At 58.2% G+C, this 54,772-nt stretch carries 45 protein-coding genes and 1 pseudogene (1 of these 46 cut by a window edge); 24 read left to right on the forward strand and 22 right to left on the reverse strand.

Annotated elements, in window-relative coordinates; genetic code table 11:
- The 8 genes from Q1J43_RS12110 to Q1J43_RS12145 form a co-directional block, all read right to left on the reverse strand.
- Nucleotides 1-370 carry the 5' end (the start) of a hypothetical protein gene (locus tag Q1J43_RS12110; RefSeq protein ID WP_301102750.1) on the reverse strand. Its footprint begins 1,211 nt before the window's first position, so 370 of the gene's 1,581 nt are visible here — the first part of the coding sequence; its start codon is at nucleotides 368-370; the stop codon falls past the left edge of the window.
- Nucleotides 367-1,722 (reverse strand): TRAFs-binding domain-containing protein, encoded by a 1,356-nt coding sequence (locus Q1J43_RS12115; protein WP_301102751.1) that lies wholly within the window; start codon nucleotides 1,720-1,722, stop codon nucleotides 367-369. Before Q1J43_RS12115 ends, Q1J43_RS12110 begins: the two co-directional genes overlap by 4 nt.
- The gene (locus Q1J43_RS12120; protein ID WP_301102752.1) at nucleotides 1,722-2,909 is read right to left on the reverse strand and encodes a patatin-like phospholipase family protein; all 1,188 of its coding nucleotides are present in this window, start codon (nucleotides 2,907-2,909) and stop codon (nucleotides 1,722-1,724) included. The genes Q1J43_RS12115 and Q1J43_RS12120 overlap by 1 nt, the downstream gene beginning before the upstream one ends.
- A 54-nt stretch (nucleotides 2,910-2,963) precedes the next feature.
- The gene (locus tag Q1J43_RS12125) at nucleotides 2,964-4,895 is read right to left on the reverse strand and encodes an alpha-amylase family glycosyl hydrolase (RefSeq protein ID WP_301102753.1); all 1,932 of its coding nucleotides are present in this window, start codon (nucleotides 4,893-4,895) and stop codon (nucleotides 2,964-2,966) included.
- 162 nt (nucleotides 4,896-5,057) lie between these two features.
- On the reverse strand, nucleotides 5,058-10,415 hold the full coding sequence (locus tag Q1J43_RS12130; RefSeq protein WP_301102754.1) for a CHAT domain-containing protein: 5,358 nt from the start codon (nucleotides 10,413-10,415) through the stop codon (nucleotides 5,058-5,060).
- Between the two features lie 41 nt (nucleotides 10,416-10,456).
- On the reverse strand, nucleotides 10,457-11,248 hold the full coding sequence (locus tag Q1J43_RS12135) for a caspase family protein (RefSeq protein WP_301102755.1): 792 nt from the start codon (nucleotides 11,246-11,248) through the stop codon (nucleotides 10,457-10,459).
- Nucleotides 11,249-11,288: 40 nt separating this feature from the next.
- Nucleotides 11,289-11,918, reverse strand: coding sequence for a hypothetical protein (locus Q1J43_RS12140; protein ID WP_301102756.1), 630 nt, complete (start codon nucleotides 11,916-11,918; stop codon nucleotides 11,289-11,291).
- A 34-nt stretch (nucleotides 11,919-11,952) separates the two neighbouring features.
- Entirely contained in the window at nucleotides 11,953-13,431 is a 1,479-nt protein-coding gene (locus Q1J43_RS12145; RefSeq protein WP_301102757.1) for a c-type cytochrome, read from the reverse strand.
- A 172-nt stretch (nucleotides 13,432-13,603) separates the two neighbouring features.
- Between Q1J43_RS12145 and Q1J43_RS12150 the strand changes: the two genes are divergently transcribed.
- Nucleotides 13,604-13,876, forward strand: coding sequence for a GIY-YIG nuclease family protein (locus tag Q1J43_RS12150; protein WP_301102758.1), 273 nt, complete (start codon nucleotides 13,604-13,606; stop codon nucleotides 13,874-13,876).
- A gap of 144 nt (nucleotides 13,877-14,020) precedes the next feature.
- On the opposite strand, the gene Q1J43_RS12155 is transcribed toward Q1J43_RS12150, so the two are convergent.
- The 4 genes from Q1J43_RS12155 to Q1J43_RS12170 are packed head-to-tail and all read right to left on the reverse strand — an operon-like array spanning nucleotide 14,021 to nucleotide 21,233.
- A complete protein-coding gene (locus tag Q1J43_RS12155) occupies nucleotides 14,021-15,538 on the reverse strand; it encodes a c-type cytochrome (protein ID WP_301102759.1) in 1,518 nt (505 codons plus the stop codon).
- 22 nt (nucleotides 15,539-15,560) lie between these two features.
- Nucleotides 15,561-17,693 (reverse strand): hypothetical protein, encoded by a 2,133-nt coding sequence (locus Q1J43_RS12160; protein WP_301102760.1) that lies wholly within the window; start codon nucleotides 17,691-17,693, stop codon nucleotides 15,561-15,563.
- A 27-nt stretch (nucleotides 17,694-17,720) separates the two neighbouring features.
- A complete protein-coding gene (locus Q1J43_RS12165) occupies nucleotides 17,721-18,602 on the reverse strand; it encodes a hypothetical protein (RefSeq protein ID WP_301102761.1) in 882 nt (293 codons plus the stop codon).
- Nucleotides 18,603-18,617: 15 nt separating this feature from the next.
- Complete coding sequence (locus Q1J43_RS12170; protein ID WP_301102762.1) at nucleotides 18,618-21,233, reverse strand: cytochrome c; 2,616 nt, start codon at nucleotides 21,231-21,233, stop codon at nucleotides 18,618-18,620.
- Nucleotides 21,234-21,439: 206 nt separating this feature from the next.
- Between Q1J43_RS12170 and Q1J43_RS12175 the strand changes: the two genes are divergently transcribed.
- The 18 genes from Q1J43_RS12175 (at nucleotide 21,440) to Q1J43_RS12260 (ending at nucleotide 39,349) form a co-directional block, all read left to right on the forward strand.
- Nucleotides 21,440-23,083: a CTP synthase gene (locus Q1J43_RS12175; RefSeq protein WP_301102763.1), complete on the forward strand. Its 1,644-nt coding sequence runs from the start codon at nucleotides 21,440-21,442 to the stop codon at nucleotides 23,081-23,083.
- On the forward strand, nucleotides 23,080-23,919 hold the full coding sequence (gene kdsA, locus Q1J43_RS12180; protein ID WP_301102764.1) for a 3-deoxy-8-phosphooctulonate synthase: 840 nt from the start codon (nucleotides 23,080-23,082) through the stop codon (nucleotides 23,917-23,919). Before Q1J43_RS12175 ends, kdsA begins: the two co-directional genes overlap by 4 nt.
- Before the next feature lie 493 nt (nucleotides 23,920-24,412).
- Nucleotides 24,413-25,156, forward strand: a complete 744-nt coding sequence (rpsB, locus tag Q1J43_RS12185; protein WP_366141897.1) for a 30S ribosomal protein S2 — start codon at nucleotides 24,413-24,415, stop codon at nucleotides 25,154-25,156.
- A 119-nt stretch (nucleotides 25,157-25,275) separates the two neighbouring features.
- Nucleotides 25,276-26,169: a translation elongation factor Ts gene (tsf, locus tag Q1J43_RS12190; protein ID WP_301102765.1), complete on the forward strand. Its 894-nt coding sequence runs from the start codon at nucleotides 25,276-25,278 to the stop codon at nucleotides 26,167-26,169.
- A gap of 20 nt (nucleotides 26,170-26,189) precedes the next feature.
- Entirely contained in the window at nucleotides 26,190-26,915 is a 726-nt protein-coding gene (gene pyrH / locus Q1J43_RS12195) for a UMP kinase (RefSeq protein WP_301102766.1), read from the forward strand.
- A gap of 11 nt (nucleotides 26,916-26,926) precedes the next feature.
- The gene (gene frr / locus Q1J43_RS12200; RefSeq protein WP_301102767.1) at nucleotides 26,927-27,487 is read left to right on the forward strand and encodes a ribosome recycling factor; all 561 of its coding nucleotides are present in this window, start codon (nucleotides 26,927-26,929) and stop codon (nucleotides 27,485-27,487) included.
- A 23-nt stretch (nucleotides 27,488-27,510) separates the two neighbouring features.
- Entirely contained in the window at nucleotides 27,511-28,341 is an 831-nt protein-coding gene (gene uppS, locus Q1J43_RS12205; protein ID WP_301102768.1) for a polyprenyl diphosphate synthase, read from the forward strand.
- Nucleotides 28,334-29,167, forward strand: a complete 834-nt coding sequence (locus Q1J43_RS12210; RefSeq protein ID WP_301102769.1) for a phosphatidate cytidylyltransferase — start codon at nucleotides 28,334-28,336, stop codon at nucleotides 29,165-29,167. Before uppS ends, Q1J43_RS12210 begins: the two co-directional genes overlap by 8 nt.
- Nucleotides 29,164-30,342 carry a 1-deoxy-D-xylulose-5-phosphate reductoisomerase gene (gene ispC, locus Q1J43_RS12215; RefSeq protein WP_366141898.1) on the forward strand — a complete coding sequence of 393 codons (1,179 nt, stop codon included), beginning with the start codon at nucleotides 29,164-29,166 and terminating at the stop codon, nucleotides 30,340-30,342. The genes Q1J43_RS12210 and ispC overlap by 4 nt, the downstream gene beginning before the upstream one ends.
- A complete protein-coding gene (rseP, locus tag Q1J43_RS12220) occupies nucleotides 30,339-31,706 on the forward strand; it encodes an RIP metalloprotease RseP (protein WP_301102770.1) in 1,368 nt (455 codons plus the stop codon). The genes ispC and rseP overlap by 4 nt, the downstream gene beginning before the upstream one ends.
- Nucleotides 31,707-31,710: 4 nt before the next feature.
- Entirely contained in the window at nucleotides 31,711-34,029 is a 2,319-nt protein-coding gene (gene bamA, locus Q1J43_RS12225; RefSeq protein ID WP_301102771.1) for an outer membrane protein assembly factor BamA, read from the forward strand.
- A 51-nt stretch (nucleotides 34,030-34,080) separates the two neighbouring features.
- On the forward strand, nucleotides 34,081-34,554 hold the full coding sequence (locus Q1J43_RS12230; protein ID WP_301102797.1) for an OmpH family outer membrane protein: 474 nt from the start codon (nucleotides 34,081-34,083) through the stop codon (nucleotides 34,552-34,554).
- Nucleotides 34,555-34,559: 5 nt separating this feature from the next.
- A complete protein-coding gene (gene lpxD, locus Q1J43_RS12235) occupies nucleotides 34,560-35,597 on the forward strand; it encodes a UDP-3-O-(3-hydroxymyristoyl)glucosamine N-acyltransferase (RefSeq protein ID WP_301102772.1) in 1,038 nt (345 codons plus the stop codon).
- Between the two features lie 5 nt (nucleotides 35,598-35,602).
- Nucleotides 35,603-36,040 carry a 3-hydroxyacyl-ACP dehydratase FabZ gene (gene fabZ, locus Q1J43_RS12240; protein WP_301102773.1) on the forward strand — a complete coding sequence of 146 codons (438 nt, stop codon included), beginning with the start codon at nucleotides 35,603-35,605 and terminating at the stop codon, nucleotides 36,038-36,040.
- 16 nt (nucleotides 36,041-36,056) lie between these two features.
- Entirely contained in the window at nucleotides 36,057-36,827 is a 771-nt protein-coding gene (gene lpxA / locus Q1J43_RS12245; protein WP_301102774.1) for an acyl-ACP--UDP-N-acetylglucosamine O-acyltransferase, read from the forward strand.
- Nucleotides 36,824-38,008 (forward strand): lipid-A-disaccharide synthase, encoded by a 1,185-nt coding sequence (gene lpxB / locus Q1J43_RS12250; protein ID WP_301102775.1) that lies wholly within the window; start codon nucleotides 36,824-36,826, stop codon nucleotides 38,006-38,008. Before lpxA ends, lpxB begins: the two co-directional genes overlap by 4 nt.
- Nucleotides 37,986-38,573 (forward strand): ribonuclease HII, encoded by a 588-nt coding sequence (rnhB, locus tag Q1J43_RS12255; protein WP_301102776.1) that lies wholly within the window; start codon nucleotides 37,986-37,988, stop codon nucleotides 38,571-38,573. The genes lpxB and rnhB overlap by 23 nt, the downstream gene beginning before the upstream one ends.
- On the forward strand, nucleotides 38,570-39,349 hold the full coding sequence (locus tag Q1J43_RS12260) for an RNA methyltransferase (RefSeq protein WP_301102777.1): 780 nt from the start codon (nucleotides 38,570-38,572) through the stop codon (nucleotides 39,347-39,349). Before rnhB ends, Q1J43_RS12260 begins: the two co-directional genes overlap by 4 nt.
- A gap of 3 nt (nucleotides 39,350-39,352) precedes the next feature.
- On the opposite strand, the pseudogene smpB reads toward Q1J43_RS12260, so the two are convergent.
- Nucleotides 39,353-39,808: pseudogene (smpB, locus tag Q1J43_RS12265) on the reverse strand (SsrA-binding protein SmpB); the annotation flags it as partial.
- Nucleotides 39,809-39,875: 67 nt separating this feature from the next.
- Here smpB and Q1J43_RS12270 point away from each other — a divergent pair.
- On the forward strand, nucleotides 39,876-40,319 hold the full coding sequence (locus tag Q1J43_RS12270; protein ID WP_301102778.1) for a type II toxin-antitoxin system RatA family toxin: 444 nt from the start codon (nucleotides 39,876-39,878) through the stop codon (nucleotides 40,317-40,319).
- Nucleotides 40,312-40,632, forward strand: a complete 321-nt coding sequence (locus Q1J43_RS12275; protein WP_301102779.1) for an RnfH family protein — start codon at nucleotides 40,312-40,314, stop codon at nucleotides 40,630-40,632. Before Q1J43_RS12270 ends, Q1J43_RS12275 begins: the two co-directional genes overlap by 8 nt.
- A gap of 23 nt (nucleotides 40,633-40,655) precedes the next feature.
- Here Q1J43_RS12275 and Q1J43_RS12280 read toward each other — a convergent pair whose 3' ends face one another.
- Nucleotides 40,656-41,114: a DUF4124 domain-containing protein gene (locus Q1J43_RS12280; RefSeq protein ID WP_301102780.1), complete on the reverse strand. Its 459-nt coding sequence runs from the start codon at nucleotides 41,112-41,114 to the stop codon at nucleotides 40,656-40,658.
- Between the two features lie 62 nt (nucleotides 41,115-41,176).
- Here Q1J43_RS12280 and guaB point away from each other — a divergent pair, with 62 nt between their 5' ends.
- Complete coding sequence (guaB, locus tag Q1J43_RS12285) at nucleotides 41,177-42,637, forward strand: IMP dehydrogenase (protein WP_301102781.1); 1,461 nt, start codon at nucleotides 41,177-41,179, stop codon at nucleotides 42,635-42,637.
- 61 nt (nucleotides 42,638-42,698) lie between these two features.
- Nucleotides 42,699-44,264 carry a glutamine-hydrolyzing GMP synthase gene (guaA, locus tag Q1J43_RS12290; RefSeq protein ID WP_301102782.1) on the forward strand — a complete coding sequence of 522 codons (1,566 nt, stop codon included), beginning with the start codon at nucleotides 42,699-42,701 and terminating at the stop codon, nucleotides 44,262-44,264.
- A 252-nt stretch (nucleotides 44,265-44,516) separates the two neighbouring features.
- On the opposite strand, the gene Q1J43_RS12295 is transcribed toward guaA, so the two are convergent.
- The 3 genes from Q1J43_RS12295 to arsS all read right to left on the reverse strand — a co-directional run bounded on the left by Q1J43_RS12295 (nucleotide 44,517) and on the right by arsS (nucleotide 48,895).
- Entirely contained in the window at nucleotides 44,517-45,416 is a 900-nt protein-coding gene (locus tag Q1J43_RS12295; protein ID WP_301102783.1) for a hypothetical protein, read from the reverse strand.
- A gap of 255 nt (nucleotides 45,417-45,671) precedes the next feature.
- Nucleotides 45,672-47,816 carry a bifunctional TVP38/TMEM64 family protein/FAD-dependent oxidoreductase gene (locus Q1J43_RS12300; RefSeq protein WP_301102784.1) on the reverse strand — a complete coding sequence of 715 codons (2,145 nt, stop codon included), beginning with the start codon at nucleotides 47,814-47,816 and terminating at the stop codon, nucleotides 45,672-45,674.
- A 68-nt stretch (nucleotides 47,817-47,884) separates the two neighbouring features.
- Nucleotides 47,885-48,895, reverse strand: a complete 1,011-nt coding sequence (gene arsS / locus Q1J43_RS12305; protein ID WP_301102785.1) for an arsenosugar biosynthesis radical SAM (seleno)protein ArsS — start codon at nucleotides 48,893-48,895, stop codon at nucleotides 47,885-47,887.
- Between the two features lie 154 nt (nucleotides 48,896-49,049).
- On the opposite strand from arsS, the gene Q1J43_RS12310 reads away from it, so the two are divergent.
- Nucleotides 49,050-49,325, forward strand: coding sequence for a hypothetical protein (locus Q1J43_RS12310; protein ID WP_301102786.1), 276 nt, complete (start codon nucleotides 49,050-49,052; stop codon nucleotides 49,323-49,325).
- A 38-nt stretch (nucleotides 49,326-49,363) separates the two neighbouring features.
- Here the strand turns inward: Q1J43_RS12310 and Q1J43_RS12315 are convergent, their stop codons facing one another.
- The 5 genes from Q1J43_RS12315 to Q1J43_RS12335 form a co-directional block, all read right to left on the reverse strand.
- Nucleotides 49,364-50,713, reverse strand: a complete 1,350-nt coding sequence (locus Q1J43_RS12315) for a citrate transporter (protein ID WP_301102787.1) — start codon at nucleotides 50,711-50,713, stop codon at nucleotides 49,364-49,366.
- Nucleotides 50,714-50,765: 52 nt separating this feature from the next.
- The gene (locus Q1J43_RS12320) at nucleotides 50,766-51,641 is read right to left on the reverse strand and encodes an HDOD domain-containing protein (RefSeq protein ID WP_301102788.1); all 876 of its coding nucleotides are present in this window, start codon (nucleotides 51,639-51,641) and stop codon (nucleotides 50,766-50,768) included.
- Between the two features lie 122 nt (nucleotides 51,642-51,763).
- On the reverse strand, nucleotides 51,764-52,690 hold the full coding sequence (locus Q1J43_RS12325; RefSeq protein WP_301102789.1) for a metal ABC transporter substrate-binding protein: 927 nt from the start codon (nucleotides 52,688-52,690) through the stop codon (nucleotides 51,764-51,766).
- A gap of 20 nt (nucleotides 52,691-52,710) precedes the next feature.
- Nucleotides 52,711-53,535: a metal ABC transporter permease gene (locus tag Q1J43_RS12330; RefSeq protein WP_301102798.1), complete on the reverse strand. Its 825-nt coding sequence runs from the start codon at nucleotides 53,533-53,535 to the stop codon at nucleotides 52,711-52,713.
- Between the two features lie 62 nt (nucleotides 53,536-53,597).
- On the reverse strand, nucleotides 53,598-54,374 hold the full coding sequence (locus tag Q1J43_RS12335; RefSeq protein ID WP_301102790.1) for an ABC transporter ATP-binding protein: 777 nt from the start codon (nucleotides 54,372-54,374) through the stop codon (nucleotides 53,598-53,600).
- Nucleotides 54,375-54,772: the final 398 nt, after the last annotated feature.

Below are 54,772 nucleotides of genomic sequence, written 5' to 3' on the forward strand. Positions count from 1 at the left end.
AGGCGTAAACGGCGCCCAGCACCAGAATCCGGTTCAGGCTGAAATCACGGTCGTTGTAGACAAAGAGCAGCGCCAGCCAGGCTTGGCTCAGGGCGATGAGCAGCGAAATACCGCCCAGACTGAGCATGAGTCGGGTAGAGGCGCGCTGGTTGCTGGCGAAAGTTACCGCGCTATTCCAGGCCGGGGCTTGCGCTACCTGGGCCTGGGGGGCCGCATCCATGATCGCCGTCTGCTCGGGCGCTGCGCCGCCACGCATCAACGCCAGCATGCGGCGCTGGTACAACGCAGCGACCAGCCATGCCAGCGCTGCCGCCAGCACCACGGCAGTGATCAGGATGAAGAAGACGGCGCCGGAAGGTAACACTTTCAAACCTTTTTCTTGGCAGCCGGGCTTTCAGGGTTGAGCAGGGCAATTTCAGCTTGCCTGTTCAGGATGTTCTGGATCTGGGTTTGGGTTGATTCGGTCATCCAGTCAGCCATCTTCAGCGTTCGCGCCTGGGCCGCCCATTTTTCCGCGCTGGCCGCATCGCCGAGTCCGGCCGTCGCTTCCCAGAGGGTGGCCAGGATCCAGTAGCGTTTTTCAGGCCCGTAATCCTTGTTGATCAACGGCTCTGTGTACTTGATGACATCGCGCCGGATACGTCGGGCAAGGACTAAGTCAGCGATGCCTTCTTCCCGCTCGCCCGCCCTGAACGCGTTCAGGGCGCGCACTTCCAGCAGAAAGGCCAGGTTGATTCCATTGTAATAATCCTGCTTGAGAAAGAAGCCGCGGCCGTAGGCCTCAATGCTTTCGTTCAGGTCGCCGGCTTGCTGTGTTATTGCCCACAGCTTCTTGTGGATTGCTCCCCACAGGCCCAGAGTTTCCGGGTCGTTGGTGGTGGCCGGATTCAAGACCTGAGTGATGGCCTTGGCCTCGTTCAGTGCCGCTTCGGGAGTCGGTTGTTCAGACTTGTAGGTGGCCAGGATGAGTTGCTGGATGATAAAGCTGTCGTTGGGCCGCAGTTTGCGGATTTCTTGAAAAAGCTGGCAGGCGGCGCTGAAATCGCCGGCCAGCAGCATTGCCTGTGCCTGTTCCAGATTGGCTTTAGCGGTTTGCGGAAACGCGTTGTCGGATTCGAAGGTGAGCAGACCCATGGCGCTCAGGGTTTCGTCGGGTCTGAACGTCTGCATGCCACGCGCAACCCTGGCGGGGGCCGAAACCGGCGCGGCTATTTGATCATCGGCAGGCTTCGCCCAGGGGGGAGTTAAATCAGGCAGAAAGGCATACACCGGACTGTCAGTCTGCGCGTTTGCCAGAATGGCCGTGATGGCTTGTTTCAAATCATCCCGGAAACGCCTGGCCTCCTGGGCGCCAATGTCCTCGCCCAGGTGCTTGTAACGGCGGATCACGATATGACTGACATCGAAAGGGTTCTTGAAGCACTCCTCGGCGACGATGAGGGTGGCACTCGGACGCAAACCGTAGCGAATTCCCAGCTCGAACGCGGCGTTGACGTTGTAGGTGGACAGGTCGGCGATGACCAGATCGGCCTTCAGCAATTGCTGGTACATCGGAACGTCGATGGTGCCGGCATGCTGGATCTCGTCGGCTCGGATGCACGTGAGTCCGGCACCTTCAACACCTTCCTTGATGACGGCGTAGGAAGCGTCGAGGTCCAGCACGCGACCATCGGTAAAATCGGTTTTCTTGCCAAACCCCTGGATAACGAAACAGGTGGCCATCAGATGAACCCCCTGAAGTGCTCGGTAGCGAGGTGGGAATCGGCGTAGGCCTTGCCGACGCGCTGGATTTCGGGGATGAACTTGACCGAATCCATGAGTTGTACTCTGGCCGGATCGATATCCTGCAAACCCAGAGCATCGAGTCCAGCACGCGATACGTCGGGGTCATAACGCACATAGGCGAACTGCTTGTTGCCGGTCCAGTTCGCTGTGTCGGAGGGGCTTACCATGTCACCGATTTCCCGATCGATGGGGGCGCCGTGACGGCACTCTCCGAGCAGGCGGCAGGCCATGTCCCAGCCGGCCGAGGCGGCATTCATCAGTGCCGACGGAATATTTTTTGCGTTGTCGAGCAAGGTCAGGTCGCTGGTTTCGAGCCCGGGACGCGCCTTCGCTACGTTGCCTGTGCCGACCGAGACGATCAGCAACTGGTCCGTGCCGGTCGCCCAATTCACTTTGTAGGGTGCTGCAGTGGCCATCTGGAAGGCCAGGAAGGCTGAATTGTTGTAGGTGGTCACGCCGCCGTCGACAAAGACAAACTGGTATTGCTCCGGCATGCCCGGCGCAAAAGTCACCACCTCGGGCGGGAAAAACGTTGGCGCGGCGGTACTGGCGCGAACCAGTTGCCAGAGCGGCAGATCCAGGTTGCAGTCGCGGCGCGGGCTGCCATCGTCCTTGGTGCGCTGGTTGTATCGGGCACGCGGATTGTTGCTCACCGGCCACGGCGAATCGGAGGTGTGATTGCGCAGCACCATCATCAGCAGCGTGCGCAAGCCCTCATCACCCAGGGTTGCGGGTGAAGCGTTCTCGGCATGGCCGAGGGCGCGGTTGAGTTCGCTGCGCAGTTTTTGCGCCAGGGGTTCGTCGTTGTAGCTGTAATGCAAACGCTTGAAGAGCGAGGCCTTGTCGAACATCTGCTCGCCGCTGCCGACATAAAACTCGCGAATGCGCTCCATCGACATTCCGGCGGCGATGCATGCGGCGATAATGGCTCCGGTGCTGGTGCCGCTGACGAAATCGAACCAGTCGGCCAGCACCAGGTCGGGCTTGTTGAGTTTGGCGCGCAGATCCGCTTCGATCCTGGCCAGAATTTCGACGCTGATCAGGCCAAGAATGCCTCCGCCATCACAACTCAGGATCTTCTTGGGTGCGGGAGAATCAATGCGGGCGATGAGTTTGCTGGACATGGTTTTGACTCCTCTCCTAGCGCTTGGCAATGGAATAATTTTTGCAGAATAAATTCATCCATACATCACGAATCCTCCTGCCGGCACAACGATATGAACGGCCCGGCCGTTGCGCGCCTCGATCGGCGTGGTCAGGCCGATCTGTGCCGCGTCGGTCGAGTAGAGGCAGGTGAGAAGGGCAAGATCAGCGTGCTGCGCAGCGTCGATGGTAACCCAGGCTGCACGCGGATTGTCCGCATCGGTGTTGATGGCGAGCAGAATTTCCTGATTGTCAAAGAGGCGCGACCAGGGTACGACGGAAAGTATCCGACCGCCGATCATATGCGGCAGGCCGAAGCTGTCCGGTGCGCCGGAATCCGAAATTTCGCGCAGGTATTGCCGTCCCCGGCGCAGCGCCAGATGCGTGCTGCGCAGCGCCGTGACGTCGGCGATGAAACGGTATATCTCGTGATCCTCATTGAAGAAATGTCGGCCGCTGCTTTGCAGTGAGCCGAATGCGCCACCGAACATGCATTCGCGCAGGTAGCGATCGTTGTCGCCAGCGCCATCGAAAGCCTGCTCGGTGCCATAGTAAAGGCAGGGGATACCCATGGCGCAGAGGTTAAGGCCGAGCACCGCCTTGAGGTGGGCATACCCGTTGTTGGCCCTGTCGCCGCAAAAGCGGCCCTTATTGTTGCCCTTACGCACCTGGTCGTGATCGTCGAAGAGCGTAACGACGTGCTGGCCGAACCAGGTATGCGAGGACTTGTTGACCAGAGCGGAGTTGCGGAACAGGTTGAAGAAATCGACGGGTTCCCGCCAGCCCTTGGCCAGATAGTCCATGCGGTCAGGGATATCGTCGATTCCAAGGGCCGCGTCGAGGCCGGTGAGTTCGAGAATGTTGCAGGCGTTTTCACGGCCGCCGGTGATTTCGCCGACCAGGAAGAAGTTCTCCTTGCCCAGGGTTTGTGCGAATTCCTTGATGACCGCCACGAAGTAGCGCGTCGCGCCCGGCTCCATATGTTTGACGGTGTCGACGCGAAAGCCGTCGATGTCGGCCAGGGCGATCCAGAACTTATATGCCTCGCACAAGGCAGCGAGGGCCGGGGCGACGTGGAAGGCATCGACAATGCGCCTGTTTTGCTCGTCGCGGTCGTGCTCGCCATGGTAAATATCCTTCAGGGTGACGAAGTCGCCCTCGAAGAATTCAGGATCGTGGTCCCAACTGGTGATGCGGCCGCGGGCGGTAAAGTTTCCGGCAGCCTGCATCTCTGCCGGCCACACCGCGTCGTTGGGCCAGGCATAGCTGTGCGTGGCCGGGTCGATCGGGCCGAAGGGAATGTTGGCCTGGCCGAAGGCATTGCGCCAGCCGGCTACCGGGTAAGTGCCGCCATCCCAGCGCGGGTCCATGCCGATGCTGCCGTTCTCTTCCGTGACCGGGTAGCGGGCGGGATTGAACTGATAGTCGAATACGTCGCCGGCATGGTTGAGGATGATGTCCAGGATGACGCGAATGCCGCTGGAATGCGCGGTATTGACCAGGTCGATGAGGTCCTGGCGGGTGCCGAAGTGCGGATCGACATCCAGAAAGTTCTGGATGCCATAGCCGTGGTAGGAATGGCGATCCGCAGTCACCTGCTTAAACACCGGGCTGATCCAGAGGGTTGTCACTCCCAGGCGCTTAAGGTAGCCAATCTTATGTTCCAGACCCTTGAGCGTACCGCCCAGCCACTCGATTCCGGCATCCGCCCAGGCCGTTCGGTCCGCCGTGTAGGCGTCGTCCGGAAAGCTGAACAATGGAGTGCTGCCGGTACTCACGACATTGCCCTGGTTGTCGCGGCAGCCCAACTCCTTGTCGTCGGAGAATCGATCGAGCATCAGGAAATAAAGCACCTGATCTTCCCAGGCCGCCGGTGAGGGCATGTAGTCAGGCCGGCGAAGCGCGGCCCAGTCGATGTCGTGCAGACGGCGTTCGAGTTTATCGTGGTTGGACTGCGTGCTGGTCATGGTGACTTTCCTCCTGGTTTCTGGTCATGAGCGGATGTTTTATTCTTCTTCGGCTACCTGGCCCTCCCCAAAAGAAAGGGCGAAATGATGATGATATTGGCGTGCCCCGAACTGCTATCTCAATGACTGCGTTCGCGGGTATCGCGGGTGAATTGCGTGCGGTCATGGTGATTTTTCTCCTGGTCTCTCGCCCTTTTTCAACAGTATGGCGGCCTTAAGTTTCAAGGCGTTGTTCAGCCTTGCCGCCCGTTCGCTGTGGTTCGCCGGGGCTGCCGCTGCCGGCTTGGCCTCGCTGCGTACCGCAGTGGCGAGGGCCTTGAGGCGGCGGATGGCGCTGTCGATCAGGTTTAGCGCCTGGTCGAATTGTCCCTGGTCCGCCAGATGTTCCGCGCAGCGTGTTTCCATAGTGGCCAGTTGCTCGATGGCGCGCAGCGTGACCCGACCCGACCGGTCTTCCGCTTGAACAGCGCGCTGGTAGGACTCGCGAGCCAGGTCAGAGCCCTCGACGCCGTAGTCGCCATAAAACGCTGCGCTGGCCTGTAGCACTTCGGGAAGTTCGGCCCAGGCGGGTGGGCATTTGGCGAGTTGGCGCTGGAGCCATTGCTGCTGCTGTGCAAACGACGGTGTTTTGGCATCGCTTTTGCGCCGTTTGTTTTTTACCCGTTGTCCGAGGAGGGTCGCCAGCAATTCATCTACGGCGACGTAGGGTTTGGACTGGTGGCCGGCGTCAGATTCGCTGCTGGTGCGCAGGCGATAACCCGGATCGCCATAGGCCTGGTAAGCGCCCCAGGTGTTGCACGCTGGATGCTGTTGGAAGGTGACCTGGCGCGCCCTGAAGATAGCGTCGCCAAAGGTTTCGCCAAGCGTGAGCTGAGCGAAGAAGGTGCTGGCGAAGGTGCACGCGGCTGCATCGTTGACCGCCCAGCCGGCGGCAACGACGCAACGCACTCCCATTTCGATGAGCTTGCGCGACAGGCTGTAGGCCAATTTGTTGGGCTGGCTGTGCGGATTGTTGACGCTGCCCAGATGGCAGCAATTGAGGAAGACGAGCTCGGGAACGACTTCCATCAGATCGATTTCGACGGCGGTAAGCAGCAGGCCATCAGAGAGTACGACACCGGAATAGCTGTGCCCGTCCACCCCCTTGGCCTCGAAAATGCCGTGCGCGCTAATCATCAGAACGCGGTAGGGGCGATCGTAGAGCGTGGCGAAAATATCGAGGGCTTCTTTGTCCGCCGGGCTGACGACGATATCGTTTTCATTCCAGCCCGCCCGTCGCAGGCTGTCGCCGACGGCCTGCGCTTCGCGCGTCGCCTCGGGCAGATCGTCAAGCTGCTGATGGTTGCCGGCAAAGCGTTTGTCGAAGCCGTCGGTACTTGGGGCGGCGATGATGCAGGCGGTATTGGCGTTGGCGGTGCGCACCGTGGGTCGGTAGTGCAGGGTGGCCAGTTGGCGGACCATGGGCATTCTGAGCACCAGGGGTTCGCTGTCGGCCTGTAGCAGTTCCCAGGGCAGATTGGCGGTGTAGCCGTCGAGCACCAGGAGCAGGCGCGACTGTTCCCGCGCGACAGCCTTGTAATCGAGCGGCACCATGAGTTGGAACAGGGTCTGCCCGAGTTTGGCGTTATAGGCAGGATTGCGCCGCTGGTCGCGGATGATGGCCTCGATCAGGCCGGGCTGACGCTGCTGCACCACCGTTTCGGCCCGCGCGCGCTGCGACAGGAGAACGTACTTGAGGCGTTCGGGGTAATAGCGCGATTCGCCGGTTAAGGGCTCGGCAGGCCCGTCGGCGCTTGCGCCATCACCTTCCACGGCATCGGCATCACTGACGATGAGTCGCGACCAATGGCCCAGATCGCCGTCAACGTTTAACCGATCCTGCATGCCTTCGCCGATCGTCAAGGTCGCGGCAGGTGCGATACGCGCGCCCATGCGCTTGAGTTCGTCCGCCAGATTCGCGGGCAGTTCGAGCACGGCATGCGCGGCGGCGATAGCGGCATTGCGGTACAGCTCGATGAAACAGAGCTGCGAAACGGTGGCGCCGTTCTTGCGTGATTTGCTCAGGGCATCGCTGAACTGGTGGTTGGCCTCGAGAACGCCACGGGTAATCGCTGCCACTGATTCGGCGACGCTGATGCTGGCGGTAGAATTCCACCCGACGAGCAGGCTAAATAGCTCTACATCCTCATCCTGCTTGACTTGCAGGGTATCACGCAGTTGTATCAGGAAGCGCACGACACCGGCGCGCACCGTCTCGGTGACCTGGAGTGAACTCAGTTGTCCGTTGAATTTCCCCAGGCCGACGATTACCGCCCCCGGCCGGCTCCCCCGTGCACCTCGTGCATCTTGCTCCCCGCCCGGTGGGCGCAGCGTGATCGCCGACGTGCCAATCTCGGAGGCATAAACGCCGAGGCGCTCACGTTCGGCCAGTGCACCGTCGAGCATCTCATCGAGCGCGGCTTCGGCGCCGGAGATTGCATCGCCGATGTAGTGGCCACAAAGGACGGGCTGGTCGACGAAGCGCAAATCGCCGGCGCACACCGCGACCTTAAGCGTCGGTTTTATTCGCGACACCTGACGCCGAGGCGGCCCGCTGCCCATGCAGGCACGTGCTATCTCCGCTTCGCCGGCGAGCACCGGCGGAGCGGCTTGAAGAACGAAGCTTGCCGCCTCTTCACCACGCCGGCGTGGCAGACGGCCCAGTTTGTCGGTCTGGCCCCGTTCGAGCAGGTCGACGATGGCCGGGAAGTAGTCTGCTGCGCAGCTCAGGTCGGCATGTTCCACCGGCATGCTCCAGCAGTGGGTGTCAGAATCGAGATTGTCCAGTCGGCCCGAGGCCCAGGTTACCCAACCGTCGCCGTCGGCGGTGAACAGCAGCTTGAGCCGGCCGTCGGCAGTGCGCTGGACGCCACAGGGGGTTTTGTCGCTCTGTCCGAAGATCTGGCTGACCCGTTCGGGATTGACGATTTCGTTGCCGGGGAGGGTGTCTCGCCAGAACGCTTGGCAAAGCGCCAGCAGTTTTTCGTCGGGGGCGCCGCAAATATGGTCTGCATACCAGCGGTCGGTGTTTTTCGCCTTGAGTTCCTTCCATGTGCCGCTGTTGTAGTACTCGTCGCTGGCAATTCGTGGTGCGTTGCCGGTGTCGGTGAATCCCGGTCGGGGCAGCAACGACAGCGCTCCGGGGAAGCTGCTGACGATGTCAAGCAGTTCTTGCAGCCCGTGTTCAAGGTCGATTTTTTCAATCATGCGAACGGCATCAGTCTTGCCGAGCAGGGTGTGCACCAGGGTATGCGCGCCATTGTTGGGTGTGCCCAGCATGATCAGGCGGCCGCCGGAATCGAGAACGTTCTGCCACGCTGCACCGTGTTTGCTGATCAGGGTGCGCGCCACCAATCCGCCCATACCGTGTGCCAGCAGGCGGATTGGCTGGCCGGGATTCTCGCGGGTGGCCTGCTCGATTCTGGCGGCAAGCGCGTCGGCGCATTTTTCCAGCGGCTGGCGCCAGTCGTAGGGGCAGCGGATGACCACGTGGCTCTGCGCGAGATGATCGGCCAGGTCGCCGTACGTCATCTCGAACAGGTCTCCAGCCCCCACGTTGGTCGACGCTGGATCGCGCATACGGTCCAGCTCGCCAAGCGCCAGGCTGGGCGTATTGAGCCAGATCTGCTGGCCGCTGCCGGGGATATCTGAGGTCTTGTTCTTGATCTCGATGTGGGTGGCCATGATGTCGGGGATGATGATCACCACGGGGCGCGGGCCAGTCGGCGCGCCGCGCTGGGCCAGTTGGGCATCGCGATCGCGCCAGGGGGTTTTGGCGCCATCGGTCAGCGGCTGGAACTGCGCCAAACGGCCCGGCTCCTCGCCCACCAGCCAGGCGCTCAGGGCGTCACGGGTGGGTGGGTTGCGAAAATAGCGGAAGTGGGTGACCGCAGTGTCCTGGTCATAGAGGTAGCTGGCGCCTGGACGATGGCCCAGTCCAGCGTACATCGAATCGGTATCTACGACCAGGTCGTTGTCATTGCGGTCGAACAGCCGCCAGTCGCAGAACAGGTTGACCACGCGGCGGCCTAGGTTGGACAGGCCGAATCCGTCGAACTCGGTATCGCCGGCGATGATGGCCATTTCGATGCCATCGTGCCGGAGCGTGTCGGGGTGCGCCAGGAAGGCAGCCAGCGGCGAATCGGTGCGCATCGCAGCGATGCCGGGAACCAGGCGCGGATCGATGCGCCGGCCGGCGATTTCAAGCACCAGCCGTTTGATGACACCCAGGCAGCTTGATGCTCCCTGGCCGAAGGCTTCGCCGGCGACCGGGCCGCCCAGCGCCGAGGCCGTTGCGCCGATCAGGGCGCCACCGCCCCACTGTAGCAGGTTGAGGAAGTCGGAGAGCGCGGCATCGAGGTTTTCCGAAAGCAGGCGCGTGCCCCGGGCTGGCGAGGCGACACGCACATAGCGCTGTATGCTGATTTTCCCCGCGAGCAGCAGGTCGCGGATGGCGCGTAGTCGGTCACGTTCTTCCTGCGCCTGGCGTTCCAGGCCAGCCGGGTCATCAGCGTCCCGGGTGTCGATGCTGTAGCTGTCGATGACCTTGTCCGGCACCTGGCCCAGGCTGAGCAGATCGCCAACCAGGCCGCCACGTGAATGGGTGAGCAACGATACTCTTGCGCCCTTGGGCAGGGCCTGTAGCAGTGCCAGGGCGTTTTCGGCCGGGCTTTCGGAAAAGGTCCGGTGCTCGAAGCCAAAAATGCCACCGGGGAAACGCAGTTTGAGCTGATTCCAGGTGGCGTCGTCCTCACGCAGGTCGGAGAAGCCGCCTACGGTGTAGGAACCGGTGCCGTGGATCAGCACCAGCATGGGCTTGCCCTGGGCGGCATCGCTAAGGCGCGGGTCGCCCGCTGCGCAGAAGTCGTTGGCCGCCAGCAGCCTGTCGCGCCAGAGATATAGTCCGGGTCGCCCGGCCAGGCGTGATTCGATTTTCCACATCAGCGCCTTGGCGCCGAGAACGGAACCCAGGGCGTAGGCCTTGGCCTCTACCTGTTCGCCCAATTTTTCTTTTGCCCACTGCCGCGCCAGATCATTGGCTTCGCCTTCCAGGCCGTCGGTGGGCAGGCGCAGTACCGATGCCGCTGTCCACAACACGTCACCAATACCGCGCGCCCGGGCATTGGCATCATGGAAGCGGGCGAAATCCACCTCGCCGTCCACCACCGCTTCGGGTTGCAGACGCGCCACAGCCTCGGCCAGTGTGTCGGAACGGATGAACAGGGTGCTGCCGTCCTCAGTCTCCACCGCCAGCAGTTCCGGCCTGGTGGTATCCAGGGTTTCGGCCTGCCCCGGTGGCCCGCCCCGGGTGGGTGTGCCGAGGGTATAGACCTTCTCCACCACCAGACCTGCCAGCAGCGGATCAACGTCACTCGCGCCCGAACGTGTCGTGGCGCGCAGGATGCCGGGCAGCGGCAGGTCGCTGCCCGTGCTGACGTTGCTGCTGATCAGTTTGAGGGGTTTGGCTGGAGGACGGCTCATGATCGCATTCTCAAATTCCCGATGAATTTAGTGGCGCGCAATCAGGTAAAAACCTTGAAGCGTCGCGCCCCTGCGGAACCGAGGATCTGCGGTTCCTGCGGCAACTTGGACGACGGCAGGTAGGCGCGGATGGCTTTGAACCAGGCATCGTAGTTGGCCGGCTTGCTTTCGCGTAGTGTCTTGATGGCGTAATAGGTGAACGCGCCATTGGGCCGCCCCTTGAAGCTGGTGTCCCAGGAAAATTGGGTGTCCAGGCAGCCGGCCAGCAACAGGTCGCCACCGCTGCGTTTCAAGCCACCCACCCGATGGGCCGGCCGGGCGCTGGCCGCAGGCAGTTCATTGCCCGGCATCCATGATTCCAGCGGCATGAAGCGGGCGCGTGGGTGAGCGCTGTCGAGGTCTTCGTCATCGCCGCGCGTGACTGAGCCGGAATGACAACTGTCGGAGAGGAGCAGAATGCGCACCCCGGCGGGCCGGGCAAGAAACATCTGACGAATTTGGTCGTCCAGCAGGGGCCCAGCCTGACCGATATCCCATGGGCATAGCGCTTCATCGCGGCCATCCGGCTCATCGCCCGAACTGTCGGGCACCCAGGTTCCATGCCCGGAGTAGGTGATGACCAGCGTGTCGCCGCTCGCGGCGCCCTGGATCAGCCCGTTGATGGCTGCCGTCATGGCCGCGTGGGTTGCCTGCTGGTCCAGCATTTTGGTAACTGCGAAGCCGCGGCCGCCCAGTTCGGCAGCCCAGTCGTTGGCGTCGTTGACGCAGCCTGCCAGGTCGTTCTGGGTGCCGGGATAGTCGTTGATGCCGATGCACAGTGCATTCTTGCTCATGATGCGGCCTCCTTTGTGGTTAATCCGATTTTAACTAGCTTCAAAGTCCGAAGAGCTGCCGGGTATCGACAATGCTCACCCGACCGGAAAACTCCCTGACGGTGCGCACCATGTCTTCGGTTCCGCCGGGGCCTCTACCGCCTTCACCATTCCACAGCGCAATGCAGCGTACCTTGTCGGCGCCGTGTGCGAGGGCCGTGTGGAGCTGCCACAGGTTGTTGCGCACATAGGGGTTGGTCCCAGCCTCTGGTGGCCCCAACTCGTCGGGCTGCACGCGAATCCGGGTGAGGCTATTGGCCTTGACGGCGTAGTAGCGATCGACCCACGATTGTCCGGCGAAGGCGACAGAGGCTTGCAGGAATTCCGCTTCCCTGTATTGCAAATGAAGGTGAAGCCGGCTGCCGCAGCGCAGGGCGGCTTCGGCAAACAGCAGGTCGCCGCCGCAGGCGCCGCCACAAATGGCGAGGTCTTGTGCGCCCATGGCGAGTTCGTCGAGCGCTGCCGCAATCGCTTTAGCGGCGAGGCACTCCTTCTCAGGAGGGAAGCGCGGCTCGCTGCGATCGGGTGCGTCAATCATGTGCCCGCTAAACAGAACAACTTGGCGGGGTTGCCAGGGGTCTTTCAGCTCGGGGAGCTCTATTCCGGTCAAATTCGGGAAGCTGTCGGTCATGCTTTCGTCCTGGTAGGGGTGGTTCGATAAGCGCTTACAAGGTTTTTAGATACTCCACCAGCGCATCTTTCTCGGTTGCTGACAATGTCGTGCCAAACTCATGCCCCTGGTTGCTGCCGCCCTTGCTGGCGGTATTTTGCTGGGTGCCGACCCGCTGGGCTTCCGAGGTGTCGGTGACGAAACCGACCCTGGTCTGGTCGAAGACGTCGTAACCGCGCCAGAAGACCCTGGGGCGTTTGGCCACAGGTTCGAGCAGGTCGCGCAGGGTCGGCACCGAGCCGTTATGCAGATAGGGCGCCTTGAGCCAGATGCCGTCGAGGAAGGCGGCGACATAACCCTTGAGATCCTCTTCCACCAGACCCTTGCGCTCCAGTCCCATGTCCTTGACTACCTTGTTGGCCTTGATCGCGGCGCTCTTGTTCCAGGAGTCGAGGCGTCCGCGGTCGGTGCCGACGTCGGCCAGGGGCAGTGGGGTGCCGGTCTTGTCACTGGCGTGGCAACTGGCGCAGTTGGCGTCGAACAGAGGTTTCCCGGCCGCCGCTTTGGCGGTGTCGATGGGGAAGGGATATTTTGGCGGCGGCAACTCGGATAGGTAGTCCTTCAGCCACTGTACCTGGCCGACGAAATCGGCCTTGTTGTGCGGAGCGGCGCCGAGCAGACCGAGAGCGGAATCCATGATCACCGAGTAGGGATCGTGGCTGTCACCGGCGTAGTTCATGCGGTGCCCCTTTTCCCAGACATATTTCTTCAGGTTCCACACGGAGGGCATGTCGGTGGGGCCGAAGGTGTCGTCCATCGGGGCCTTGATCATGAAGTATTTGGTAAGGTTCATGGCGTCGTCGCGACCACGACCCCAGTCGGGAAAGTCCTTGCGGTAGACCCAGGCAAACTGGGCTTCACGTTCGAGCAGGCGCTTTTTGGTGACGGGGATGATGATGAAGCGGTAGAGCAGCTTGTCAATGAGGTCGAGGTCGGCGACCCGATTGATTTCGGCCATCAGGATGTCGGCGTTGAAGCGTGGATCCTTGGCACAGTCGATGAGGTAGCGGAAAAAGCCTTCGACATTGGTGGTGTGCGCCGGGCCACCGACGACGAAGACCGGATTGGAATCGGCCGTCGCCCGGTAGCTGGTGGTGTGGCAGACGGCACAATTGTTTGCGACGCGGGCGAAACCGATGGTTTTTTTGGTGAAGCCTGCGGGCAGTTCCTGACCCTGCTCCCAGGGCACGCCGAGGGCGGCGTAGCCACCGGGTATCACCAGGCCATCCTGGGTCAGCTTTTCCGGAAAAATTCGCGGCAGGACGTAGAAGATCCAGTAGGGTACGCCGGCATCGTGTTCGGCGCCGATCGAGCCGTACTTGAAACGCATTTCCGGGGTGGCAGTGACCCAGTCGGGTTGCGGGTATTCGCGGAAACCCCGGTCGTAGCCGATCATCGCGCCGAGGATAGCAACGACCAGAAGAAACAGACCGATGGCCTTGAAGCAAGTCTTGCAAGAACAGGAGGTGGTCATGATGTCATCCCTTTTTAGAACGCCCTGTTAATGTTTGATCCGCCGTTGCTGGATTCCGGGCTCTGCACTTCCTTCGGTCGCTTTCGCCGGAATGACGGGGATGTTGTAGGACGTTATTGTCATTCCGGCGAAAGCCGGAATCCAGTAAGCTGCGCTGATGAAACAGCCCTGCGTGTATATCCTCGCCAGCCGCAGAAACGGTACGCTTTACACGGGCGTAACGTCTAACCTCATACAGCGCGTTTGGCAACACAAAAACAACCTTGTGGAGGGGTTTACAAAGAAATATGGTGTTCATAGCCTGGTCTGGTTCGAATCTCATGTGACGATCCAATCGGCAATTGAGCGCGAAAAGGCCATCAAGGAATGGCGCCGCGCCTGGAAACTTGAACTCATCGAGTTTGGCAATCCGCAGTGGCGCGATTTGTACGACGACATTGTTTGATCCGCCGTTGCTGGATTCCGGCTTGCGCCGGAATGACGGGGGTACGAGATCAACATGACTGGCGCATATCTCTTGTTTGTCATTCCGGCGAAAGCCGGAATCCAGTAGCTGCGCTGATAATGACGGGTTGTGCATATGCATCGCTCAGAATGTTTTGAGAAATTCGACCAGCGCTATTTTTTCGGCGACGGAAAGTTCGGTGCCGTAGGCCTTGCCCTCATGGCCGCTGTTGTCGTTGCCGGGTTTCGTGGTGTCGAGGCGGAAAAATTTCCTGCCGTTGACTTCAGGCATAGTAGAGACGAAGCCGACCATGATCGGGTCATAGACGTCGTTGCCACGAAAGAACGCCTTGGGCCGTTTGGCAGCCGGTTCAAGCAGGTCGCGCAGGTTGGGCACCGAACCGTTATGCAAGTAGGGGGCGCGCAGCCAGAGGCCGTCAAGCGGCATGTTGGCGTAACCGTGGGTTTTCTGGAAATGCGTGAAACGCCATGGGTAGCCTGCGTAGAGCGTGGCTTGGTTCACTGCCAGCGTGTAGCTGTAGGAATCCAGCCGGCGACGGTCGGTGCCGATTTTGGCAATGGGTACCACCTGGCCGACATATTCGCCGGAAAAATCGCTGCCCGAAGCGCCGTGGCAGGCGGCGCAGTACTGTTTGTAGATGGGCGCTCCCCTGGCTGCGAGTTTGGCGTCGATGGGGAAGAAGCCGCTGAACGCCGGCGGCGTGGCATCCATGATCCACTGCTCGACCCGGGCGATGCGTACGATGTCGATGGTCGGCGGCGTTGTTCCGGTGCCGAAGGCGGCGCTCTTGTTGCGTTCCTCAACGGTCGTGTTGTTGCCATCCCAGTGCAACTGCATTTCATGCGGCTCCTTGCGCTGACGCTGACGCCAGATTGAGGGGAAGTCGGCGGGGGCATCGAATTCCTTTGGGTCCAGGTGCGCCATCGGAAAGTTGAAGATGACCTTCGCCGAGTTGAAGGTATCGACCCGGCCCGGCCCCCAGTCCTGCTGCTTGAATACCCAGTTGAAGCGCCCGGCCAGCGCCAGCACCCGGTCGCGCATGATGGCGATGGCCACGGGGTAGACCAGGTAGCGGTCGAGCAGGTCGAGTTGCCCCCCCTGGCGCTGGATCTCGGGCAGGATGTATTCCTTGGAAAATTTGGGGTCAGCAGCGCAGCGGAAGAAGAACTCTTCAAACCCCATCATGTTGAAGGTCGCCGCAGGCATGCCCAGAACGATGGTCGGCGGCTGGTCGGCGACGGTGCGCACGGTACTGACATGGCATGCGGCGCAATTGACGAAGACGCGGTCGATACCCTGGAAACGGCGTTTGGAGGTGCCTACCGGTACGTCACGTTCGCTTCCGTCGTGGTTCTTTTCGTAGACCATGCCCAGCGACTGGTAGCCTTTGCCCGGCAGGTACTGCGGGCAGAGTTCGGGCATAGCCCGCCAGATCCAGTAGGGGAAGCCCATCTCGTGCTCACCGCCGGTCGAGCCGTACTTGAAGTGCTCGGCCGGGCTGGCGTAATCAACCGCCACATCGCCACCGAAGCGATTCAGTAACATCTGGCCGATGAAGGCTGGAATCCCGATGGTCACGATAAACAGGATCAGGAAGCGCCGCTTCCAGGGGTTCTTTTCGTGTTCGGCATCATCGCTCATGGTAGCTCCCACAGGGTGGTCGTTAGGGCGTTGGCAGGCAGGGGCGCAGGGCTTCATAGCCTCCGGCCAGCAGTTGGGCGAGCTTAGGCGTCTGCGCGTTTTCGGCGCGTAGCCACTCGCCAACCTGGGCAAGCAATGCGGCACGGGTCGGGCTGGCGCGCCAACTGGCGCTATCGCTGGCGAAGGCCGGCAGCAGGCTTTCCGGCGGCATGGGCGTTTTATCACGTTGTTCCGCAGTTAGGTCAGGCATGGACAGCCTGACGTAGAGCCGGGGCGCGCACTGGCGCAGTGCGGCTGCCACCTGTGTTCTGCTGCCGCTCAGGAAATTGGGCGGGAAGGTTTCCGCGCTCTGGTGGCAGGCCGCGCAGTAGGGGTAGAAACTTTGTACGCTGGCGTCCACCGGCGACATTGCCTGGCTTCCAGGTACCTCAAGCTGTGGCGGTGGAAGCCGGTCAGCCGCTCGGCAGCAACTTGTTACCTGCGTTGCGCCAAGCCGGGTAAAGAGCGCGGCAAAGAGCTGTTGGCGCGGGAATGGTTTCGGGCCGAAAAGCGCTGCGCCGTGTGGCCCGTCGACCAGGGCCGTCACGGCTTGCTCGACGGCGGAGAATTCCTGGCGCATGTCGACAGTCACGCTACCTTCGCTTGGCTTGCCTGGTGAAACCCGGAAGCCGATGCGCGTTAGCGGATTGCCGTCAGCGCCGCGTGGACTGTGCAGAGGAAGCAGGGCGAAGCGTTCGCCCTGGCCGGGGGAGGTGGCAGTAAATGTTACACCGTTGAGTGAGTCCTTCCCCGGCAGGGTCAGGCGCTCCAGCCGACCGCTTGAAAACTTGCCGCGTGCCATCTCCAGGGTGGCGGTCAGTTGCGGACCGGTCTGCCCAATGGCCGGCTGGCAGCGCACCGACCAGCGCGAAGCGCCCGGCTCGAAGCGACAGGGGGCACGGTGCCGGACGTTACGTGCCGGTCGCGCAGAAAGAATGGCTTCGATGCGCAGGCGGTCAGTGGCGGCGACGAATTCGGACAAGCCGCCGACTAGTTGATCCATCGCGTTGGCCGCGTCAGTTTGCCAAACCGCTTGCGCAGGACGCGGGGCTAGCACTTCGAAACGGGCCGGGACGTGAGCGTAGGCTGCCCGTCGAGGCGAGTCATCGGGCCAGGCGGCGAGTCCATACAGGGGATCGCGGTTGGGGATGTCCGCCGGGGCGATGATGAGGCCGCCAGGCCAGCGTCGAACGGATTCGGCGCGCAAGGGAGCGGCGACCTGATTGTCGAAATCCGCGTCGGGCGTTGCTCTGCGGCCATCGGAGAGGGCATGGCGCAGGGCGGCGGTAAACAGGCCGGCACGGCAGCGCAGGGCGGGCCGGTCGGCGCCGCCGCAGCCCTCTTGCCACAGGCGCTGGGTGAGGGCCAAGCCGTTGGCGCGCTTGATTGAAATGTCGATAGCATAGGGTACATCAACGCCCCGCTGCGGCGGGATACCGTAGAAGCGCTTGCCGCTGGCGGCGAGCAGCGCGGCAATCTGCGGGTTGGCATTGGTTTCGTCCCACAGGGCGCGGGAGAAGATGGGAGCACCGTTCTGGTGGCATGCGAAACAGAGCGTGCGGTTGGCGTAGACCACCTGCGGTTTGCCGCCAGCCCGGTAGTCCTGGACCAACTGGAACTCAAAGCGGCCTGCAGCTTCGTTGTAGCTGATGACTTCCAATACGGCGGATTTCTCCTGATAGCCGATGAAGAGGCGGTCCTTCAACAGCAGGGACGAAGCTGGGGTGGGCGGTGAGTCGACCGCCACCACGACGCGCGGAAAAGCGAAGTAATCCGGGGCGGCAGCGTTGCGTTGCAGCGAACGGCCGAGGGGGATAAGGACCCGCTTGGCGGGCGGCAGCAAACTGGCTGGATCGCGTGCAAGCTGGGCGTCGAGGCGGGCGAGGAGGGCGGCGAAAGGGAAGGGCAGATCGAAGCTTGCACGGCCATTGCGCGACACGGCAAAAAGCTGGTCGAAGAGCGAGCTGCCGGCAGGGGGGAGATTGTCGCCGGGAATGGCCGGGTCGATAACCCAGCTCGCTACCGCGTGAAGGGGATCAGCCGCTGCCCACATCACCGCTCCCGGCCCGCAGATCAGGCCAAGCAGGCCGATCAGGACGGTAGTGCGCAAGCTCATGCCGGGCTCCCATCGCCAGCCCACGGCTCACGGCTTGGCGATGACGGTGGCGGCGACAGTACGCGCCTGGGTGCCTGGCCAGCAGTCTTCCTGAACCTTCCCGGTCTTGATGAAATCATCCCGCGACTTCTCGTCGCTGGCCTTGTCGTAGAGCGTGAAGTTGAGGGCGAAACCACGGTCGAGGTAGGCTCGGCCCAGGTAGAGTCCGGGCCGGATCATGCGGATCTCGTCGCGCACCTTGAGGCCGCGGCGACCGGCCAGATAGTCCGGGTTTTCTTGGTAGCCGGGGATTTCGTCGGTGAAAAAATAGTCGATGATGATCGATTCGCGGCGTGCGTCGAGCAGGCTCTGGCCGCAATAGAGCTTGGCCGGAAAGAGCAGCCAAGTTTCCTTGCCGCCGTAGTTCATTTTCTTCGGTTCGCCTTCGACCAGCCCAGCCTTTTTTAACAGCGACAGGTCGTCGATGCGGTTGCGCAATACCCGTTCTTCGCGGAAAAAAACCTTGCCACGCCACAACACCTCACCGATGTTCTCGATGAGCAGTCCCTTGAGATGCAGTGCCGTGCCGGTATAGCCGCCGACGATTTCGGACAGGCGGAACTTGCCGCTGCTGCCCCGGGGCAGAAGGATGCGGCCATCAAAGGCGCCGTCGGGGATGGGGCCGGCGGTGAGGCGGGCGTAGAGCTGGTCGAGTTGCTCCTGATCCAGCATGGCCAGGTAGTCGGGGGTGATTTTCGCCAGTTCGGTCGTAGCAATGGGGTATTTGTAATCGACCTGGGCGAGGTCCGGTTTCGACTGGTAGCTCTTGTCGTAGGGGGCAAAGGCGATATTGGGCGGCTCCGGCTTGCTACAGGCGGCCAGGGCGGCGGCCAGGGTGATCAGGCCGGTGCGCAGGATAAGGGTGTTCATGAGATTCTCCTTGCCTTAGAGGGTAGCGAGGAAGGCGGTGAGTGCCTTCTTGTCGGCTTCGGAAAGGTCTTCACCGAAGCGATGGCCCTCGTTTTCGATCTCCTGGGTACAGGTCTCGTAGTTGGTACTGAGAAAATCGCGCTTCTCTTGCAAAATCTCCGCAAAGCGTGCGGGTTGCTTGAGGATGTCGTCGGCCATGGCCTGCAGGGTTGGCATGAGCTCCTTCTTGCCGGACGCTTCAATTTTGGCCGGGTCGCGCTTGGCGAGGAAGAGGTCGCCGATCAGTTGCTTGTGCTGTAGCCCGTTGAGGAAACCGGCGCTGCTGCCAGCCGGAATCTTGACCTGACCGAAGCCGAGCACGGGTTTTTCAGTCTTGCCGTCGAGGGGGCGGATGCCGACGTCGATGAGCAGATCAGTGTTGGTCAGGGTGCGCTTGCTGCCACGTTCCTTTGGGTGCAGCAGCTCGAACATCGAGCGCTTGTAAAGCTCGAAGCGGCCATCGACGCTCGGATCGTAGCGCAGACAATCCGGCTGGCTGGCGAGCAGCTTGCCGTTCTGATCGACATAGCGGGCGCGGTGGAAGTCGTTGTCCTTGTTCGCCGGTTTGCCGCAGAGCTCCGGGCCAACAGCATTATTGTGCATGAAGGGTGCGGTGGCCCAGACGTTGACCAGCGAGATGTTGCGCATATAGCCGCGACCGCCGTTCTTGAGCTCGTTGCGTTCCGGGATATCGGCGACGATCGGTCGCAGGCGCATGGTGTCGGAGTTGTATTCCATGTACAGATGGCCGGCCAGATGGTTGGAGTGCAGCGCCCGACAGCGGAAAGTGCCGACTTCGGTGACTGGCGTCGATTGATCGTTGCCGAGGAGGTCGGCGCGTACCTTGCGCGGATGCGCATCGTTGGGCGCGGCGTAATCGCGGTTCCGGAAAGCGCCGCCCTCGCTTTCCGGAATGCTCGAATGGCAGCGTGCGCAATTGTCGGCAAAGACCGTCTGGCCGCGACCTACGGCACCCTTGCCGAATTCCTTTTCGAGGTCGGCGGTGAGGTCGGCCCGCGCATAGGTAACAGTTGGATTGTTCGCTTTCATGGCTTTGGCGCGGGCCGCGTGCAAATTGGTTTCGTCAGACTCGGCAGAGGCGAAGAAATCAAGAATGTTTTGCAGGCGATCCTCGACCGCGCGGAAATTCGGACAGTCGCGCCGGCACTGGCCAATGCCAAACGGCGTCTGGCCGAAACCCCGCTGCTCCGGATCGGCCTGGCGCATGTCGGAGAAGTGATTGACCCAGCACTGCTCGGAGCATGAGCCGATATTGAAATAGACCCGCTGGATGGCTTCCAGAGCGCCGATGGAATCTTCGCCGCCCTTGAGGATGTGATGGACGCCGGGCAGCACGACCTTCTGGCCGCCCAGGTTCACCGCTGTGGTGTCGTCCTCGCGCGTACTCTTCTGCCAGCATTTGTTGTTGCGCCCAGGTTCGCACCAGCACTTGTCCTCGTCCTGCTCGGTGCCACAGTTGTCCGCCTTGCGCCACTTGCTGATCATCTCATTCTTGAAGACGGGGCGCTGGGCGACGTTGATCAGGGCATTGATAGTGCCCGGGTTGTTGATCTGGTCATGCGAAATGGCCGAGGTATCCGTCACTCCCGGGCGGGCGTGAGCGAACATCTGGTATTCCAGGCTGCTCTTGGGCATGCCGGAGCCGAGCAGTTCGGACATGCGGGTGTACTGGTTGCCGATCAGCCCCTTGATGTTCTCCCATTTTGGATGCGCCGGGTCGGCGGGCGGATTCAAGGGGTCGAAGGCGATGTGGCAGGAGCCGCAGGTGGTGCCGATGAGGAAGGGCGGCTCGACCGAGGCATCGGCCAGCTTGCTTACCCGCTGGTCGGATTCGATGCCGGTGGCGGCAGCCTTGGTGGTGGCGAAACCGGACCAACTGGCAAGGTCGCCGTTCAGTTTTTTCCACTTGGCCGCATCAAAACGCGGGTTGGGGAACTTGCGCAGACCGAGGGCGCCGGTCGAAGTGCCGAACTTGAGGTCACAGGCCGAATGGCGCTGATCCAGCTTGCCGCCCTGGCTGTGTGGATCGTCAGTGTCGAGTGCGGCGTCCTTGAGGCCGCAGGCCGGGTCGACATAGCCGGGCTTGCCGACGTACTTGAGTAGCACGTCATCACCGGGGCACCAGTCAAAGCCGTAGGTTTCTGCGGCCGACTTGGCCGGGCAGTCAGGATCGCCGGGCTTGCAGCAGGATGGGTCGTTGATGATGCCCCAGGCCCAGAAGCGGTCGTCTCTCTGGTCGGCGCGTAGAACGCGGAACCAGTCCACCAGGACGCCAATGCGCTGCTGGAAGGTATAGGTATGAAAACGGTCGTTGCCGGCGGTGGCCTTGAACCAGATCAGCCGTCCGACACATTCGGATTCGCTCAAGCCCTCTCGGGCGCAAGCCTCGTGGTAAGGAAGATCCTGATCGACAACGGAGATTTCCGGGAGCGCATTCCCCGACGCCGCAGCGCCCGCCGGGGCCTCGCCGGCGAGAGCAATGCCGTCACTTTGAGACTGGATCTGAACTGATGTTATGCCAACGGCAACCACCAAAAAGGCCGCAAAAGCAGCCAGCAGAGTACGTTTCATAAGAGCTCCCCCGATCGACGCTTACGCTTCCCGGCTCGCCGAGATTTAGTTCCCTCGGATCAGGGACATTCACACCCAGTGGAAGTTCAAACGAACGATTGTGCATCCTGACGATCGGAAACGCTTTCGACAGTTCGCTGATCGTAGCTCTTTCGGCCCTTTCAGTTTTTCGGCTACAATTCGGCTTTCCCGCTGCAGATAAATTCATGACTAAATTCGTTTTCGTTACCGGCGGTGTGGTGTCCTCACTTGGCAAGGGCATTGCTGCCGCCTCTCTGGGCGCGATCCTCGAATCCCGAGGCATCAAAATTACCCACCTCAAGTTAGACCCCTACATCAACGTTGATCCTGGAACGATGAGTCCATTCCAGCACGGCGAGGTTTTTGTCACCGAAGACGGCGCCGAAACCGATCTTGATCTGGGGCATTATGAGCGCTTTACCAGCGCCAAGATGGGCAAGCGCAACAACTTTACCACTGGTCAGATATACGAGACGGTGATCAAGCGGGAAAGGCGCGGCGAGTATCTCGGCAAGACCGTGCAGGTCATCCCGCATATCACTGACGAGATCAAGACGCACATCAGGCGCGGTGCCGAAGGCGCCGATGTGGCGATTGTCGAAGTCGGCGGTACGGTTGGTGACATTGAGTCCTTGCCCTTTCTTGAAGCCATTCGTCAGATGGGGCTGCAGGAAGGGCGTAGCAACGCTTGCTACATGCATCTGACGCTGGTGCCTTATATCCCGACTGCGGGCGAACTCAAGACCAAGCCGACGCAGCATTCAGTCAAGGAGTTGCGCGAAATCGGCATCCAGCCCGACATTCTGCTCTGTCGCGCTGACCGCCATATTCCTGAAGACGAGAAGGCGAAAATCGCTCTTTTTTGCAACGTCCAGCGTGAGGCGGTGATCGAGGCGCTCGATTCCGATTCGATCTACAAGATTCCCGGCATGCTGCACGACCAGATGCTCGATGAGATCGTTTGCCACAAACTCAACATTCTGGCCAGGGCCGCTGACCTCACGGTGTGGAAAAATCTTGTTTATGCACTTGAGCATCCCGAACACACCGTCAATGTTGCCTTTGTCGGCAAGTATGTCGACCTCACCGAGTCGTATAAATCACTGACCGAGGCGTTGATTCACGCCGGAATATACACGCGCAGCAAGGTCAAGATTCACTACATCGACTCTGAAGAAATCGAGACCCAGGGCTGCGACTTGCTCAAGGGTATGGATGCTATTCTGGTGCCGGGTGGTTTTGGCCGGCGCGGCACCGAGGGCAAGATTGCAGCGATTCGTCATGCGCGCGAGAACAAGGTGCCGTATTTGGGGATCTGTCTGGGCATGCAGCTTGCCGTTGTTGAATACGCTCGCGATGTAGCGGGCATGGCCGGTGCGCACAGCACCGAGTTCGAGAAGGCATCACCGTTCCCGGTCATTGCTTTGATTACCGAGTGGCAGGATGTTTCGGGCAAGCTCGAAAAGCGCGACGAGAACTCTGATCTAGGCGGCACCATGCGCCTTGGCGGGCAGTTGTGCACTCTTGGTGAAGGCACTCTGGCGCGTGAGATTTATGGTAAGGCCGAGATCGTTGAACGTCATCGTCATCGTTACGAGGTCAATAGCACTCTGCTCGGTACGCTTGAAGCCAGCGGTTTGATTGTCGCCGGGCGTGCTCCGGGGACCAATTTGTGCGAGATGGTTGAGTTGCCGAAAGACGGGCCGCATGCGCATCCGTGGTTTGTCGGTTGTCAGTTTCATCCCGAATTTACCTCGTCGCCGCGCAACGGACATCCGCTGTTTACGTCATTTGTCCGCGCGGCCATAGCCTACAAGGCCAAAGCATGAGGTTGTGCGGCTTTGAGGTGGGGCTGGACAAGCCCTTGTTTCTGATCGCTGGCCCATGCACGGCAGAGTCGCTTGAGCTTTGTGTCGATATTGCCGGCCAACTGAAGGACGTCTGCGACCGTCTTGCTCTGCCTTATATCTTCAAGGCTTCCTATGACAAGGCCAATCGCAGTTCCGGCAGGTCGGCGCGTGGTCCGGGCGTCGATGCTGGCCTGCAAATTCTTTCGGAAGTCCGACGCCAGATTGGTGTGCCGGTGCTAACTGATGTTCACGCCGAGGACGATATCGCTGTCGTTGCCTCAGTTGTTGACGTGTTGCAAACGCCAGCCTTTCTCTGCCGGCAAACTGATTTCATCCACGCCGTGGCGGCTTGCGGCAAACCGGTGAATATCAAAAAGGGGCAATTTCTGGCGCCCAGTGACATGAAAAATGTCGTTGCCAAGGCCAGGGAGGCCAATGCCGGCGCCGATACCCTCATGGTTTGTGAACGTGGCGCCTCATTCGGCTACAACAACCTTGTTTCCGATATGCGCAGTTTGGCCATCATGCGTGAGACGGCGTGTCCGGTGGTCTTTGACGCGACTCATTCGGTGCAGTTGCCGGGTGGGCAGGGCACGGTTTCCGGTGGTCAGCGCGAGTTTGTTCCAGTGCTGGCGCGTGCAGCAGTTGCTGTCGGCATTTCTGGGCTGTTCATGGAAACCCATCCGTGCCCTGAAAAGGCGCTTTCCGATGGCCCCAACAGTTGGCCGCTGCAGCGCATGGCGAGTCTGCTGACGACCCTGGTTGCGCTTGATCGTGCGGTCAAGGCCGGTGGCTTCGAGGAGCTCAAGCAATGAGTGCGTATCTTCTGCGCGAACCCGGAACGTCCCGTCGTCGAGTCGTCGACTGTGACTCGGTCAGGTACAGGATAAATTTGTTCTAACCATCCACCGTTATTCCGGCGCAAGCGACCGTAGGAAGTGCAGAGCCCGGGATCCAGATTCGTCCATCTGATCAAGGTGTTAAAAGACCTGTTTGATAAACGAACTGGATTCCGGGTCAAGCCCGGAATGACAGCAAATCGATGGGTTGGACGGTAGAACAAATTTACCCTGTTTGGACAAGGGCTGAAACTGGAATTCCTGCACATCCAATGGTACAATTGACGGGTTTTGCTGACACGTGTCGGTGAAGCACGACTGTTCAATGCGTGCCATGGTGGCGCGCGGGGCGTCCCGGCAACGGTTCGTCGATTACGCACATTTGCCTGTTCAAGGGTGTCCGTCATTTAATTCAAGGCGGGCGTAGGTGGGCGAATGGTGGTTTAACCCTGAAATGAAAGAGAAAATTATGTCTGCAACGATGCGTCAAATGCTTGAGGCCGGTGTGCACTTCGGCCACCAAACTCGCTTCTGGAACCCCAAGATGGCTCAGTACATCTTCGGTGCGCGCAGTAAGATCCACATTGTTAACCTTGAAAAAACGCTTGCCAAGTACAACGAAGCCATGGCTTTCGTGCGCAAACTGTCGTCCAACAAGGGCACCATCCTGTTTGTCAGCACCAAGCGTCAGGCGCGTGAAATCATTGCCGAAGAAGCTCAGCGTTGCGGTTCGTCCTATGTTGATCAGCGCTGGCTGGGCGGCATGCTAACCAACTTCAAGACCATCAAGCAGTCGACCAAGCGTCTCAAGGACATGGAAGCCATGACCGAAGATGGTTCACTGGAAAAGCTTGGCAAGAAGGAAGCGCTGATGGCTCAGCGCGAACTGGCCAAGTTGCAGAAGTCCATCGGCGGCATCAAGGAGATGAATACTTTGCCCGACGCCTTGTTTGTCATCGATGTCGGTTACCACAAAATCGCCATTACCGAAGCCAACAAGCTGGGCATCCCGGTGATTGCCGTGGTCGATACCAATCACTCACCGGAAGGTATTGACTACGTCATTCCGGGTAATGATGACTCGTCAAGCGCGATTCGTTTGTACGCGCGCGGCGTGGCTGATTCGATTCTCGAGGGCCGCAGTCAATTCGTTGAGGAAATTGTCGCTGTTGCGGCTTCAGGTGACGAATTTTTCGAAGAAACCGCGCAGTAATTCCCGGGCTTTGTCGTTTGCTCGCAGAAATAGGAAGGGCGAACGAGAAATTTTTGTTTGAGCTGTTTTGAATGAGGTGCGGCCGGTCATTCCGGCCGTGTCCGCAATTGGAGAGAAATATGGCGGCTATTACCGCAAGCATGGTGGCAGAACTTCGCGCAAAAACTGACGCGCCGATGATGGAATGCAAGAAGGCCCTGACCGAGGCCGAGGGTAACCTGGTCAAGGCTGAAGAGCTTTTGCGTGTGAAGCTTGGTAACAAGGCGACCAAGGCCGCCAACCGTGTTACTGCCGAAGGCGTGGTGGGAATCAGCATTGCAGCCGATGGCAAGCAAGGCGCTATCATCGAGATCAACTGCGAGACTGATTTCGTTGCCAAGAACGATGAGTTTTTGCAACTGATCAAGGGCTGTTCCGAACTGGTGGTCAGCAGGAACCCGGCTGACCTTGCTGCGCTGTCGGCGCTGCCGATGGGTGACGGGACTGTTGAGTCGACGCGTAGCGCTCTGGTGGGAAAAATTGGCGAAAACATGTCGGTGCGCCGTTTCGTTCGTACGCAAGCCAAGGGGCGGCTGGTGTCTTACATTCACGGTGGCGCCAGAATCGGCGTGCTGCTTGATCTGGTCGGCGGTGATGACCAATTGGGCAAGGATCTGGCCATGCACATTGCTGCGTCAAAGCCCAAATCGCTCGATGCGTCGGGTGTTCCCAGCGAATTGCTCGACACCGAGCGACGCATTGCCATCGAAAAGGCACGTGCCGACAACAAACCGGAAGCCATGCTCGAAAAAATCGCTGAAGGTACCGTACAGAAGTACCTAAAAGAAGTGACTCTGCTGGCTCAGGTGTTCGTCAAGGCCGAAGATGGCAAACAGACGGTGGAGCAATTGCTCAAGGCCAAGGGGGCTTCGATTGCCGGCTTTACCTTGTACGTCGTCGGAGAAGGCATGGAGAAGCGTGCCAACGATTTCGCCGCCGAAGTTGCTGCCCAGGCAGCCGCTGCACAGAAATAAACCAAAGGGTTCTGACTGCCATGACTGAAGCTACTGCCCCTATATTCAAACGTATCCTGCTCAAACTTTCGGGTGAGGCGTTGATGGGGGCTGATGCTTACGGCATTAACCGTCAGACGATTTCCGAAATTGTCGGCGAGGTCAAGAGCGTTGTCGATTTGGGTGTGCAGGTTGGCGTGGTCATCGGTGGCGGGAATATTTTTCGCGGAGTTGCCCCCGCCGCGACCGGCATGGATCGCGCCCAGGCCGACTACATGGGCATGTTGGCTACGGTGATGAACGGTCTGGCTTTGCAGGATGCGATGCGCGTCGCCGGTCTGGTTGCCCGCGTCCAGTCGGCGTTGAATATCGAACAGGTCGTTGAACCCTATATTCGGGGCCGAGCTATCCGTTATCTTGAGCAAGGCAGGACAGTCATTTTCGCCGGTGGCACCGGCAATCCATTTTTTACAACCGATACGGCAGCGGCTTTGCGCGGTGCTGAAATTGGTGCTGAGATTGTACTCAAGGCGACCAAGGTCGATGGTATTTACTCGGCCGATCCGAAAAAGGATCCTCTGGCTACGCGCTACGATCAGATCAGCTTCAATGAGGCAATTTCAAAAAACTTAAAAGTGATGGATTCGACCGCCTTTGCCTTGTGCCGCGACCAGAAGCTGCCAATCAACGTCTTCTCGATTTTCAAGCGGGGTGCGCTAAAGCGGGTTGTGCTTGGTCAGAGCGAAGGCACGCTGGTTTATTGCTGAGGGAGATTGAGATGTCGATTGCTGATGTGAAAAGCACCACCGAACACAAGATGCAGAAGTCGCTTGAGGCGCTCAGGATTGATCTGGCCAAGGTTCGTACTGGACGAGCCCATATCGGACTCCTGGATCATGTCCAGGTCGAATATTATGGCTCGATGGTGCCGGTAAATACCATTGCCAATATCACCCTGATTGATTCACGTACACTTGGCGTTCAAGCTTGGGAAAAGGGCATGGCCCCCAAGGTCGAGAAAGCCATTCGTGATTGCGATCTTGGCCTGAACCCGGCATCGCAGGGCGAACTGATACGTGTCCCGATGCCTGCATTGACCGAAGAGCGGCGTCGTGATCTGATCAAGGTCGTCAAGCACGAATGTGAAAACGCACGCATTGCCATGCGTAACCTGCGTCGTGATGCCAATGCAACACTCAAGGACCTGCTCAAGAACAAGGGCTGTTCGGAGGATGATGAGCGGCGGGCACAGGACGATATCCAGAAACTCACTGACAAACACGTCGCTGAAGTCGACAAGCAGTTCACGCAAAAAGAAATCGAGTTGATGGCCGTTTGAATACTGCCCAAAGGATACGCCAGATGGCGATCTTCACCAGTTCTACTCGGGATATTCCGGTTGCTGCCAAGGTGCCGCGGCATGTTGCCATGATTATGGATGGCAACGGGCGCTGGGCCAGGAAACGTTATCTGCCGCGCTTTGCCGGGCATCGCCGTGGTGTCGAGACGGTACGCGATACGGTCAAGTATTGTCTCGAACTGGGCATCGAGTATCTGACGCTCTTTGCGTTCAGTTCTGAAAACTGGCGCCGACCCGAAGAAGAAGTGACACTACTCATGCAGCTCTTCATGCGCGCCTTGCAGCAGGAAGTTTCCAAACTGGATAGCAATGGCGTTCGCCTGAAAATAGTTGGCGATCTGTCGCGTTTTGATTCGACTTTGCAGTCGCTGATTCTCGCCTCGGAACAGCAAACGGCCGGCAACAGTAAATTGACTCTGACCATCGCTGCCAACTACGGTGGACGCTGGGATATCCTGCAAGCGGCCAATCGCATGGCGCTGGCTTATCCAGACCGGCAGGGCGCGTGGAGCGAGGCCGACCTGACGCCGTATCTAGCGATGAATTACGCACCTGAGCCTGATCTGTTCATTCGCACCGGCGGCGAAGAGCGGATCAGCAACTTTCTGCTGTGGCAACTGGCCTATGCGGAACTGTACTTCACCGACACCCTTTGGCCAGAGTTTGACTCGGCTGCTTTCGCCGCAGCCATCAGCTCGTATCAGCAGCGTGAACGTCGTTTTGGGCGGACCAGCGAACAACTGGTCGACAAGCCAAACCCCGCCGTGCGCTCTGAGCTTTTGCCTGAAACCACGGTTTCGGCCTGTGCGACGGGTGTGAATATCAATGCTTAAAACGCGGATCATTACCGCGCTTGTCATGTTATCCGCCTTCTTTTTGGCGATTTTTTATCTTTCACCGCTCGCTTGGGTTCTGTTCGCCACCCTGATAGCCACTGTGGCTGCTTGGGAGTGGGGTGCGCTGATGGCCCTTGGCAGTGCGTCTCGCCTTGGCTTGGGCGTGGCGCTGGTCTTCATTTGCCTTGGCGTGGCGGTGCTTGAACCGGCTGCGCTGGGCCTAGACGCTGGCTTTGCCGAGGTGGCCTGGCGCTTGGGGCGCTGGTTTTACCTGCCGGCGGCGGCCTTCTGGTTGCTCGGTGTCCCGTTGTGGATGCGGCGTCGCTGGCCGCTGCCGCAGTCGGCTCCTGGGCTGGCGATTGGCTTGTTGTTGATCCTGCCGGCCTGGCTGGCGCTGGTGCAACTGAGGCAAGCCGGTGCGCTGACCCTGATCGCCATCATGACCGTCGTCTGGGTAGCTGACATCGCCGCCTATTTTTTCGGCCGTACTCTGGGTCGGCATAAACTGGCGTCCAGCATCAGCCCGGGCAAGACTTGGGAAGGTGCGCTGGGCGGTGGCTTGGCCGTTATCGCCTATGGCTTTTCACTCGCGCCAAAACTGCCGGCTGTCCTGGCTGACAATTTCGCTTTATTGTTTCTGGTCCTGGTTATGCTGACGGCGATTGGTATCATTGGCGACCTGTTCGAGTCCTTGCTCAAGCGCCAGGCGGGTCTGAAAGACAGTAGCAACGTTCTCCCCGGGCATGGTGGCGTGCTCGACCGCATTGACAGCCTGACTTCGACCCTACCACTGGTTGCCCTCGTCTGGCTGATCACCTTATGACGATGCAAAAGCTCACGATTCTCGGGTCAACCGGTTCCATTGGTGTCAATGCGCTGGACGTCATTCGACGTCATCCACGACGTTATCAGGTGATCGCACTTTGCGCACATCATCAGATTGACCGCTTGTTTGATCAATGTCTTGAGTTTCAGCCGCGTTATGCCGTAGTGCGAGACGCTCAACTGGCTGCCAAGTTACGTTGCCGCCTGGCAGAGGTTGCTTGTCCAACCCAGGTTGAGCATGGGCCTGAAGCACTGGTGCGGATGGCCAAGCTGCCTGAAATTGATTCGGTAATGGCCGCTATTGTCGGTGCTGCTGGCCTGCAACCCACGCTGGCGGCTGCCGTTGCCGGAAAAAAAATTCTTTTGGCAAACAAGGAAGCGCTAGTCATGGCGGGGCCGGTCTTCATGCGTGCTGTCCGGGAAAACGGCGCGACTTTGCTGCCAATTGATAGCGAACATAATGCTATATTTCAATCACTTCCGTTCGATTATTCAGGTGATTTATTAAAGTCTGGCGTGTGCAATTTATTGCTTACTGCCTCCGGAGGGCCTTTCCTGAAAACCCCGGTCAGTGACCTTGAGCGAGTCACCCCCGAACAAGCCTGTGCCCATCCCAACTGGGTCATGGGGCGAAAAATATCGGTTGATTCGGCGACCATGATGAACAAAGGGCTCGAGGTGATCGAGGCACACTGGCTATTCAAGGTTCCGGCCGAACAGATTCAGGTAGTGATTCACCCGCAAAGTGTCATCCACTCGCTGGTGCAGTACGTGGACGGCTCAGTCATTGCTGAACTCGGCAATCCGGATATGCGCACGCCAATTGCTCACGCTCTGGCGTATCCGGAGCGGATCGCCGCCGGCGTTCTGCCGCTCGATTTGTTCGAGATCGCTTCGTTGAATTTTGAACGGCCGGACTTTGAGCGTTTTCCCTGTCTGGCCCTGGCTTACCGGGCGCTGCGTGAGGGTCACAGTGCACCGGCGACTTTAAATGCCGCCAACGAAATCGCAGTTCAGGCTTTTCTCGATGGGAAGATCAAATTCACAGAGATTCCGAAAATAATTTCCGCTGTCATGAATCAGTCGCCCATATCGGTCCTGGCGACGCTCGCAGATGTACTCGCCGCTGACCGTGCGGCGCGCCGGCTTGCCGAACAACACATTTCAGAATGAGTAACTTTATTTACTACCTGGCCGCCTTTGCCCTGATTCTTGGCATCCTGATTGTCGTTCACGAGTATGGGCACTACATCGTGGCGCGTCGGGTCGGCGTCAAGGTTCTGCGTTTCTCGGTGGGCTTTGGCCGGGCAGTCTGGTCAAAACGGATTGGCCGTGATGGTACGGAATGGGCCATCGCACTGTTTCCTCTGGGTGGTTACGTCAAGATGCTCGATGAACGTGAAGGCGACGTCGCCCCCGAAGAATTGCATCGCAGCTTCAACCGACAGAGTGTGTGGCGCCGCATGGCGATCGTTGTTGCCGGGCCGCTGGCCAATTTGTTGCTGGCGGTAGTCGTTTACTGGGGGCTTTTCTGGCATGGCACGGAAGAGCTAAAACCCATTCTGGGTACGCCGGCCATTGCCAGTCCTGCCGCTGCGGCAGGTTTCGAGAACGGCGAGCGGGTGCTCAAAGTCGGTGGCGAACTGGTTCAAACCTGGCAGGAGATGCGCTGGGTACTGCTGCGGCGGGCTGTTGATCAGGATTTGATCGAATTCGAGGTGATCAATCAAGGCAATGAAATTGCTGTCCGCCAACTCAATGTGTCGGTTGCCAGAGAAGATGGCTGGGAGGGTGATGCGCTGGAGAAACTGGGAATTGGCTTTTTCCGCCCCAGGATTTCACCGGTAGTTGGAAAAATCAGCCCGGACAGTGCCGCTGCTGCTGCCGGTCTCTATCCCGGCGATGAAATTCTTCTGATCAACAAGAAGCCAGTGGGCACATGGTCGGATGTCGTGCGCAGTGTGCGCAGTTCGCCCGGAAAAGCGCTGGATTTTGAAGTTCAACGCAAGCTTGAGCGTTACCTCATCGTCATAACGCCGGCTGTGATCGAGGAAAATGGACGTCAAATTGGTCGCATCGGAGCAACCGTCAGGGATAGCGGATACTCGAGAAGCGATCTGATGATCACGGTTCGTTACGGACCGCTGTCTGCGTTTGGCAAGGCTCTCGACGAGACCTGGGAGAAATCGGTATTCAGTCTGGTGATGATTGGAAAAATGATTACTGGCGAAGTGTCGTGGCGCAATATCAGTGGACCGGTCACCATCGCCGACTACGCCGGTCAATCGGCAAAGCTTGGAATTGGCTACTACCTGAAGTTTCTGGCACTCGTCAGCATCAGTCTCGCCGTCCTGAATTTGCTGCCCATCCCGATTCTGGATGGCGGGCATTTGCTGTATTATGTCCTCGAAATCATAAAGCGCGGGCCGCTTTCAGAGCGCAGCATGGAAATTGGCCAGCAAATCGGCCTGGCGCTGATGCTGATGCTGATGGCGTTTGCATTCTACAATGACATTAATCGATTGATTTCCGGCTGACCTTATGAAGAAAACTCTGCTGGCGGGTGTGATTGCCGCGCTTTTTGTTTCTGGCGCATCCGCCTTTGAACCGTTCACTGTCAAGGACATTCGTGTCGACGGTATTCAGCGTACCGAAGCCGGTACGGTATTTAGTTATCTTCCAGTCAAAGTCGGCGACACCATGACCGACGACAAGGCAGCGCAAGCAATCAAGGCTTTGTTTGCTACCGGTTTTTTCAAGGATGTACGCATTGAGATTGATGGCGGCGTGGTCATTGTGTTGCTGGAAGAGCGACCGGCCATCGCTCAGATTGACTTTGTCGGACTCAAGGAATTCGATAAGGAGCAACTGACGAAAGGACTGAAGGAAGCCGGATTCGCTGTCTCACGCTCCTTTGATCGCAGCATGCTGGAACGTGCCGAACAGGAACTGAAGCGCCAGTATCTTACGCGCGGCAAATACGGGGTTGCGATCACGACTACGGTGACGCCGCTGGAGCGCAACCGCGTGTCGATCAACTTCAATATCGACGAGGGCGACGCCTCCAAGATCAAGCAGATTAACATTGTCGGCGCTCAAGCATTCAGGGAAAAGGATTTGCAGTCACTTTTCCAGTTGCAGACACCCAACTGGATCAGCTGGTACACGAAAAACGACCAGTACTCAAAACAGAAGCTTGCCGCCGACCTTGAGGCTTTGCGCTCCTATTATCTGAATCGCGGTTATCTTGAATTTAACGTGGAATCAACCCAGGTCTCAATCAGCCCTGACAAGAAGGACATCTACATTACGGTCAGCGTTTCCGAGGGGGAGCGCTACGTCGTATCCTCGGTCAAGCTGGCTGGCGAACTGATTCTGCCGGAAGATGAGTTCAGGAAAGCCATGAAGGTCAAGCCAGGTGATGTGTTCTCTCGGGAAAATTTGAACGAAAGCACGAAAGCTATCAGCGACAAGCTCTCGGCGAAAGGCTACGCCTTTGCCAATGTCAATGCGGCGCCCGAACTGGACAAGGAGAAACGGCAGGTCGCGTTCACCGTATTCGTCGATCCGGGCAAGCGGGCCTATGTTCGTCGCATCAACGTCACGGGCAACACCAAGACACGTGACGAAGTGATCAGGCAGGAAGTTCGCCAGATGGAAGGCGCTTGGTATGACGATGAGCGGGTGAAGCTCTCAAAAGAGCGCATCGACAAGACCAACTATTTTGGCGAAGTCAATGTTGAAACTCCCCCGGTTCCCGGCACCACGGATCAGGTCGATGTCAATTTTAATGTGACGGAGAAGTCGACCGGCAATATCTCCTTGGGCGCTGGTTATTCGCAGTCCGAAAAGCTGATCTTGTCAGGTTCCATATCGCAGTCCAACATTTTCGGCAGTGGAAAATTCGTCTCATTGCAGCTTAACACGGGCAAGATCAACCGTGCGATCGGTGTCAGCTACACCAATCCCTACTTTACTGTCGATGGCATCAGCCAGGGCTTTGACGTCTATCACAGGAAATCCAATCCGGAATCGCTCGGCTACGTTTATAAGACGATGTCAACGGGTGGGGGTGTCCGTTTCGGAATCCCGATTGGCGAAAAACAGTCACTCAGTTTTGGTACGGCGATTGACCTGACAAAGGTCGAGATTGATCGATCAAATCCATACACACCGCTTCAATACATGAATTTTAGTGACGAGTTCTGTGCAAGCCAGAACTCGTGCAGCAATATATCCATCCCTATGACGATCGGTTGGGCGAGCGACACAAAGGACAGCGCGATCAATCCAACACGTGGCACGTTCCAGCGTGCCGGTTTTGAACTCAGCCCTGGCGTCGATCTTAAGTATTACAAAGCCAGCTATCAGCTTCAGAGATTCTTCCCGGTAAGCCGAACCATGGTGCTTATGCTTAATGGTGAGCTCGGTTTTGGCAAGGGCATTGGCGGCCAGGAACTGCCCTTCTACAAGAATTTTTATGCTGGTGGTGTGGGCTCCGTGCGCGGTTACGACACGGCAAGTCTGGGGCCTTACGAGACCAATGCGAGCGGCAGCATAGTACGCTTGGGGGGAACGCGGCGTGTGGTATTCAATGCGGAATTGACGATGCCAGTTCCGGGCTTTGGTGCAGATAAGTCGCTTCGCTTCGGCCCCTTTTTCGATGCCGGCCAGGTTTATTCCGATTCAACCAGCGGCTCAGCTGCGGTTGACGGTGGGCCAATGCGCATGTCAGCAGGCTTGGCAGCGACTTGGATCTCGCCCTTTGGCCCCCTTAAATTCAGCTTGGCCCAGGCACTCAACAGCCAGGATAGTGATAAACTTCAACGGTTCCAGTTCCAGATGGGACAAACCTTTTAATCTAGGAGAAATAGCTTGAACACGAAAATTGCCACGTTGCTGGTCGCGTTGATGGCTTCGCTGCCAGTGTCTTATGCGTCGGCATCAGAACCTCTGAAAGTTGGTTACGTCAATACCCAGCGTATTTTCCGTGACGCGCCTACTGCCGTTAAAGCGGCAAAGAAAATTGAGGTTGAGTTTTCCAAACGCGATCAGGATTTACAGCGTCTGGCCAAACAGCTTCAGACCTTGCAGGAATCGCTTGAAAAGAACGCCGTGACAATGGCCGAAGCAGAGCGCCGCTCGAAGGAAAAGGATTTGAACGAGTTGTCGCGCGAGTTTCAGCGCAAACAGCGTGAGTTCCGTGAAGATTTGAACCTTCGTCAGAATGAAGAGAATGCGGCGATCATCGAAAAGGCGAACAAGGCAATCAAGCAACTCGCCGAGAGCGAAAAGTATGACTTGATCGTTCAGGACGTCGTCTGGGTCAGCCCCAAGCTGGACGTGACTGAAAAAATCATCAAGGCATTGTCCGAAGGCAAGTAACTGGAGTGTCTGCGCAAGAGGGTCTGCGACTTGACGAAATCGTCACCCGCCTTGGCGGCTCACTTGCGGGTGACGGCTCGGTTGTGGTGTCGCAGGTTGGCAGTTTGGCGTCCGCCGGAGCAGGGCAGATTGCCTTTATTGCCAACCCTAGGTATCGGCAGCAACTGCAAACCACCCTGGCGGCAGCGCTTATTGTCCCACCGCAGTTTGCCCGGGAGACAACGCTTCCACGAATCATTCATCAAAATGCTTACGCGTATTATGCGCGCGTGGTGGCCCTGCTTAATCCGCAGGCTTTGCGACCCTTGGGGGTTCACGCTTCCGCGTTAGTGCGCTCCAGAGTCCCTGACTCGGCACGCATCGGCGAAAACGTGGTTATCGGCGAAAACGTGGTCATCGGCGACAATGTCACCCTCTATCCGGGTTGTGTCATTGGCGATGGTGTTTCAATCGGGGATGATTCGCTGCTTTACCCGAATGTCGTAGTCTATCGTCATTGTGTGATAGGTCGACGCGCAGTCATACAAGCAGGCGCGGTGATCGGCAGTGACGGTTTCGGTTTTGCCAAAGAAGGCGAGCGCTGGATCAAGATTCCACAAATTGGCCGTGTCGTAATCGGCGACGACGTCGAAATTGGCGCCAACACATCGATTGATCGAGGTGCGCTGGATGATACGGTGATCGGCAATGGCGTCAAACTGGATAATCAGATCCAGATTGCGCACAACGTGATTATCGGCGAACACGCCGCGATGGCTGGATGCGTTGGAATTGCCGGCAGTACGAAAATTGGACGTCGTTGTACCGTCGGTGGCGCCGGAATGATCGTCGGCCATCTCGAACTTGCTGACGATGTACATATTTCAGCGGGTACGATGGTCACCAAAAATCTGCGCAAGCCAGGGCAGTACACCAGTATTTTTCCACTCGAAACACATGCCGAGTGGTTGCATAACGCGGCGCAGGTCAAGCGACTGGCGAAGCTTGCCGAGCGGGTTTCCGATCTTGAGAAAAAACTCGAACAAATGGAGAAAACACTTTGAATACAATGGATATTAAAGAAGTCATTGAACATCTGCCGCATCGCTATCCCTTTTTGTTGGTGGATCGGGTGCTTGCCTGCGAGCCTGGAAAATCAATTCATGCGTACAAGAACATCACGATCAACGAACCATTTTTCGTCGGCCATTTCCCGCACTATCCGGTGATGCCTGGCGTGCTGATCATGGAGGCGCTGGCGCAGGCAGCGGGAATCCTTTCGTTCAAAACAATGGATAACAAGCCGGACAACAGTTCTGTTTTTTACTTTGTCGGTATTGACGAGGCCCGTTTCAAAAAAACGGTCAGCGCAGGTGATCAATTGCATTTGCACGTCGAAATGATTCGCCGGATGCGTGGCGTCTGGAAATTCAAAGCCGAAGCGCGTGTTGACGGTGTTGTCGTCGCCCATGCCCTGTTGTTGTGTGCCCAGCGTGACGTGGCTTGATCAGCTTGAGTAAAAAATGATCCATCCAAGTGCAATAATTCATCCGGATGCCAAGCTGGGCGCCAAGGTGTCTGTCGGCCCCTATTCGATTCTCGGCGAGCATGTCGAGATTGGCGACAACACGGTGATTGGCCCGCATGTCATCGTTTCTGGGCACACACGGATCGGTTGCGATAACCGGATCTTTCAGTTTTGTTCGATCGGTGAAGTGCCGCAGGACAAGAAATACGCCGGTGAGCCTACCCGGCTCGAAATCGGTGATCGCAACACCATTCGCGAATTCTGTACCTTGAACCTTGGCACGGTGCAAGATGCCGGTGTCACCCGACTCGGTGACGACAACTGGATCATGGCCTACGTGCATATCGCGCATGACTGCCAGGTCGGAAACCGCACCACCTTTGCCAACAACGCTCAACTTGCCGGGCACGTCCACATTGATGACTGGGCGATACTCGGCGGCTATACCGGCGTGCATCAGTTTTGCCGGGTCGGTGCGCACACAATGACAGCGGTCGGAACCGTCGTGCTGCAAGATATCCCGCCTTTCGTGATGGCCGCCGGCAATACGGCAACGCCGTTCGGTATTAATGCCGAAGGGCTGAAGCGTCGTGGGTTCTCGCCCGATGCCCTGATGGCGCTAAAGCGCGCTTACCGGACCCTCTACAAATCCGGTCTGATGCTTGAGGAAGCGCGCGCCAAACTCGAGGAAGAGGTCAAGGTGCACCCTGAAATTCAGCCCATACTTGATTTCCTGGCGGCATCAAAGCGCGGCATCATCCGATGACGTCAGGCGTTGTGCGTATTGCCATGGTGGCGGGTGAGGCTTCGGGAGATTTGCTGGCTAGCCACTTGATTCAGGCGCTCAGGGCGAAATTGCCCAACGCCGTGTTTTACGGTATTGGTGGTCCGAAAATGGTCGGGCAAGGCTTTAAAGCCTGGCATCCTCTGGAAAAACTCGCAGTAAGGGGTTATGTCGAAGTACTTAGGCATTACCGTGAAATTTCCGGGATTCGCAGAGACTTGAAGCGTCGCCTTCTGGCTGATCCACCCGATGCCTTTATTGGCGTCGATGCGCCAGACTTCAACCTGGCGCTGGAAAAATCACTCAAACAGCGTGGAATCCCGAGTATTCATTACGTTAGTCCGTCGATCTGGGCTTGGCGTGGTCAGCGTATTCGCAAAATTGGTGCTGCCGTATCGCGCGTTTTGGCGCTGTTTCCCTTTGAGCCAACGCTCTATGAGAAGCAGGGCATTCCGGTCAGCTATGTGGGTCATCCGCTGGCAGATATTCTGCCCCTTGAAGATGGCCGTGAGGCGGCGCGCGGCCTGCTCGAACTTTCAGCGCAGCAACCGATTTTCTCGCTGCTGCCTGGTAGCCGGCAGTCCGAACTGAAGTACATGGTCGAAACATTTATCGAGACGGCACGACTGGTTCACCAGAAATTGCCAAATGCCCTGTTTCTCGCTCCCCTGGCGACTCGCGAAACACGCCTGCTGTTCGAAACTGCGCTCTATCACTGCCAGGCGCGGGAGCTGCCGATTCGCATGCTATTCGGACATGCCCATGAAGCAATGATGGCGTCCGATGCCGTTCTCGTGGCCAGTGGCACGGCGACACTCGAAGCCGCGCTGCTCAAACGACCGATGGCCATCGTCTACAAAATGGCGCCGTTCACCTATCGGCTGATGCGGCGCATGGGGTATCTGCCTTACGTTGGTTTGCCCAATATCCTGGCCGGAAAATTCGTTGTCCCTGAATTCATTCAGGACGACGCGACGCCAGAAAATCTGGCCCAGGCGCTGCTCAATCTCTACGCGGACAAGGCAAGCTGTATCCGTATTGGCGAGGTTTTCCGTGAGATTCACCTGCAACTTAGGCAGAACACTGCGGAAAAAGCGGCTGCGGCAATACTCGATTGCCTGCCAGATGCAGTGCGCCACAATGCCCTTGCTACAGCCGCCTGAAGGTCTGGCCTGTGGCGTTGACGAGGCGGGGCGGGGTCCGCTGGCCGGCCCGGTGGTTGCTTCTGCGGTGATCCTCGATCCGGCGTGTCCGATCGCAGGTCTGGATGACTCCAAAAAACTTTCAGCCAGGCGACGCGAGATGCTGGCGATCGAAATTCGCAGCAAGGCCTTGGCGTGGGCAGTTGCCGAGGCCAGTGTCGAAGAAATTGATCGTATCAACATCCTGCAGGCCAGCCTGTTGGCCATGCGGCGTGCCGTCGAAGCACTGGGCATGCGACCAAGTCATGCCTTGATCGACGGTAACCGTTGTCCGGAACTGTCGTGTCCGGCACAAGCCATTATTGGCGGCGACGGCAAGGTGGCTTCCATTGCGGCGGCATCCATTCTCGCCAAAACCTTTCGTGATGCCGGCATGCTGAAACTGCACGCGATTTATCCGCAGTACGGTTTTGACCGCCACATGGGTTATCCCACCGCGTTGCACCTCAAAGCCCTTAAGGAATATGGCGTGAGTCCGGTACATCGGTGCAGCTACGCACCAGTGGCTCAATTGATACGCTCATGAAATACATTGCCTCGCGCGAAAATGCGCATTTCAAGGCGCTAAAGAAACTCTGCCAGAGCGGACGTGAACGCCGGAAAACCCAACGTGTGCTGCTTGACGGCATGCATCTCATCGAGAGCTATGTTCAGCATTACGGCGCGCCGGAGGAAGTCGTTGTCAGTGAAAGTGGAGCGCTGCTCGCCCAAATCGCCCGCTATCTGGAAAACAACAATGGTATAAACGCAATTAGCATCCTCTCGGATACGCTGTTTGATGATCTGACCACGGTCGAGACGCCCAGCGGCATCATGGCCATTGTCATGCAGCCGCGCTGCGCACACAGGCTAAATCAGGAGGGCGATGCCATTTTGCTCGATGGCATCCAGGACCCGGGCAACCTGGGTTCGATCCTGCGCAGTGCAGCCGCAGCGGGCTTTCGGCAGCTACTGCTTTCCGTGGATTGTGCACAGGCCTGGTCACCGAAAACCTTGCGTGCGGCGATGGGCGCACATTTCCAGTTAGATATCCATGAAAACTGCGATTTGCCTGCCTTCCTTGGCGGCTACCGCGGACAGGCCATCCTGACGGCGCTTGATGCAACCGCCGAGCTGTATTCCCTTGACCTGAAACAGCCCATGGCCTGGATTTTCGGCAACGAAGGGCAGGGGGTCAGAGAGGAGGTGGCTCAATCAGCGCAACTGAGGGTCCGCATTCCAATGCCGGGAGCCACGGAATCGCTCAATGTTGCGGCGGCAGCAGCGATTTGTCTGTTCGAAACCGTCCGTCAGCGCCGCTGAAAATCAGATCTTGGCACGCATCAGACGTGTCTTTTCGCGGTCCCAGTCGCGCTCTTTTTCCACGTCGCGCTTGTCGTGTTGTTTCTTGCCCTTGGCCAGACCGATTTCAGCCTTGATGCGACCGCGCACGAAGTGTAGATCCAATGGCAGCAGCGTGAAACCAGCGCGTTCAACCTGTCCGATCAGCTTGCTGATCTGATTGGCGTGCAGCAAGAGCTTGCGCGTGCGGATCGGGTCGGGATGAACGTGGGTCGAGGCCTCTGGCAAGGCAGTGATATGCATGCCGAAGAGAAAAACCTCGCCGCTGCGGATAACGACATAGGATTCCTTGATGTTGGCCCGCCCAGCCCGGATTGCCTTGACCTCCCAGCCTTGCAGTGAAATTCCCGCCTCGAACCTTTCTTCAATGAAATAATCGTGAAAGGCTTTCTTGTTGGCGATGATGCTCATGGTACGGCTCTCAGAGGTTGTGGCGTGAGAATGCTAGAATGCGCGATTCTACAGGATTCACGGGATTGGGCTGAAGATGGCCATGGTTGAGAAATCGGTACTGATAGCGCGTTCGTCGCAACAGATGTTTGATCTCGTCGACGCTGTCGAAGACTACCCTGGGTTTTTACCCTGGTGTAGCCAGACCCGGGTTGAATTCAGGGACGACAAAAAGACAATAGCCACGCTGCACATCAACTATCGGAGCGTCAAGTCACACTTCACCACCGAAAACGAGAAGACCGTTCCGCTGAGAATGAGCATCAAGCTGGTTGATGGGCCGTTTCGTCGGCTCGAAGGGCTTTGGTGCTTCAAACCGCTGGCCGAGAATGCCTGCAAGATTGAATTTTGTCTTTCCTACGAGTTTTCCAGCAAACTGTTCGAAAAGGTCATCGGTCCAGTATTCAGCCAGATTGCCAACACTTTCGTCGACGCCTTCGTAAGACGCGCCGACGATGTTTATGGGGTATCAAATGCCTGAGTCAATCAGCATCGAAGTCGTTTATCCGCTGCCGCAGAAACAGGAGATTTTTGTCGTCAAGTTGCCTGAGGGGGCAACGGTGCGTCAGGCCATCGAAGCCTCAGGTGTTCTGCAAAAATATCCCGAGATTGATCTGACGAAAAACAAGCTCGGCGTCTTTGCCAAACTTGCCAAGCCTGATGTGCAGTTGCGCGACAAGGATCGAGTGGAAATCTACCGACCCTTGATAGCCGACCCGAAGGAAGTGCGCAAACAAAGAGCGGCAGAAGGCAAGGTCATGAAAAAAGGCGCGGGCGAAGCGGACAGCGAATAAGGAATAGCGAACTTTCTCTCGCGTTACTGCTGCTTGCAGGTCGATTCTATCAACTGACGCGCTTTGGCAATCTCCTGTTCGCGCTGTGCATCGTCCATGAAATATCGCTCACCCTTGTCGTCACGCAGGCCGACCCGTTCGCCTGACTCAAGAGCCGCCAACCGGCGACGTGAATTATCACAGGCCTCTTTCATTTCGGCGCTTGCCGCCTGTTCCTTTTTTGTTTTCTCGGCGCTTTCCTGAGCCTCTTTTTGGCGCTTGCGGAATTCCAGTTCGCGATCAGCCGCTGTTTTCTGAATCGGGCTGCTTGCCGCAGTTGTCTCCGACTCGATTATTCGCTGTGTGCGGGAAGCACCGATAGGGGGTTTGTCAGAAAAATTGGTTTTGCCTTTTTCATCCTTCCACTCGTAGACTTGGGCATTCACCGCCGTAGCGGCGATGATGAGGAAAAGGGCTGCAACAGTAAGGGCAAGGCGGTTCATGGTCATCCTGTCTTGACAGAGCATGCTGTATAATACGTTTTTGTGACCTCGGATTATAGGCCATGCGTTTAATTCAAAGGGCGCTAACGTTTGATGACGTCCTCCTCGTTCCAGCACATTCCTCAGTTTTACCTCGCGATGTTAGTCTCAAAACCCGCCTGACACGCCACATCACACTCAATATCCCACTGGTGTCCGCAGCCATGGACACCGTAACCGAAGCTCGTCTGGCCATCGCTTTGGCGCAGGAGGGCGGAATCGGCATCGTACACAAGAACTTCAGTCCGAAAACTCAGGCATCGGAAGTCGCCAAGGTCAAGCGTTTTGAATCGGGCATTCTGAAAGACCCAATTACGGTTCCACCGTCCATGTCCGTGCGTGAAGTCCTGGACCTGTCGATTTTGCACAAGATTTCCGGTTTTCCTGTCCTCGAAGGAAAGCTCGTGGTGGGCATTGTGACCAACCGTGACTTGCGTTTTGAAACCAACCTTGATCAGCCCGTGCGCAACATCATGACGCCACGCGCGCGACTGGTTACCGTCAAGGAAGGCGCCACGGTAGATGAAGGCAAGGCGCTGATTCACAAGCATCGCCTGGAGCGGGTGCTGGTGGTCAATGACGCTTTCGAACTGCGTGGCCTGATTACCGTCAAGGATATCATCAAGACCACCGAACACCCGTTTGCCAGCAAGGATGCCTCGGGGCGTCTGTGTGTAGGCGCAGCGATTGGCGTAGGCCCCGGAACCGAAGACCGAGCTGAATTGCTCGCCGAGGCCGGCGTCGACGTGATCGTCGTCGATACTGCGCATGGTCACTCGCAAGGGGTTCTGGACCGCGTCCAATGGGTAAAGAAAAATCTGCCCATGGTTGAGGTCATAGGCGGTAATATCGCCACCGCCGAAGCCGCTCGCGCCCTGATTGATCACGGAGCAGACGGTGTCAAGGTAGGTATCGGCCCGGGCTCCATCTGTACGACACGGATTGTGGCAGGTGTTGGTGTGCCCCAGATTACGGCCATTCAGATGGTTTCAGATGCGCTCAGGGACACCTCAGTACCGATGATTGCTGATGGTGGAATCCGTTACTCCGGGGATATCTGCAAGGCGATCGCCGCTGGTGGCCATGCCGTCATGCTGGGTGGTCTGTTTGCCGGTACCGAAGAAGCGCCGGGTGACGTTGAACTCTTCCAGGGACGATCCTACAAATCGTATCGCGGTATGGGTTCGATAGGCGCCATGGCGGCCGGGGCAGCGGACCGCTATTTTCAGGAAAGTGCGTCCAATGTTGACAAACTGGTGCCGGAAGGCATTGAAGGACGGGTGCCCTACAAAGGCTCGGTGATGGCGGTGATTCACCAGTTAATGGGTGGGCTGCGTTCGTCAATGGGTTATCTGGGTTGCGCGACCATCGACGAATTGCACGAGCGTGCAGGCTTCGTTGAAATCACCTCTGCCGGTGTTCGCGAGTCGCACGTGCACGACGTGCAGATCACCAAGGAAGCACCGAACTACCACGTTGATTGATCAGTTCCGTGTCCTATGGGGCGGCTCGAACAGCCGCCCTTATTCATTCAAGGTTTGAAAAATGACGCACCAGAAAATACTCATCCTCGATTTTGGCTCGCAGGTTACGCAACTCATTGCCCGTCGTGTGCGCGAGCAGCAGGTCTATTGCGAACTGCATCCGTTTGACGTGAGCGAAGATCTTGTTCGTGAATTCAATCCGCAGGGCATCATCCTGTCCGGTGGGCCAAACTCGGTGTATGAGGCCGAGGGATGGCGTGCGCCGCAGGTGGTGTTTGAACTGGGTGTGCCGGTGCTGGGTATCTGCTACGGCATGCAAACCATGGCGCAGCAACTGGGCGGAAAGGTCGAGAGCTCGGGCAAGCGTGAATTTGGCTACGCGCAGATCCGTGCGCGTGGGCATTCTGAGTTGTTCAATGGCGTCCAGGACCGAACCAACGACGAGGGCCACGGTCTGCTCGACGTGTGGATGAGTCACGGCGACAAGGTCACCGAGCTGCCCGCGGGATTCAAGGTCATCGCCAGCAGCGAATCATGTTCGATCGCTGCCATGGCCGACGAGTCACGCAAATTCTACGCTGTCCAGTTTCACCCGGAGGTCACGCACACGCTCAAGGGCAAAGAGATGTTCGCCCATTTCGTGCATCAGATCTGCGGCTGTGGTCATGACTGGAACATGCCGGATTACGTGAACGAAGCCATCGACAAGGTACGCGCCCAGGTCGGCACGCAGGAAGTCATTCTCGGCCTCTCCGGCGGTGTTGATTCCTCGGTCGTTGCCGCGCTGCTGCATCGCGCCATCGGTGATCAACTGACCTGCGTCTTCGTCGATAACGGCCTGCTGCGTCTGAACGAAGCCGAACAAGTCATGAAAACCTTTGCCAGCAACCTCGGCGTCAAAGTCATTCACGTTGATGCGTGCGATCAGTTCATGAGGCATCTAAAGGGTGTTTCCGAGCCGGAAGCCAAGCGCAAGATCATCGGTCGTGAGTTTGTCGAGGTGTTTCAGGCCGAATCGAAAAAGCTGGCTAATGCAAAATGGCTGGCGCAAGGCACAATTTACCCGGACGTCATCGAGTCGGCTGGCAGCAAGACCAAGAAGGCGCACACGATCAAGAGCCACCACAACGTAGGCGGCCTGCCCGAAACGCTCAAGCTCAAACTGCTCGAACCCCTGCGCGAGCTATTCAAAGACGAAGTCCGTGAACTCGGCATCGCGCTCGGGCTGCCGCATGACATGGTTTTCCGCCATCCCTTCCCCGGTCCGGGCCTTGGCGTTCGCATCCTGGGCGAGGTGAAGCATGAATTTGCCGACCTGTTGCGCCGTGCCGACGCCATTTTCATTGACGAACTGCGTGCTGCCGGCTGGTACGAAAAAACCAGCCAGGCCTTTGCTGTTTTCCTGCCGGTAAAAAGCGTTGGCGTCATGGGCGATGGGCGGACCTATGAATACGTCGTTGCCTTGCGTGCAGTGGACACCCAGGACTTCATGACCGCTCATTGGTCCGAACTGCCACACAGCCTGCTCGGCAAGGTCTCCAATCGCATTATCAACGAAGTGCGCGGAATCAACCGGGTGGTCTACGACATTTCAGGAAAGCCACCGGCGACCATTGAGTGGGAGTGATTTTATGTCTGGCAACATGTGACACCACCACGCACCGTTTTTTTATGGCATGGGGATGGTGCCCCAATTACTTAGCGCGCCGTGCCTCGCCTGACGTGCGTGGAGCTGATGTCAAGTTTGAAGCGCAACACTGTGATGGATGCTGGAAGCATCAGGGGATTGGGGCGTTAAGTTGTTCGTCAGCCAGAAGAGTGGCGAAGACCTCTCTGGGGGTCTGATAGCCGAGGATGCCCCTTCAGGCTTTCTTCCTGCTCAGCCGGGCAGTGGAGCCGGCGTCATCGGAGCCCAGCCGGTTTTTAGATAGGTTTCACACCGCTCAATATATTCACGTGTGCTCTTGGGCATTGGTGTGCGAGCACGGGCAATATAGAAAATCAAATCGCGTCCGCTTCGGATGAGTTGCAGGCCATCCGAAAGGTTGTGCTGGTGGGCCTCGTTGCTGGTGGGGACGTGCGCTTGCGGGGCAAAGTTGGCGAGCCGCTCTGCCGCCGTGACCAATAGCGCCCAAGTGTCGAAAATGTCCGGATCGGTGCGCAGGGTTTCCGTCTTGATCTTGGCGGCATGGGCAAAGTCACGAATCGACGCTTCGATGTTTGAAAAGGCGGGAATTTGGGTGCAATTGGCAACCATCGCCTCAGCGATCCGGTCGATATCACGCATGCTCTGGCCGATCTTGATATAGCGGCTTTCGAAGAAATCTTCGACCGGAATCGAAAAGGCGCGGAAGGGCTCGCCCCAGAGTTCGTCTATTCCCTCCTCGCCACTGCGATGGAGCACAAAGCGCCCCAGTCCCATGGCGTCGAGCAAACATTGGCCGCATTCGCGCATCAGCGCGTCATCGCTATTGATTTGCACGCCATCGGATTGCAAATCGACCAACTTTCTGAATATGTCGGTCGCCCGGTTAAACAGCGCACCGGCCAGCATGGCGCCTTTTACCCGCCGCCGGGACGGATCTGTTTCTGACTGATAGCTCTGCCGTGCCTCGGTCAGGCGGGTGCCAGGAATGTTGAGGCCATGCTCAGTGTGGTTGAATAGGCGACGGGTCAGCGCTTCAATCAGGCGTTTCTTGGCTTCCAGCGAGTCAGCGGGAACCGGGTAAGTTTTGATCCAGTAACCATCATAAAACACCCGCTCCTGCTCACCGATCATGCGCCGGGTTCCTTCGGGGGGCGTTCATCACACTGTGGTTTGTGTTTCAAGGAGTGTACGTTGCTCATCATGGGCGGCTTATTAATAAACAGACTCTTGTCAAGCAAGAAGCATGCAAACTTCCCCTGTTTTTTAACAGATTGAATTAATGGGGAATTAAAAAAACGGGGGGTGGACTTAGTGACGTAAACCGCCATTTTTCGGTGCGCGGTGCCATTTTTTGTGCGCCGCTTCGTATCAAATGGCTACCTCACTTCAGTACAAACGCCAAGCGTGAAAGCGTTTGACCCAAGCCAGCAGTTGTTGTGGCGCGTGAGCTTTTTTCCAGTTGCCAGCGACATATTTGTTGGCTTCGGCCAGCGTCGGGTAGATGTGGATGGTGCCGAGAATCTTGTTCAGTCCGATGCCGTGGCGCATGGCCAGGACGTATTCGGCGATTAGCTCACCGGCATGTTCGCCAACCAATGTCACGCCGAGAATTTTGTCCTTGCCGGGTACGGTGAGTACCTTGATGAAGCCATGCGCTTCGCCGTCGGCAATCGCTCGGTCGAGATCGCTGATGTCATAGCGCGTTACTTCATAGGGGATGTTACGTTCCTGCGCTTCGAGTTCATTGAGTCCGACGTGCGCGACTTCGGGTTCGATGAAGGTCGCCCACGGAATCACCGAGTAGTCGGTGCGGAATTTTTTCCAAGGGTCGAACAGCGCATTGACCGCCGCGTACCAAGCCTGGTGGGCAGCGGTATGGGTGAACTGGAAGGGCCCGGCAACATCGCCGGCGGCGTAGATATTGGGGAAGCTGGTCTGTAGGAATTCGTTGGTGGCTAGGGTTCGACTGGCGTTGATGCCCAGCGCTTCAAGGCCGTAGCCCTGGAGATTGGCGAGGCGACCGACGGCAACGAGCAGGGCGTCGAAAGGGATGCGCACGTCCTGCCCCTGGTGATCAGCGATCAGGATTTTTTCGCCGTCCTCGATAATGAAGCGTGTGGCCTGGTGTTCGACCAGGACCTCGATGCCCTCATCGCGAAAGCGCTGCATCACCAGGTCAGAGACTTCCGGGTCTTCGCGCATCAGTAGGCGCGGCGCCATTTCCACCTGCGTGACCTTGGCGCCAAAGCGGGCGAAGGCTTGCGTCAGTTCCGAGCCAATCGGGCCACCACCGAGAACGACCAGCCGCCTGGGCAGTTCGCGCAGTTCCCAGACCGTGTCGGAGGTGAAATAGCCGACTGCTTCGATTCCTGGAATCGGAGGAACGAAAGGGCGCGCGCCGGTGGCGATGACAATGCTGCGTGCTGACAGTTGCTGGCGTTCGCCATTGTTGTGGACAATGTCCACCTCCCACGGTGAAACCAGCGTCGCCGCGCCGGCTATGACCTCGACGCCAAGGCCGGTATAGCGTTCGGCCGAGTCATGCGGCGCCACGGTGGTGATGACTTGTTGCACGCGTTGCATAACCTCGGCAAAGTCAAACTCAGCCCTCGCTTCGCGGATGCCGAACTCCGGCGCGCGCTGTATGTGCGAGAGCAGTTTGGCCGAGCGAATCAGTGCCTTGGACGGAATGCAGCCGGTGTTCAGGCAGTCTCCGCCAAGTTTGTGCTTCTCGATCAGCGTGACGCTGGCTTTTACCGCGGCGGCGATGTAGGCAGTAACCAGACCAGCCGAGCCACCACCGATAACGATCAGGTTGCGCTCGAAGCGTGCCGGTTTCTGCCAGCCGACATAGACTTTCTTTGCGGCAACAAGCCCAACGACTTTTTTGGCAAGCAGCGGGAAGACGCCGAGCAGAGCAAAGGAGCCGAGCAGGGCGGGTGAGAGAATTCCCGAAAGGCTGTCGATTTTTGCCAATTGCGTTCCGGCGTACACGTAGGCCAGGGTGCCGGCCAGCATCCCGATCTGGCTGACCCAGTAGAAGGTCAGCGTCCTGATTGGCGTCAGCCCCATCAGCAGGTTGATGACGAAGAAGGGGAAAGCCGGAACCAGGCGCAGCGTAAACAGATAAAACCCGCCTTCTTTTTCGACCCCGGCATTGATCGCGTGCAGCCGGTCGCCGAAATGCTGCTGTACCCACTCGCGCAGCAGAAAACGCGAAGCCAGGAAGGCTAGCGTGGCGCCCAGCGACGAGGCAAAGGACACCAGTAGTAGCCCCCAGAGCAGGCCGAAGACGGCGCCGCCGACCAGCGTCATGACCGCCGCGCCAGGCAGAGACAAGGCGGTGACAACGACGTAGGCGGCGAAGTAGATCAGCGTTGCCGTCATCGGTTGCGCTGACCGCCAGGTCTCGATCGCCGCTTGCCGGCTCTTGAAATAATCGAGGCTAAGAAAGTGCCCGAGATCGAAAGCAAAATAGCTCGAAATCAGGCCAAGCAGCGCGGCAATCAGGAGCAGTCGTTGGGCGTTCATTGGATTCCCTATGTGGATCGGCCTTCAGGCCGACGGGGCATGGGCTTGCCGCGCGTTCGATGGTGCAATCAGGCCCGTAGTGTCCCCTTGCAGTTCGGCGCAGCGACGGTTTCATTACCCAGTGCCCCACCGCAACTGGAGCCCTGTCCCGCAGTGCAACCATAGCAATGGTCGGCAACGCGAATGAGGTGGTCGTCGATTGCCTCACCACACACTTCACTGATATGCAGGCGGGGGCGGCCGGCTAGAGTCATTGGCAGGCCCAGTTGCTGATTGAAATCGCAGTCGTAGAGATAACCCTGCCAATCGACCGAGAGCAGATTTAGACACATCACATGCTCAAGGTTTTCATCGCGGTGCGTGCTGCGCAGCAACTGCATGTAGCTGTTGAACTGCCCCTTGGAGACGAGCATCGAGCCGAAGCGCTGGATCGGCATATTGGTCAGCGTGAACAACTGGTTGAAGACGATGCCGAATTCCTGCCCCAGATGCGCCTTGTAGGCCGTTTCCAGCGGCCCCTGCGCTGGCGGCAGGCTGGGGCCCTGCGGGTTGAAGACGAGATTTAAGATCAGATTGCTCTCCGGATCGCCATAACCGAGTGCATTCAAACGCTTTAGCCCCTTGATACTGGCCTTGAATGTGCCTTTGCCGCGCTGCTTATCGACGTTCTCCTCAAGATAGCAGGGCAGCGAAGCGACGATTTCAACACGGTGCGCGGCGAGAAACGCTGCCATGTCAGCAAAGCCTGGTTCTTCAAGGATGGTCAGGTTGCAACGGTCGATGACTTTGAGCCCGCGACGGCGCGCGGCGACAACCAGAGAGCGGAAGTTGGGGTTCATTTCCGGCGCACCTCCAGTCAGATCGAGTATCTTGACCTCCGGGCTGGCGGCAATGAAGTCAATCAGGGAGTCGATCGTTTCACTGCTCATCTCTTCCTTGCGCTGCGGTCCGGCATTGACATGACAATGCAGACAGCTCTGGTTGCAGCGGTAGCCGAGGTTGACCTGAAGAATTTCGACCTTGCGCCTTTTTAGTACCGGGAAGTCTGTTTTTACGAGAAGCGGCAAGATAGCATGCATGGTTGATTGGCTTTATGGTGGATCGTAGAGCCTAGGTCGGTAGCGGGAAGGATTTCCTTACAGTTTATTTCCAATCTGCTCTTTCAATTGCCAGAGCGGTAATTAAAGCGCAAACTGACGCTCTTTTTATTTATAGCACTATGGGGATATCCAGATGAACGCATCCATTCTTAAATATCTGAGAGCCAACGGCGAGCAACTCGACGCCGATATCGCGCTGGCGCTTGACATCCCGATGGCACAATTGAAGGTACAGGTCGCTCAACTCTCGGCCTCAGGCGACGTGATTTGCTGCAAGGTGACACGTTTCATTGATGGCAAGAAAATCGAAGGCACCAGTTGCCGCCTGTCCTGCGATTTACCGGCGCCAGCGCGCGGACGCAAGCCCGGCGTAAAAAAAGACCCCAGCACCGAAAAGTTTCCGGAATAATTCTGCGTCGCATGACGCACTGGCGGCGCGTTCGCTCATTATTTGGCCACCGGCTTCCCGTCGGGCACATGACTTTCTACCTGCACGCTGCCACTGGTCTTGTGTGCTACGTCCGGATGCCAGCCAAGCGTAGCGTAGAGGATGACGAAACCGACCACATAGGCGAGGGCGACGTGCCAGCCGTGGCGCAGCCAGTTGGCGACCGACTTGGCTTCCGGATACATATTCGAGAGCGCTACGCCGGCCGATGAACCAAACCAGATCATCGAACCGCCAAAGCCAACAGCATAGGCCAGGAAGCCCCAGTCGTAGCCACCCTGCTTGAGCGCCAGCGCAGTGAGCGGAATATTGTCGAATACCGCCGAGACAAAGCCGAGGCTGAGCGCGGCCAGCGCCGAGGCCGTTGGCAGTTTTTCGACCGGCATCATCGACGCACAGGTGACCAGCGAGAGCAAGAAGATCGTTCCCTTGAAGGTTTCCGGCAACACTTCCCAGTCCGGGCGGCGTACCGAAATCGAAAGCAGGATTGCCGCCCATACGCCAACGCCGATGAAAGGGAAGAGGTCTGCGAACTGGTTGAACTTCACATTGATGACGACGTTGGTGACGATGGCGAAGATCAGGATCAGCGCAACGATGCCGACCCGAGCCTTGTCGACTCGGGCGTGACTATTGGCATGCTTGATGATCGGCGAATAGGCATGCTGCTGCTTGGCGCCAAAATAGGCGGTGATACACAGTGCGGGTATGGCGGCGGCATAGGCATCAAATACGGTAATCGGGCTAACGCCGTCGATCCACATCATTGTCGTTGTCGTATCGCCGACCACTGAGCCCGAGCCACCGGCGTTCGAGGCGGCAACAATCGCCGCCAGAAAACCGACATGGACCTTGGCCTTGAACAACTGGTGCGCCATGGCGCCGCCGATCAGCGCGGCGGCGATATTGTCGAGGAAGCTGGACAGTACGAAGACCATCACCAGCATGACGAAGCCGCCTTTCCAGTCGTCAGGCAAGTACTTGGGCAGGATGGCCGGAACGTGGCTCTTTTCGAAGTGGCGCGAGAGCAGGGCAAAACCCATCAGCAGGCAGAAGAGGTTGGCCAGCACCACCCATTCGTGTTGGAAGTGTCCGGCCAGTCCTGCCATGCCGTCGCCGGTCTTGAAGCCGGTGAAGATGAGCTTGTACAGGGTGATCGTCAGCAGGCCGGTAAGGCCGACGTAGAGCGTGTAGTTGTGAAACAGTGCGACGCCGAGCAGGGTCAGCGCGAAGAGGATGAAATCAAGGGGGATGCCGGCAACCATGACCAACTCACCAGCCCAGGCGGGGAGGGCAATCATGGACAAGACGAGCGCTGCAACCCAGGCGCGGGCAAACGGGGTGGTCATCAAAAGCTCCTCGAAAGTTGTGCGGAATTCTAACCGCAAATTCGGTGTGGGTTTAGGCGAACACGGCTTGCATTTCCCGGGTATCGGATTCGATTTCACCCAGGAGATCCCTGAAGTGCCGACGGACGATTCCTGGTTCGCCGGCATTCGGGTCAATGTTCTGGTCAAACCATTCGAAATGGGCGCCGGCGAGGATGTTGCTGTAATAAACGATATCTGACAGCTTGCGCACCACGACCGGCGTTGTCCGCAGTTGGTCGTGATCGATGGTGGCTTCAACAATCTCTTCGGACATGCCGAGGGCGTGAAGAAGCGTGACCCCGACACTTTCGTGCCATTGCATGATGAGGTGTTTTAGGGTGTCCGGTCGGGCGCACAGTTCCGGATACTGGACTGCACGGTACAACATGTAGAAGGCGCCAAGATCGTGCACCAGGCCCGCCAGCAGTGCTTCGTCGGGATTGATCCGGGTCTGCGTGCGGGCCAGGATGCGGGCGGCTGCTGCCGTTCTGACTGAATGATTCCAGAGGGTTTGGGCGATGTCACTGAAGCTTGACATTTCCTTGGCGCGCATAAGCTGGCCCATGGCAATGCCCAGCGCGGTGGTGCGAACCAAATTGACGCCAAGACGGCTGATGGCGGCCTGGAGATTGCGCGCCGGTGTGCCATCGGGGCTGTAGAGGGTGGAGTTTGCCATGTGCATCAGTCTAGTGGCAATCAGCGGCTCAAGGCTGACGACGCTGGCAATGCGCGCCGTCGCCAGATCAGGATTCTGCAATTCCTTGCGCAGGCGCAAGGCGGCGTCGAATGAGGTGGGGAAAACGACGACACCGGTTAGTTCCTTGGCAATATCCTCCAGCATCTGGAAGCGCTGATCGTTAAGCGCCTTGCCGACTTTGTCGGCGCTTGCGTCCTGGTTTGTATCCATAAATAACAGGTATCCCGTCCTGAAGTTTATCTGCCACTTGGCAAAGCATTTCTGTTTGTCATTTGCCGGACGCGGAATTTTATCATTTTCGCAGCGTGTAGTACTGGACAAGCGCTCATGTCTTAATTGGCCAATGCTGCAGCAAGCGTCCTGGCGTTATGGCGCATCATGTCAAGGTAGGTTGGTGCGGGTCCGTCGGCCTTCGACAGGGAGTCGGAATACAGAGTGCCGCCGATACGGGCGCCAGATTCCTGACGAATGCGTTCGAGCAGTCGTGTATCTGAAATGCTTTCCATGAACACGGCTGGAATACGCTCCCGGCGAATCTGCTGGATGATGCGCCCAACATCGGCAGCCGAAGGTTCCGCATCGGTGTTGACGCCAACCGGCGAGATGAAGTCAATCCCATAGGCGCGACTGAAATAGCCGAAAGCATCGTGCGCGGTGACCACTTTACGGCGCTCCCGGGCGATGGCATTGAAGGATTTTCGTAGCTCGTCGTCGAGAGCGCTAATTTCCTGCTTGTATTTCGCAGCATTGGCTTGATAAACCACACGGCCTGCCGGATCGGCGTCACCCAGGGCCTGCGCAATGTTGTCAACATAGCGCAGGGCATTGGCAAGATCCTGCCAGGCGTGCGGGTCGATTTCGTTGTCATGCTTGTGCGCGTTCTGCGCATCACTCCGAAAGTACGGTCGTTTGAGCGTTTTAACTCCACTACTGGCGGTCAGCACCTTACCGCGAAACCCCGAAGATTTGACCAGGCGGTCAATCCAGCCTTCGAAACCAAAGCCATTGACGATGACCAGCCTGGCCTGAGCGATTGTTTTGGCGTCAGCGGGAGTCGGTTGATAAACGTGGGCGTCCGCGTTCTGGCCGACCAATGTATGAACCTCTACCCGCTCTGCACCAACGCGCTGCGTCAGATCGGCCAGAATGCTGAAGCTGGCGACGACCTTGAGTGGCTCTGCTGCAACGGTGTTTGCCGTCAGAATGATGAGGGCGAGCAGGGCAAGTCGGGCCAGAAGGCGAAAGATTATTTTCTGCAATGATTCCACTGGCTTTTTACCTAGCGCTCGAAATGCCAGCGCGGCCGCAGGCGGCTGACCAGCGGCCCGAGTGGGCCTACGATCATCGACAGGACATAGAGCCCGCCTAGGGTCAGCACGATGGCCGGGCCGGCGGGCAGATTGACGTAGTAGGAGAGCAGCAGGCCAATCAGCGAGCCGGTGAAGGCGATGAGTACCGCGACCAGAATGAGCGGGACAATGTTGTCGCCCCAAAAGCGTGCAGCCGCCGAAGGCAGAATCATGATGCCGACGGCCATCAGTGTCCCCAGCGCATGGAATCCGCCAATCAGATTAAGGACGACCAGCACCATGAAACCGTAGTGGGCCAAGGGGCTCAGACGGCTGATGCGGGCGAGATAGCTTGGATCGCAGCATTCGAGTACGACCAGGCGCAGACCGGCGGCAATGGCGACAATCGAACACGAGGCAAAGCCGGCCAGCAGGAGGAGGGCGGCGTCATCCAGAGCAAGTACGCTGCCGAACAATACATGCAACAAATCCACGTTGCTGCCGCGCATCGAGATGATCAATACCCCGGCGGACAGCGAAATCAGGTAAAAGGTGGCCAGACTGGTGTCTTCCTTGATCACCGAGTTGCGCGCCACGCCACCGGCGAGCAGCGCCACGGCAATTCCGGCGACCAGTCCGCCGACCGTCATCGCCGAGAGTGAAAGTCCAGCGAACAGATAACCGACGGCGGCACCGGGCAGAATGGCGTGAGAAATCGCATCACCGGCCAAACTCATGCGGCGCAGCATCAAGAATACGCCAATCGGCGTGGCGCCTAGAGATAGCGCCAGGCAACCAGCCAGTGCCCGACGCATGAAGCCGAATTCGATGAAGGGCGAGAATAATGGGAGGCCAGCCAGGGTGTCAGTCAGGATCGTCAATGGTGGTGCTCCGCTATGCTGTTGGCTTGGCAGATCGGCGCTCCCGAGACCTCGCCCTGCGCTTCAGCCAGATGGCGGGCGCGTTGCAGATTTTCTTCGCTCAGAACCTCGGTGGTCGAGCCACGCGCCACGAGTTCACGTGCTAGCAGGAGTGTTTCTGGGTATTCCTGACGAACATGCTCAAAATCGTGCAACACGCTGATTACCGTGCGGCCTTCGCCGTTCCAGCGCCGAACCAGCGCTGCCAGGTCACGCACCGTATTGGCGTCGATTGCGCCGTAAGGTTCGTCGAGTAGTACCAACGGTGAATCCTGCAAGATAACGCGGGCAAAGCGCGCCCTTTGCAATTGACCGCCGGAAAGTTGGCCGATTGGACGGTTTTCCAGCCCATGCAGGCCGACTGTAGCGATCGCCTCCTCGATGCGTTGCCTGGCCTTCCGATTGAAACTGCGGAAAGCGCCAAATTGCGCCCATAGCCCCATGGCCACAAAATCATAAATGACAATGGGAAAGCTACCGTCAAGGGTCGATTGCTGGGGGAGGTAGGCGATGTTTTCACGACTGATGCCGATCAACTCGACGCACCCTTGCAAGGGACGCAGTTCGCCAACGATGCCCTTGAGTAGCGTCGACTTTCCGGCGCCGTTCGGGCCGACCACCGCCAGCAGGCTGCCGGCGACAATCTCGCCCTTGAGGTGGTGCACCGCCGGATGCCGGTTATAGCCAAGGGTCAGGTTATCAAAGCGAACAATCGCTTGAGCGACACACGTCATGACAGCGCCCAATGAATCGTCAGCCACAAGAGGAGCAGAGCACCAGCGGCCCACAGCATGCGTACCAGTGCCCCCGCGCACAGTGCCGGGTTGGGGCGCGCCCTTGGGCGTCGTGAATTCTTTTTTGATTCGCTGTGCATCGGCTGATGACGATTTTTTAAAACGGCTGCCATTCATGCAACTTTGTTGCATGAATGGCAGCTATTAATATTTTCCAATCATTGCGCTACGGTTCATCACCCCAGCCCTCATTGCAACACCACCAGCGGGGTATCCTCAAGCCACAGGTATTCGGTCTGAATAACGCCGGTGGCGTCGCTCTCGGCGACCAGGTGACCGGCCAGGTCGTAGAAGTAGAGGGTGTCGCTGGGGGTGGCGCCGACGGTTGTCTTGCGCAC

The sequence above is a fragment of the Propionivibrio sp. genome (assembly GCF_029255185.1).
Lineage (GTDB): Bacteria > Pseudomonadota > Gammaproteobacteria > Burkholderiales > Rhodocyclaceae > Propionivibrio.

Coding starts and splice junctions, on each gene's coding strand:
- Q1J43_RS12115 (WP_301102751.1), bottom strand. CDS start 1,722: ATGGCCACCTGTTTCGTTATCCAGGGGTTTGGCAAGAAAACCGATTTT.
- Q1J43_RS12120 (WP_301102752.1), bottom strand. CDS start 2,909: ATGTCCAGCAAACTCATCGCCCGCATTGATTCTCCCGCACCCAAGAAG.
- Q1J43_RS12125 (WP_301102753.1), bottom strand. CDS start 4,895: ATGACCAGCACGCAGTCCAACCACGATAAACTCGAACGCCGTCTGCAC.
- Q1J43_RS12130 (WP_301102754.1), bottom strand. CDS start 10,415: ATGAGCCGTCCTCCAGCCAAACCCCTCAAACTGATCAGCAGCAACGTC.
- Q1J43_RS12135 (WP_301102755.1), bottom strand. CDS start 11,248: ATGAGCAAGAATGCACTGTGCATCGGCATCAACGACTATCCCGGCACC.
- Q1J43_RS12140 (WP_301102756.1), bottom strand. CDS start 11,918: ATGACCGACAGCTTCCCGAATTTGACCGGAATAGAGCTCCCCGAGCTG.
- Q1J43_RS12145 (WP_301102757.1), bottom strand. CDS start 13,431: ATGACCACCTCCTGTTCTTGCAAGACTTGCTTCAAGGCCATCGGTCTG.
- Q1J43_RS12155 (WP_301102759.1), bottom strand. CDS start 15,538: ATGAGCGATGATGCCGAACACGAAAAGAACCCCTGGAAGCGGCGCTTC.
- Q1J43_RS12160 (WP_301102760.1), bottom strand. CDS start 17,693: ATGAGCTTGCGCACTACCGTCCTGATCGGCCTGCTTGGCCTGATCTGC.
- Q1J43_RS12165 (WP_301102761.1), bottom strand. CDS start 18,602: ATGAACACCCTTATCCTGCGCACCGGCCTGATCACCCTGGCCGCCGCC.
- Q1J43_RS12170 (WP_301102762.1), bottom strand. CDS start 21,233: ATGAAACGTACTCTGCTGGCTGCTTTTGCGGCCTTTTTGGTGGTTGCC.
- Q1J43_RS12175 (WP_301102763.1), top strand. CDS start 21,440: ATGACTAAATTCGTTTTCGTTACCGGCGGTGTGGTGTCCTCACTTGGC.
- kdsA (WP_301102764.1), top strand. CDS start 23,080: ATGAGGTTGTGCGGCTTTGAGGTGGGGCTGGACAAGCCCTTGTTTCTG.
- rpsB (WP_366141897.1), top strand. CDS start 24,413: ATGTCTGCAACGATGCGTCAAATGCTTGAGGCCGGTGTGCACTTCGGC.
- tsf (WP_301102765.1), top strand. CDS start 25,276: ATGGCGGCTATTACCGCAAGCATGGTGGCAGAACTTCGCGCAAAAACT.
- pyrH (WP_301102766.1), top strand. CDS start 26,190: ATGACTGAAGCTACTGCCCCTATATTCAAACGTATCCTGCTCAAACTT.
- frr (WP_301102767.1), top strand. CDS start 26,927: ATGTCGATTGCTGATGTGAAAAGCACCACCGAACACAAGATGCAGAAG.
- uppS (WP_301102768.1), top strand. CDS start 27,511: ATGGCGATCTTCACCAGTTCTACTCGGGATATTCCGGTTGCTGCCAAG.
- Q1J43_RS12210 (WP_301102769.1), top strand. CDS start 28,334: ATGCTTAAAACGCGGATCATTACCGCGCTTGTCATGTTATCCGCCTTC.
- ispC (WP_366141898.1), top strand. CDS start 29,164: ATGACGATGCAAAAGCTCACGATTCTCGGGTCAACCGGTTCCATTGGT.
- rseP (WP_301102770.1), top strand. CDS start 30,339: ATGAGTAACTTTATTTACTACCTGGCCGCCTTTGCCCTGATTCTTGGC.
- bamA (WP_301102771.1), top strand. CDS start 31,711: ATGAAGAAAACTCTGCTGGCGGGTGTGATTGCCGCGCTTTTTGTTTCT.
- Q1J43_RS12230 (WP_301102797.1), top strand. CDS start 34,081: ATGGCTTCGCTGCCAGTGTCTTATGCGTCGGCATCAGAACCTCTGAAA.
- fabZ (WP_301102773.1), top strand. CDS start 35,603: ATGGATATTAAAGAAGTCATTGAACATCTGCCGCATCGCTATCCCTTT.
- lpxA (WP_301102774.1), top strand. CDS start 36,057: ATGATCCATCCAAGTGCAATAATTCATCCGGATGCCAAGCTGGGCGCC.
- lpxB (WP_301102775.1), top strand. CDS start 36,824: ATGACGTCAGGCGTTGTGCGTATTGCCATGGTGGCGGGTGAGGCTTCG.
- rnhB (WP_301102776.1), top strand. CDS start 37,986: ATGCCCTTGCTACAGCCGCCTGAAGGTCTGGCCTGTGGCGTTGACGAG.
- Q1J43_RS12260 (WP_301102777.1), top strand. CDS start 38,570: ATGAAATACATTGCCTCGCGCGAAAATGCGCATTTCAAGGCGCTAAAG.
- Q1J43_RS12270 (WP_301102778.1), top strand. CDS start 39,876: ATGGCCATGGTTGAGAAATCGGTACTGATAGCGCGTTCGTCGCAACAG.
- Q1J43_RS12275 (WP_301102779.1), top strand. CDS start 40,312: ATGCCTGAGTCAATCAGCATCGAAGTCGTTTATCCGCTGCCGCAGAAA.
- Q1J43_RS12280 (WP_301102780.1), bottom strand. CDS start 41,114: ATGAACCGCCTTGCCCTTACTGTTGCAGCCCTTTTCCTCATCATCGCC.
- guaB (WP_301102781.1), top strand. CDS start 41,177: ATGCGTTTAATTCAAAGGGCGCTAACGTTTGATGACGTCCTCCTCGTT.
- guaA (WP_301102782.1), top strand. CDS start 42,699: ATGACGCACCAGAAAATACTCATCCTCGATTTTGGCTCGCAGGTTACG.
- Q1J43_RS12295 (WP_301102783.1), bottom strand. CDS start 45,416: ATGATCGGTGAGCAGGAGCGGGTGTTTTATGATGGTTACTGGATCAAA.
- Q1J43_RS12300 (WP_301102784.1), bottom strand. CDS start 47,816: ATGAACGCCCAACGACTGCTCCTGATTGCCGCGCTGCTTGGCCTGATT.
- arsS (WP_301102785.1), bottom strand. CDS start 48,895: ATGCATGCTATCTTGCCGCTTCTCGTAAAAACAGACTTCCCGGTACTA.
- Q1J43_RS12310 (WP_301102786.1), top strand. CDS start 49,050: ATGAACGCATCCATTCTTAAATATCTGAGAGCCAACGGCGAGCAACTC.
- Q1J43_RS12315 (WP_301102787.1), bottom strand. CDS start 50,713: ATGACCACCCCGTTTGCCCGCGCCTGGGTTGCAGCGCTCGTCTTGTCC.
- Q1J43_RS12320 (WP_301102788.1), bottom strand. CDS start 51,641: ATGGATACAAACCAGGACGCAAGCGCCGACAAAGTCGGCAAGGCGCTT.
- Q1J43_RS12330 (WP_301102798.1), bottom strand. CDS start 53,535: ATGCGTCGGGCACTGGCTGGTTGCCTGGCGCTATCTCTAGGCGCCACG.
- Q1J43_RS12335 (WP_301102790.1), bottom strand. CDS start 54,374: ATGACGTGTGTCGCTCAAGCGATTGTTCGCTTTGATAACCTGACCCTT.